54 protein-coding genes and 1 pseudogene (2 of these 55 only partly in view) are annotated in these 56,634 nt (G+C 71.6%); 33 read left to right on the forward strand and 22 right to left on the reverse strand.

Going from position 1 to position 56,634, the window contains the following annotated elements; genetic code table 11:
- Positions 1-25 carry the 3' end of a GNAT family N-acetyltransferase gene (locus EES42_RS20590; RefSeq protein ID WP_124719719.1) on the forward strand. The gene continues 824 nt to the left of window position 1, outside the view, so the window shows 25 of its 849 coding nt (coding positions 825-849); the start codon falls outside the window, past its left edge; the stop codon is at positions 23-25.
- Here EES42_RS20590 and EES42_RS20595 read toward each other — a convergent pair.
- From EES42_RS20595 to EES42_RS20605, 3 genes are all read right to left on the reverse strand, one after another.
- Positions 22-1,800 carry a SpoIIE family protein phosphatase gene (locus tag EES42_RS20595; protein WP_124719720.1) on the reverse strand — a complete coding sequence of 593 codons (1,779 nt, stop codon included), beginning with the start codon at positions 1,798-1,800 and terminating at the stop codon, positions 22-24. The two genes, EES42_RS20590 and EES42_RS20595, sit on opposite strands and share 4 nt — an antisense overlap.
- Before the next feature lie 134 nt (positions 1,801-1,934).
- A complete protein-coding gene (locus EES42_RS20600) occupies positions 1,935-2,207 on the reverse strand; it encodes a DUF1876 domain-containing protein (protein ID WP_124719721.1) in 273 nt (90 codons plus the stop codon).
- A gap of 94 nt (positions 2,208-2,301) precedes the next feature.
- The gene (locus EES42_RS20605) at positions 2,302-3,012 is read right to left on the reverse strand and encodes an alpha/beta fold hydrolase (RefSeq protein ID WP_124719722.1); all 711 of its coding nucleotides are present in this window, start codon (positions 3,010-3,012) and stop codon (positions 2,302-2,304) included.
- A 97-nt stretch (positions 3,013-3,109) separates the two neighbouring features.
- Between EES42_RS20605 and EES42_RS20610 the strand changes: the two genes are divergently transcribed.
- From EES42_RS20610 to EES42_RS20620, 3 genes are all read left to right on the forward strand, one after another.
- Positions 3,110-3,595 (forward strand): peroxiredoxin, encoded by a 486-nt coding sequence (locus EES42_RS20610; RefSeq protein WP_124719723.1) that lies wholly within the window; start codon positions 3,110-3,112, stop codon positions 3,593-3,595.
- Between the two features lie 106 nt (positions 3,596-3,701).
- The gene (locus tag EES42_RS20615) at positions 3,702-4,211 is read left to right on the forward strand and encodes a hypothetical protein (RefSeq protein WP_124719724.1); all 510 of its coding nucleotides are present in this window, start codon (positions 3,702-3,704) and stop codon (positions 4,209-4,211) included.
- A gap of 136 nt (positions 4,212-4,347) precedes the next feature.
- Positions 4,348-5,787, forward strand: a complete 1,440-nt coding sequence (locus tag EES42_RS20620) for a flotillin family protein (protein ID WP_124719725.1) — start codon at positions 4,348-4,350, stop codon at positions 5,785-5,787.
- A gap of 67 nt (positions 5,788-5,854) precedes the next feature.
- On the opposite strand, the gene EES42_RS20625 is transcribed toward EES42_RS20620, so the two are convergent.
- The 3 genes from EES42_RS20625 to EES42_RS20640 all read right to left on the reverse strand — a co-directional run bounded on the left by EES42_RS20625 (position 5,855) and on the right by EES42_RS20640 (position 7,875).
- A complete protein-coding gene (locus EES42_RS20625) occupies positions 5,855-6,250 on the reverse strand; it encodes a nitroreductase/quinone reductase family protein (protein ID WP_124719726.1) in 396 nt (131 codons plus the stop codon).
- A 224-nt stretch (positions 6,251-6,474) separates the two neighbouring features.
- Positions 6,475-7,302 carry a hypothetical protein gene (locus EES42_RS20635; protein ID WP_124719727.1) on the reverse strand — a complete coding sequence of 276 codons (828 nt, stop codon included), beginning with the start codon at positions 7,300-7,302 and terminating at the stop codon, positions 6,475-6,477.
- Between the two features lie 66 nt (positions 7,303-7,368).
- Positions 7,369-7,875, reverse strand: coding sequence for a SigE family RNA polymerase sigma factor (locus EES42_RS20640; protein WP_124719728.1), 507 nt, complete (start codon positions 7,873-7,875; stop codon positions 7,369-7,371).
- A gap of 230 nt (positions 7,876-8,105) precedes the next feature.
- Between EES42_RS20640 and EES42_RS20645 the strand changes: the two genes are divergently transcribed.
- On the forward strand, positions 8,106-8,585 hold the full coding sequence (locus EES42_RS20645; protein WP_241196487.1) for a hypothetical protein: 480 nt from the start codon (positions 8,106-8,108) through the stop codon (positions 8,583-8,585).
- 143 nt (positions 8,586-8,728) lie between these two features.
- On the opposite strand, the gene EES42_RS20650 is transcribed toward EES42_RS20645, so the two are convergent.
- Positions 8,729-9,397 carry a TetR/AcrR family transcriptional regulator gene (locus EES42_RS20650; protein WP_124719729.1) on the reverse strand — a complete coding sequence of 223 codons (669 nt, stop codon included), beginning with the start codon at positions 9,395-9,397 and terminating at the stop codon, positions 8,729-8,731.
- A 108-nt stretch (positions 9,398-9,505) separates the two neighbouring features.
- Between EES42_RS20650 and EES42_RS20655 the strand changes: the two genes are divergently transcribed.
- The 6 genes from EES42_RS20655 (at position 9,506) to EES42_RS20680 (ending at position 18,147) form a co-directional block, all read left to right on the forward strand.
- Positions 9,506-10,696 carry a CaiB/BaiF CoA transferase family protein gene (locus EES42_RS20655; protein WP_124719730.1) on the forward strand — a complete coding sequence of 397 codons (1,191 nt, stop codon included), beginning with the start codon at positions 9,506-9,508 and terminating at the stop codon, positions 10,694-10,696.
- Positions 10,697-10,819: 123 nt separating this feature from the next.
- Positions 10,820-12,271 (forward strand): MFS transporter, encoded by a 1,452-nt coding sequence (locus tag EES42_RS20660; RefSeq protein WP_124719731.1) that lies wholly within the window; start codon positions 10,820-10,822, stop codon positions 12,269-12,271.
- On the forward strand, positions 12,268-13,734 hold the full coding sequence (locus EES42_RS20665) for an amidase (RefSeq protein WP_124719732.1): 1,467 nt from the start codon (positions 12,268-12,270) through the stop codon (positions 13,732-13,734). The genes EES42_RS20660 and EES42_RS20665 overlap by 4 nt, the downstream gene beginning before the upstream one ends.
- Positions 13,735-14,008: 274 nt before the next feature.
- Positions 14,009-16,183, forward strand: a complete 2,175-nt coding sequence (locus EES42_RS20670) for an FG-GAP repeat domain-containing protein (RefSeq protein ID WP_124719733.1) — start codon at positions 14,009-14,011, stop codon at positions 16,181-16,183.
- A gap of 189 nt (positions 16,184-16,372) precedes the next feature.
- Positions 16,373-16,843, forward strand: coding sequence for a cation:proton antiporter regulatory subunit (locus tag EES42_RS20675; RefSeq protein WP_124719734.1), 471 nt, complete (start codon positions 16,373-16,375; stop codon positions 16,841-16,843).
- A gap of 2 nt (positions 16,844-16,845) precedes the next feature.
- Entirely contained in the window at positions 16,846-18,147 is a 1,302-nt protein-coding gene (locus EES42_RS20680) for a cation:proton antiporter (RefSeq protein WP_124719735.1), read from the forward strand.
- A 2-nt stretch (positions 18,148-18,149) separates the two neighbouring features.
- On the opposite strand, the gene EES42_RS20685 is transcribed toward EES42_RS20680, so the two are convergent.
- On the reverse strand, positions 18,150-18,701 hold the full coding sequence (locus EES42_RS20685; RefSeq protein WP_124719736.1) for a MarR family winged helix-turn-helix transcriptional regulator: 552 nt from the start codon (positions 18,699-18,701) through the stop codon (positions 18,150-18,152).
- A 117-nt stretch (positions 18,702-18,818) separates the two neighbouring features.
- Between EES42_RS20685 and EES42_RS20690 the strand changes: the two genes are divergently transcribed.
- Positions 18,819-19,361 carry a nitroreductase family deazaflavin-dependent oxidoreductase gene (locus EES42_RS20690; RefSeq protein WP_241196488.1) on the forward strand — a complete coding sequence of 181 codons (543 nt, stop codon included), beginning with the start codon at positions 18,819-18,821 and terminating at the stop codon, positions 19,359-19,361.
- On the opposite strand, the gene EES42_RS20695 is transcribed toward EES42_RS20690, so the two are convergent.
- Together EES42_RS20695 and EES42_RS20700 are read right to left on the reverse strand one after the other, a co-directional pair.
- On the reverse strand, positions 19,309-20,256 hold the full coding sequence (locus EES42_RS20695) for a M56 family metallopeptidase (RefSeq protein ID WP_124720154.1): 948 nt from the start codon (positions 20,254-20,256) through the stop codon (positions 19,309-19,311). The two genes, EES42_RS20690 and EES42_RS20695, sit on opposite strands and share 53 nt — an antisense overlap.
- 7 nt (positions 20,257-20,263) lie before the next feature.
- On the reverse strand, positions 20,264-20,782 hold the full coding sequence (locus tag EES42_RS20700; protein WP_124719737.1) for a BlaI/MecI/CopY family transcriptional regulator: 519 nt from the start codon (positions 20,780-20,782) through the stop codon (positions 20,264-20,266).
- Positions 20,783-20,943: 161 nt separating this feature from the next.
- Between EES42_RS20700 and EES42_RS20705 the strand changes: the two genes are divergently transcribed.
- On the forward strand, positions 20,944-21,399 hold the full coding sequence (locus tag EES42_RS20705) for a tellurite resistance TerB family protein (RefSeq protein WP_093899464.1): 456 nt from the start codon (positions 20,944-20,946) through the stop codon (positions 21,397-21,399).
- A gap of 214 nt (positions 21,400-21,613) precedes the next feature.
- Here the strand turns inward: EES42_RS20705 and EES42_RS20710 are convergent, their stop codons facing one another.
- On the reverse strand, positions 21,614-22,684 hold the full coding sequence (locus EES42_RS20710; protein ID WP_124719738.1) for a PucR family transcriptional regulator: 1,071 nt from the start codon (positions 22,682-22,684) through the stop codon (positions 21,614-21,616).
- A 263-nt stretch (positions 22,685-22,947) separates the two neighbouring features.
- Here EES42_RS20710 and EES42_RS20715 point away from each other — a divergent pair, with 263 nt between their 5' ends.
- The 5 genes from EES42_RS20715 to EES42_RS20735 all read left to right on the forward strand — a co-directional run bounded on the left by EES42_RS20715 (position 22,948) and on the right by EES42_RS20735 (position 33,763).
- A complete protein-coding gene (locus EES42_RS20715; protein ID WP_124719739.1) occupies positions 22,948-23,613 on the forward strand; it encodes a hypothetical protein in 666 nt (221 codons plus the stop codon).
- Between the two features lie 180 nt (positions 23,614-23,793).
- Positions 23,794-25,920, forward strand: a complete 2,127-nt coding sequence (locus EES42_RS20720) for a flotillin family protein (RefSeq protein ID WP_124719740.1) — start codon at positions 23,794-23,796, stop codon at positions 25,918-25,920.
- A gap of 106 nt (positions 25,921-26,026) precedes the next feature.
- Entirely contained in the window at positions 26,027-30,982 is a 4,956-nt protein-coding gene (locus EES42_RS20725) for a DNA repair ATPase (RefSeq protein WP_124719741.1), read from the forward strand.
- Positions 30,983-31,012: 30 nt separating this feature from the next.
- Positions 31,013-33,004 (forward strand): potassium channel family protein, encoded by a 1,992-nt coding sequence (locus EES42_RS20730; RefSeq protein ID WP_124719742.1) that lies wholly within the window; start codon positions 31,013-31,015, stop codon positions 33,002-33,004.
- 189 nt (positions 33,005-33,193) lie between these two features.
- Positions 33,194-33,763, forward strand: coding sequence for a 3'-5' exonuclease (locus EES42_RS20735; protein WP_124719743.1), 570 nt, complete (start codon positions 33,194-33,196; stop codon positions 33,761-33,763).
- 87 nt (positions 33,764-33,850) lie between these two features.
- Here EES42_RS20735 and EES42_RS20740 read toward each other — a convergent pair whose 3' ends face one another.
- Complete coding sequence (locus tag EES42_RS20740) at positions 33,851-34,567, reverse strand: TetR/AcrR family transcriptional regulator C-terminal domain-containing protein (protein ID WP_241196530.1); 717 nt, start codon at positions 34,565-34,567, stop codon at positions 33,851-33,853.
- 209 nt (positions 34,568-34,776) lie between these two features.
- Here EES42_RS20740 and EES42_RS20745 point away from each other — a divergent pair, with 209 nt between their 5' ends.
- Positions 34,777-36,381 (forward strand): CocE/NonD family hydrolase, encoded by a 1,605-nt coding sequence (locus EES42_RS20745; RefSeq protein WP_124720155.1) that lies wholly within the window; start codon positions 34,777-34,779, stop codon positions 36,379-36,381.
- A gap of 75 nt (positions 36,382-36,456) precedes the next feature.
- Here EES42_RS20745 and trpS read toward each other — a convergent pair whose 3' ends face one another.
- Together trpS and EES42_RS20755 are read right to left on the reverse strand one after the other, a co-directional pair.
- Positions 36,457-37,503, reverse strand: coding sequence for a tryptophan--tRNA ligase (gene trpS, locus EES42_RS20750; protein WP_124719745.1), 1,047 nt, complete (start codon positions 37,501-37,503; stop codon positions 36,457-36,459).
- Positions 37,504-37,679: 176 nt separating this feature from the next.
- The gene (locus EES42_RS20755; protein ID WP_124720156.1) at positions 37,680-38,063 is read right to left on the reverse strand and encodes an ATP-binding protein; all 384 of its coding nucleotides are present in this window, start codon (positions 38,061-38,063) and stop codon (positions 37,680-37,682) included.
- A gap of 555 nt (positions 38,064-38,618) precedes the next feature.
- On the opposite strand from EES42_RS20755, the gene EES42_RS20765 reads away from it, so the two are divergent.
- From EES42_RS20765 to EES42_RS20810, 9 genes and pseudogenes are all read left to right on the forward strand, one after another.
- Positions 38,619-39,482 carry a helix-turn-helix domain-containing protein gene (locus EES42_RS20765; RefSeq protein WP_206433525.1) on the forward strand — a complete coding sequence of 288 codons (864 nt, stop codon included), beginning with the start codon at positions 38,619-38,621 and terminating at the stop codon, positions 39,480-39,482.
- 15 nt (positions 39,483-39,497) lie between these two features.
- Entirely contained in the window at positions 39,498-39,707 is a 210-nt protein-coding gene (locus tag EES42_RS20770; RefSeq protein WP_124719746.1) for a DUF397 domain-containing protein, read from the forward strand.
- A gap of 45 nt (positions 39,708-39,752) precedes the next feature.
- Entirely contained in the window at positions 39,753-40,034 is a 282-nt protein-coding gene (locus EES42_RS20775) for a hypothetical protein (RefSeq protein WP_164495277.1), read from the forward strand.
- A pseudogene (locus EES42_RS20780) lies at positions 40,006-40,527 on the forward strand (DUF6879 family protein). Before EES42_RS20775 ends, EES42_RS20780 begins: the two are co-directional and overlap by 29 nt.
- A gap of 259 nt (positions 40,528-40,786) precedes the next feature.
- Positions 40,787-40,996: a hypothetical protein gene (locus EES42_RS20785; protein WP_124719747.1), complete on the forward strand. Its 210-nt coding sequence runs from the start codon at positions 40,787-40,789 to the stop codon at positions 40,994-40,996.
- Positions 40,997-41,002: 6 nt separating this feature from the next.
- Positions 41,003-41,539 (forward strand): DUF6879 family protein, encoded by a 537-nt coding sequence (locus EES42_RS20790; RefSeq protein WP_124719748.1) that lies wholly within the window; start codon positions 41,003-41,005, stop codon positions 41,537-41,539.
- Positions 41,536-42,378: a helix-turn-helix domain-containing protein gene (locus tag EES42_RS20795; protein WP_124719749.1), complete on the forward strand. Its 843-nt coding sequence runs from the start codon at positions 41,536-41,538 to the stop codon at positions 42,376-42,378. The genes EES42_RS20790 and EES42_RS20795 overlap by 4 nt, the downstream gene beginning before the upstream one ends.
- 87 nt (positions 42,379-42,465) lie before the next feature.
- A complete protein-coding gene (locus EES42_RS20800; protein ID WP_124719750.1) occupies positions 42,466-42,921 on the forward strand; it encodes a hypothetical protein in 456 nt (151 codons plus the stop codon).
- Between the two features lie 591 nt (positions 42,922-43,512).
- Positions 43,513-44,271: a hypothetical protein gene (locus EES42_RS20810; protein ID WP_124719752.1), complete on the forward strand. Its 759-nt coding sequence runs from the start codon at positions 43,513-43,515 to the stop codon at positions 44,269-44,271.
- A gap of 132 nt (positions 44,272-44,403) precedes the next feature.
- Here the strand turns inward: EES42_RS20810 and EES42_RS20815 are convergent, their stop codons facing one another.
- The 4 genes from EES42_RS20815 to EES42_RS44785 form a co-directional block, all read right to left on the reverse strand.
- The gene (locus EES42_RS20815) at positions 44,404-45,207 is read right to left on the reverse strand and encodes a thioesterase family protein (protein WP_241196489.1); all 804 of its coding nucleotides are present in this window, start codon (positions 45,205-45,207) and stop codon (positions 44,404-44,406) included.
- Positions 45,208-45,437: 230 nt separating this feature from the next.
- Positions 45,438-46,577, reverse strand: a complete 1,140-nt coding sequence (locus EES42_RS20820; RefSeq protein ID WP_124719754.1) for a Fic family protein — start codon at positions 46,575-46,577, stop codon at positions 45,438-45,440.
- Positions 46,578-46,632: 55 nt separating this feature from the next.
- The gene (locus EES42_RS20825) at positions 46,633-47,031 is read right to left on the reverse strand and encodes a VOC family protein (protein WP_124719755.1); all 399 of its coding nucleotides are present in this window, start codon (positions 47,029-47,031) and stop codon (positions 46,633-46,635) included.
- A 229-nt stretch (positions 47,032-47,260) separates the two neighbouring features.
- Positions 47,261-47,398 carry a DUF6126 family protein gene (locus EES42_RS44785; protein WP_164495278.1) on the reverse strand — a complete coding sequence of 46 codons (138 nt, stop codon included), beginning with the start codon at positions 47,396-47,398 and terminating at the stop codon, positions 47,261-47,263.
- Between the two features lie 166 nt (positions 47,399-47,564).
- Between EES42_RS44785 and EES42_RS20835 the strand changes: the two genes are divergently transcribed.
- From EES42_RS20835 to EES42_RS20845, 3 genes are all read left to right on the forward strand, one after another.
- A complete protein-coding gene (locus EES42_RS20835; RefSeq protein ID WP_124719757.1) occupies positions 47,565-48,689 on the forward strand; it encodes an LLM class flavin-dependent oxidoreductase in 1,125 nt (374 codons plus the stop codon).
- 5 nt (positions 48,690-48,694) lie between these two features.
- On the forward strand, positions 48,695-49,366 hold the full coding sequence (locus EES42_RS20840; protein ID WP_124719758.1) for an FMN reductase: 672 nt from the start codon (positions 48,695-48,697) through the stop codon (positions 49,364-49,366).
- A 120-nt stretch (positions 49,367-49,486) separates the two neighbouring features.
- A complete protein-coding gene (locus EES42_RS20845; RefSeq protein WP_124719759.1) occupies positions 49,487-49,912 on the forward strand; it encodes a universal stress protein in 426 nt (141 codons plus the stop codon).
- Positions 49,913-49,969: 57 nt separating this feature from the next.
- On the opposite strand, the gene EES42_RS20850 is transcribed toward EES42_RS20845, so the two are convergent.
- From EES42_RS20850 to EES42_RS20860, 3 genes are all read right to left on the reverse strand, one after another.
- Positions 49,970-51,670, reverse strand: coding sequence for a proline-rich domain-containing protein (locus EES42_RS20850; protein WP_124719760.1), 1,701 nt, complete (start codon positions 51,668-51,670; stop codon positions 49,970-49,972).
- A complete protein-coding gene (locus EES42_RS20855) occupies positions 51,645-52,433 on the reverse strand; it encodes a hypothetical protein (protein WP_164495279.1) in 789 nt (262 codons plus the stop codon). The genes EES42_RS20850 and EES42_RS20855 overlap by 26 nt, the downstream gene beginning before the upstream one ends.
- A 164-nt stretch (positions 52,434-52,597) precedes the next feature.
- On the reverse strand, positions 52,598-53,329 hold the full coding sequence (locus EES42_RS20860) for a hypothetical protein (RefSeq protein ID WP_124719762.1): 732 nt from the start codon (positions 53,327-53,329) through the stop codon (positions 52,598-52,600).
- Between the two features lie 427 nt (positions 53,330-53,756).
- On the opposite strand from EES42_RS20860, the gene EES42_RS20865 reads away from it, so the two are divergent.
- Positions 53,757-54,461: a 4Fe-4S single cluster domain-containing protein gene (locus tag EES42_RS20865; protein WP_124719763.1), complete on the forward strand. Its 705-nt coding sequence runs from the start codon at positions 53,757-53,759 to the stop codon at positions 54,459-54,461.
- On the opposite strand, the gene EES42_RS20870 is transcribed toward EES42_RS20865, so the two are convergent.
- Positions 54,436-55,713, reverse strand: a complete 1,278-nt coding sequence (locus EES42_RS20870; RefSeq protein ID WP_241196490.1) for a macro domain-containing protein — start codon at positions 55,711-55,713, stop codon at positions 54,436-54,438. The genes EES42_RS20865 and EES42_RS20870 overlap by 26 nt on opposite strands.
- 119 nt (positions 55,714-55,832) lie before the next feature.
- On the opposite strand from EES42_RS20870, the gene EES42_RS20875 reads away from it, so the two are divergent.
- On the forward strand, positions 55,833-56,634 hold the 5' end (the start) of the coding sequence (locus EES42_RS20875) for a protein kinase domain-containing protein (RefSeq protein WP_124719764.1). The gene runs 1,565 nt beyond the window's last position; only the first 802 of its 2,367 coding nucleotides appear in the window; it begins with the start codon at positions 55,833-55,835; its stop codon lies beyond the right edge, outside the window.

The raw sequence follows: 56,634 nt of genomic DNA on the forward strand, positions 1-56,634 counted from the left end.
CATCACCAGCCTGGAGCTGGGCTAGCCCCTCGGCCTGGAACCGGGCCAGGGCCTCGGGCGGCGGCGGGCCGATCCGGCTCCTCTCCCATGGGCCGGGGCCGGCTCCTCCTCCGTGGGCCGGGTCCGGGAGGCCAACACCGCGATGTCGTCCTCCGCCCCCGGCCCGAACCGTTCGAGGACATCGTCCAGCAGCCGCTCCAGGCTGCCGTCGGCCGGCAGGGTCAGTTCCCTGAGCCGGTCGACCGAGGCGTCGATGTCCTCGCCGCGCCGCTCGACCAGCCCGTCCGTGTACAGGAACAGCACCGTGCCCGGATCGAACTCCACCATCGTCGTCCGGTAGCCGCCGAGCCCGGTGCCCAGCGGCGGCCCCACCGCCATCTCGTCGCACACCCGGGCGCCCGCCCGGGGGTCGATCAGCACCGGCGGCAGATGCCCGGCGCTCGCCACCTCGCACGTCCCGCCGACCCGGTCGACGACGGCCAGCAGACAGGTGGCCGCCCGGTCCAGCCCGGACCGTTCGACCATCCGGTCCAGCTGTTCCAGGATGCGGTGCGGCGGCAGCTCGTCGTCGGCGAGCATCCGCAGCAGGGAACGGTAGTGGCTCATGGCGACCGCCGCCTCCACCCCGTGCCCCATCACATCGCCCATCGCCTTGAGGTGACGTCCGTCCCGCAGCGGGATGACGTCGAACCAGTCGCCGCCCACCATCACGCTCCGGTCGGCCGGCAGATAGCGGGTGGCGATCTCGATGTGCGGGTGCGGCGGGCGCGGCTCGGACAGCAGGGAGCGCTGGAGCTCCAGGGCGATGGTGTGCTCGTGGGCGAACCGGCGGGCGTGGTCGAGATCGACGGCGGCCCGGCCGGCGAGTTCCCGGGCGATCACCACGTCCTCGTCCGTGAAGACCGGTGAGTCGCCCGCCCGGATCAGCCCGAGGATGCCGAGCGGGCCGCTGCGCACGGTGACGGGCACGATGACCGCCGAGTGCATCCCGAGGGCCCGGTAGGCGGCGATCCGCTCCGGGCCGGGGGCGGAGCGGACGAGCTGTTCGTCGGTGGTGAGGTTCTCCACCACCGGCTGGTTGACCGCCAGACAGCGCTGTACGGCGGCGCCCTCCTGGTAGTCGATGTACTCGCCGGTCAGCCCGAAGCCGTCCAGCTCGTCGCGGAGCGCGGGCACCGCCCGCAGCGCCGCCCGCCGCAGCCGCAGCACCCCGGGCGGTGCGGGCCGGACCGGTGGGGCGACGTCGGGCGGGAACACCTCGACCGTGGCGAGGTCGGCCAGCCCCGGCACGACGAGGTCGACCAGTTCGGCGCAGGTGGTGTCCATGTCGAGCGTGGTGCCGATCCGGGCGGCCGCGGTGTCGAGCAGGTTCAGATGGCGCCGGGCCTGCTCCAGCTCCCGCTGCCCCTTGTCCGAGGTCATGATCTCCAGCACTATCCCGGCCACGCCCACGACCCGCCCGTCGAACTCCAGCCGGTGGTAGGCGCCGTGCCAGTACCGCCGGACCGTGGCGGCCGCGGCGGTGAATCCGCTGGAGGTGATCTCGCGGGACTTCCCGTCGGCGAGCACCGCCCGCAGCATGTCCTCGCGCGCGTCGACCCCGGGCAGGACCTCGGAGACGGTACGTCCGAGGTGCTCGGCGGCCGGGATGCCGTTGAGCCGTTCGAGAGCCCGGTTGACGTAGAGGAAGCGCAGCCCGGTGTCGAGCACGCCCACCCCGGCCATGGTGCCGTCGACCAGCGCGGCCAGGGCGCGGGGGTCGAACGGCACGGGGCCGTCGGCGTACGTATCGGCCTGCACGTCAACCTCCTGGGCGGGCGCGGACCACCCGCTGCCCGGCCCTCAATCGTCGGCCGCCCGCCCCCGCCGCGCATCCGCAGACCGGGCCGCCGGCCGCCGTGCGGGCCGGGTCATGTACGTCCCCGGCCGCCGCGTCAGGTGAGCGGGTGCGAGGTCCGGCCGGACACCTCGTCGATCTCGTCGTGCGCCTTCGTCAGCATCTTCATCGCCAGTTCGTTGAGCGCTCTGGCTCCCGCGATCTCCTCTCCCACCCTCGGCTGGTCCTTGTCGGAGGGGTGGCGGCTCGCATATCCATGGGCGCGCACCTCGGACCCGTCCGGAAGCCGGACCAGGGCGGCCGCGCGGGTGCGATGGGTGTCCTCTTCGAATTCCAGTTCGACATGCCACCCGACGGTTGTCATCACCATGACGATCACCTCCCTACCAGGGTGCGCCCGTTCCCCCACCCCTGCACCACGGCAACGCACCGGGTCCCGCCCCGGGCGCGCGGGCGGCGCCCCGTCACACCTCCAGCCGGTCCAGGTCGAGGGTGCCGTCCACCGCCGGGGCGTCCGGCGGCAGCGCGAGCGCGCCCTCGACCGGCCCGGGGAGCGGGCCCAGCCCCAGCAGCCCGGCGACGATCCGGGCCGTCAGCGCGTGCCACTGCCCGGCGCGCCGGAGCATCGCGTGATCACTGCCCCGGATCGCGACCAGACAGGCTCGGGCACCGGCCGGCCGGGCGCGGGCGGTGAGGCGCTGGGAGGCGCGGGGGCTGGTGATCCGGTCGCGGGTGCTGTGCAGCAGGACGACATCGCGGCCCGCCAGCTGGTCGACCGGGTCGTCGGCCGGGCACCACGGGGCGAGGCCGACCACCCCGCGCACCAGCGGATGACCGGCCGCGCGGAGGGCGGCACGGGCCCCCATCGAGTGACCGACCAGGACCACCGGGATGTCCCCGGCCTCGCGGCGCAGCGCGTCCAGGGCGCGTACGGCGTCGTGCAGCGGGTCCTCGCGGGGCCCGTTCCAGCCGCGGTGGGCGTAGCGGGCGGTACGTACGAGAACGCGTCCGTCCCCGCCACCCGTGGCCCCCGCGATGGACCGGGCGAAGGGACGCATCCGTACGGCGGGCAGATTCAGCGGGCCGGGCGGTGGCGCGGCCAGGCCCGTCTCCGCCCCGCCGTGCAGCAGGAGCACCGCCGCGGACGGGCCCACGGTGGACGGCGGTCGTGCCATGCGTACCTCCTGGTGCGGGGAGCCGGACCCGTACCGAGCATGCTGTACGGAACACGCACGGAAAACCCCGGCAGCACCGGACCACGGAGGAAACGACATGGCACCGTCACCGCAACTCGGCCTGATCGCACCGGACTTCACGCTGCCCGGCGGCGTGCTCGGCGGCGAGAACTTCGAGCGCCGCGACTACACCCTGGCCGGGGCGCGCGGCCGCTGCGTGGTCCTCGCGTTCTACCCGGGCGACAACACGGCGGTCTGCACCAAGCAGCTCTGCTCGTACTCCTCGGGCCTGGAGGCCTTCGAGGAGCTCGACGCGGAGGTCTGGGGAATCAGTCCACAGGGTGTGGACAGTCATGAGTCGTTCGCCCGCACCCACGGCCTGCGGATGCCACTGCTCGCGGACACCGACCGGGAGACTGCCCGCGCGTACGGGGTCGCGGCTCCCGGGATCGGGGTGCGCCGCGCGGTGTTCCTCATCGGGCCGGACGGAGTGCTGCGCTGGAAGCACGTCGCGCTGCTGGGCGCCACGTTCCAGTCGGCGGCCAAACTGACCGAGCAACTCTCCGGCATCAAGAACGCGTAAAAGATTGCCGGAACCCGGCAGTGTCCGCCGACCGGTACGTATGGGATCATCCAGCCAGTTCGACGGAAATGTTCGGGGGATTTCGAGGATCGGGGAGGGTGACCAGGTGACCTTGTTTCTCGGTCTCGGCATTGCGGGAATCGTTCTGCTCGTGCTGTCCCTGATCTTCGACGGAGTCCTCGAAGGGCTCTTCGGGGGCGTACTGGACGGCCTGTTCGACGGCCTCCTGTCCCTCCCGGTCATCGCCGGATTCCTCTCGATGCTCGGCTTCGGCGGAGCGATCGTGCTCGGCACCACCGGCGCCGGCACGATCGTCGCGACCGCCGCCGGAGTGCTGGCCGGGCTCGTCGCGGCCTGGCTGACCTGGAAGTTCAGCCGGGCCCTGATGCGGGACCAGACCAGCGTCACACCGCGCAGCGACGATCTCGTGGGCACCTCCGGGTCGGTCGTCACGGCCATCCCGGCCGGCGGCTACGGAGAGGTCCTGCTGCAACTCGCGGGCCAGCCCGTGAAGCTGGCGGCGAAGAGCGCGGCGCCGGTCGCACGCGGCACCGAGATCTGGGTGGAGTCCGCACTGTCGTCCACCTCGGTCGCGGTCCGCCCCGTCGAGCGCTGAGTCCGGCCGTCGAGCGCCGACCACCGTCCTGACCGATCCACCGTGCCGCGTCGCACCACGCCACACCGCGGCACACCGCGGCACACCGCCCGAAACCTAGCTGCCGTCCCCGCAGGGAGGCAGGGGGGACACCTTTATGAGCCCAGTCGTGACCGCAGTCGCCGGAGTCGTCGTACTCGTGGTGCTGCTCGCCCTCGTCGTCATCACCCGCTACAAGGTCGCCGGGCCCAGCGAGGCGTTCATCATCACCGGCCGCCGCGGCAAGAAGTCCACCGACCCGGTGACCGGCCGCACCAGCATCGACAACAGCGGCCAGAAGGTCGTGGTCGGCGGCGGCGTCTTCGTCGTCCCGTTCGTCCAGCAGAAGTTCACCCTGGACCTCTCCAGCCGGCACATCCCGATCGCGGTGCGCGGCGCCGTCACCCTGCGCGGTGTGAAGTCCAACCTGGAAGGCGTCGCGATCGTCAAGGTCGGCGGCAGCGAGGAAGCGATCCGGGCCGCGGCCCAGCGTTTCCTCCAGCAGCAGGACGGCATCGTCGGCTTCACCCAGGAAGTGCTCTCCGGCGCACTGCGCGCCATCGTCGGCCGGATGTCGGTCGAGGACATCATCCGTGACCGGGCCGCGTTCGCCGGGCAGGTCGCGGAGGAGGCCGAGGCCAGCCTCTCCGGCCAGGGCCTGATCCTGGACGCCTTCCAGATCCAGGACATCACCACCGAGGGCTCCTACCTGGAGGACCTCGGCCGTCCGGAGGCCGCCCGCGCCAAGCAGGAGGCGGACATCGCCGAGGCGATCGCCAAGCGGGCCTCCGAGCAGGCCCGGCTGAAGGCCGCCGAGGAGATCGCCATCGCCGAGCGGACCTTCTACCTCAAGCAGGCGGAGATCAAGGCCGAGACGGAAGCCGCCGCGGCCAAGGCCAACGCGGCGGGCCCGCTCGCCGAGGCGGCCCGTCAGCAGGAGGTCCTGGAGGAGCAGGAGAAGGTCGCCCAGCGCCAGGCCGCACTGACCGACCGCGAGCTCGACACCAAGGTCCGCAAGCCCGCCGACGCCGCCCGCTACCAGGCCGAGCAGGAGGCCGAGGCCCGCCGGATCGCCCAGGTCAAGGAGGCCGAGGCGGACGCCGAGCGCTCCCGCCTGACCGGTCAGGGCGAGAAGCTGCACCGCTCGGCGCTCGCCGACGCCGTACGCATCGAGGGCGAGGCGGAGGCCGCGGCCATCGCGGCGAAGGGTGCGGCCGAGGCCGAGGCCATGCAGAAGAAGGCCGACGCGTTCGCGCAGTACGGCGACGCGGCCGTGCTCCAGATGCTGGTCGAGGTGCTGCCCGAGGTCGTCGCCAAGGCGTCCGAGCCGCTGAGCGCCGTCGACAAGATGACCGTGATCTCGACGGACGGCGCGAGCCAGCTGTCGCGTACGGTCACCGACAACGTCGCCCAGGGCATGGAACTCCTCAGCTCCACCACGGGAGTCGACCTCGCCGCCCTGCTGAAGAACCTCAAGGGCTCGGGCTCCAGGGCCGAGACCCCGGCCCGGCCGGAGACCGCCGCCGCGCCGAACGGCAAGATCGAGATCACCGACTGATCCGGCGGACCGACTCCCGTACGTGCCCGGGTGGTTGCACACCACCCGGGCACGCCCGTGTCCGGACTCAGTCCGCGAGATCCACCCGCACGGTCAGCAGGTTCGTACCCATCGCCCGCACGACGGCGCTGTTGTAGCGCGGCAGGGTCCGGAGCCGGGCACGGGCGTCGTCCTGGGGCAACGGGTGCGCGACCCCGTCGTACCAGCGGCCCGCGATACGGACCCGGACCCGCGGGTCGGCCAGGATGTTGCGGACGTACTGCGACTTCTCCCCGAACTCCGAGACCAGCCAGAACTCCTGGCCCACACGCCGCCCGCCGACCGGGGTACGACGCGGCCGGCCGGAGGTGCGGCCCGTCGTCTCCAGCAGAATCTGCGACCCGGACCGTCTGGCCAGCGGGTTGACGACATTCCGCTGAAGCGAGGTGACCGCCCGGAATTTGAGATCCCGAAAGTCCGCCATCGCGTGCCCCTTCCGCTCGTAGCCTTCGTAGCCTTCGTACCGCTTCACGACTGCGCCCGCGAGCCTACGACGCCACGCCTCTGTCGCCGCACAGCGTGGCGCTGCCGCGGGCGGACATGGCGGCAAGCCCCCCGTCCGGCCCCGCCCCGCCCCTGGCCCTCGTTCCTGCCCCTTCCTCTGTCCCTTCCCCTTCCTCTGTCCCTTCCCCTTCCCCTGCCAACAGGTCAGCCGACGGCGCCGAGGATCGGGGCCCAGGTGGGACCGGTGAGTGCGGCCACCGCCTGCTTCTGGGAGAGCGGAGGGGTGTCACGGGTCGGCTTCGGAGTGTTTCCGCCACTGAAGTCGCCGGCGGTGTTCCACTGCACCATCTGAAGCTGGGCGCCGGTCGACTTCAGGGTCACCGTCGTCGTCCAGCGGTGCGCGATCACGGAGTCGGGGACGGAGCCGGCGCCCATCGACTGCCTTTCCGCGATCTTCTCCGACACCACCAGGGCACCGCCGGGAAGCGCGGTGCTGCTCGGCAGCTCGCTCAGCTCGCAGGTGTCACCGGCGTCAGCACGCCCGGCCATGTTGTCGCAGTTCAGCCCGTCGCCGTCCCTGAGCGGCAGTTTGAGCCGCAGGGCCGAGACACCGACGTTGGCGGCGCCGTGCCCGTCGTTGACGGCCACTTCGCCGTTGGCGACCCATCCGCCGTTCGGATTCGAGGGGTCGTTGCTCTGTCCGTGCTCCCGGCCGAACCGGCTCCCGGGGAACGTCTTCTTCACGGCGTCGATCATCTGGGTGCCGGTGATCGCGGAACGGGGCATCGCCAGCGCCACCGCTTCCATGTCGGATCCTGCGGAGCGAGCCCCGGCGAGCACGCCGGGAAGCACCAGGCCGGCCGCCGCGATCGCGGCGCAGGCACCGACCCCGGCGACGACACCGGCGCTGCGCCGGCGACGGCTGCGGCTCCGCCCGCGCTCTACGGCCCGGCCCGTGAGCGCGGTGAGATCGGGTTCGAGGGATTCGGTCGTGCGGTCCAGGGCGTGTGCGAGGTCTGCTTCGAACGGCATGCTGGCGGCACCTTCTCTGTCTCTGACGGGGGTTCTGCGACGGGTTCGACCGGTGTGCACCGTTGTTCAGTGCGGGACCAGGTCGGACAGGCTGTCGCCGAGCAACGCACGCACCCTGTTGAGTGCCCGGGTGCCCCGGGAGCGGACCGCGCTGCTGCTCAGCCTGAGCATCCCGGCGGTCTCCTCGATGCTGCGGTCCTCCCAGTAGCGCAGCAGCAGCACCGCCCGGTCCCGGGGCGGGAGTTGACCGAGCGCGTCCAGCAGGGTGAGCCGCAGTGCGGCGTCCGGTCCGGCCGCCGCACTGTCGGGCATGTTCCCGGTGGGGCGCTCTCCGGTGCTGCGCCGACGCCGCAGGGTGAGGGAGGTACGGACCAGGACCGTCTGGGCGTAGGCCGCCGGGCTGTCCGCCCTGGCCACCCGCTTCCAGTGCACGTACACCCGGCTGAGGGTCTCCTGGACCAGGTCCTCGGCAAGATATGTGTCACCGGCCGCGAGGACGTACGCCGACCGGTACAGCGCCTTCGCCCTCTCGGCCACGAACTCCAGGTACTGATCCTCCTGCGCTGATTTCACTCGGCCCCCGCCTGCTCTCTTGTTCCGTGATCCCCGTGCATACCCCTTTGACTACGTGGAACGGCAGGATGTCGCGCGGCACGAGCACCTTCTTCTCCACCGCTCTTCCGCGATTCGGCGTGGCGACAAGCCCGAAGCGGCCGCTGGGGGGACTGCTGGGCCCCCGCTCTGCGCCTGCCGCTAAAGTGCGATGCTTGTTCGATTCGCCGGGGGGCGGAGGGGGTGCGGCATTGAGCGCGCAACTGAGAGACATCGCCGGAGAGTTGGCGAAGCTGTTGTGGCGGGAACACACCGTGTACCGGGAACGGTCCGGCGGCGTGGTCATCCGGGCCGAGCATGTGCGGCGGTGGATCAGCCTCGCTCCGACGGGCGGCCGGGACGAGACCCTCGTACGCGTGGGGCGCATCCTGGACGGCGGCACCACCGCTCCGGCGCGCCTGGAGGCCGTGGTGCACCTCTCCGCCGGCACGGGCGTGCTCGCCGCGACCTGCCGCCGCCTGCTCGCCGAGGCGGCTGCCGATGTGGCGCCGGGCGCGCCGGGACGGGCAGCGTCCGGGCGGTCCAAGGGGGCCAAGGGGGCCAAACGGTCCGGGCGGGCCGCGCGGCCCAAAGGCAGTGGGAAGCACACCAGCTTCAGTTCATGGGTGATCCTCGTCTGCGTCGCCGGCGTGATCGCCCTGTACGTCTACACCACCGCGACGCGCGGCTGACCAGCGCTACGGGGAGACATCAGCCGGCTGCCTTCCAGGGGCTCCGGCCCCGTGACCGGAACATCGCCGGGGCGCAGCCGCCCGTCCCGTCCCGCCCGTCCCGTCCGTGACCGGCACGGCCCCGGCCACGACGACGCGGGCGGTCAGGGGGATGCGTCGTTGTCGTCGGCTCCACCGGTGTTCCGGTCGGTCTCCGGCGCCTTTCCGGCGATCCCGGCGACCATCCGGGCGTACATGCGTTCCGCCCGTTCGTCGAGCTCGGCGAGCGGGATCCCGGTGTCCCGTGCGTAGACCTCCCGGAAGATGACGTAACCCATCTGCGCCGCGGCCGTCATCACGTGCGCCGCGACCGTGTCCGCGTCGGCGGGCAGTGCGCCCTGCTCCTGGTCCCGGGCCAGACTGCGCCTGGTCTGAGCGAAGCGGGGCAGCGCGCTGAAGTCCTCGTCGCCGTCCAGGGCGAGGAGGGCTTCCAGTTTGACGAGCTCGGGCTCGGCGAGCCGGTGGCGGAACATGGCCGCCCGTCGCTCGGCGAACGGAAGCTCCCAGTGCCCCTCCCGGTCGGCGGTCTGGTGCTCCACCAGGTCGGCGACCGATGCCCGCAGCAGTGCCTGCCGAGTGCCGAAGTACTGGTAGATCTGGCCGTGGTTGACGCCTGCTTCGGTGGCGATCTCCCGCAGGTTGACCCCGGCGAGCACACCGTCCCGCTGGAGCAGCCGGCGGGCCGCGTCGAGGAGATCGGCCTCGGTCTCCTGGCGACTGCGACGCCTTCGGCGCGTCCTGCCGGTCTCGCTCACCTTCGGCTCCCCGTCCATCGAATTCCCTTCACAGGGTCTTGCCCACGTGCGGTGGCCAGCTTATGGTCCCGCTAACAACGTTTCGTTAATAACGAAACGTTACTACGGTTCGAAGGGCAGCACCCCATGGCGACACTTCCTCTGGAGGGCATCCGTGTCCTCGACCTCTCGACCGTCCTCGCGGCGCCGGTCACCGCCACCTTCCTGGGCGACTTCGGAGCCGAGGTGGTCAAGGTCGAGGAGCCCGGACGCGGCGACTTCACCCGCGGAACGCCGACAGGCGCCCGCTCCCCGTACTGGGCGCAGGAGGCCCGGAACAAGAAGTCCGTGACGCTCGACCTGCGTACGGAGCGCGGTCGGAGCCTGGTGCGCGACCTCGTCCCGCATTTCGACGTGGTGATCACCAACTACCGGCCGCCGACCCTGGTGAAGTGGGGGCTGGACCCGGACTCCCTGCGCGCCCTCGCGCCGAACGCGATCCTCGTGTACGTCACCGGCTACGGCCTTACGGGCCCCTACCGTGACCGGGGCTCGTTCGACCGTATCGCCAGCGCCTTCGCCGGGCTCACCCATGTGACCGGTGACCCCGACCGGCCGCCGGTCCGCAGCGGGTACTCGACCATCGACTACATGGCGGCCTATCTCGGGGCCTTCTCCGTCGTGACCGCGCTCTACCACCGGGACACGGCGGGCGGGGGCGGACAGGTGGTGGACCTGGCGCTGTACGAGGCGGGCTTCCGCGCCTCCGAGGACGCGCTCGCCTCGTACGCGACCACCGGCCAGGTCCGTGAGCGCCTCGGCAACCGCAACCCGAAGATCGTGCCGGCCAGCGACTTCACCACCTCCGACGGACGGCGCCTCTCCCTCCACGCGGGCACCGACCCGCTCTTCCGCAGGCTCGCGGCGCTCATGGGCACCCCGGAGATCGCCGACGCCCCCGAGTACGCCACCCGCGCCGCCCGCGCCGAGAACGCCGACTCCCTGTACGCGGCCATAGCCGACTGGGTCGCCGGGTACACCGCCGCCGACCTGGCCAAGCGGCTCAACGAGGCCGGCATCCCCGCCTCGCCCCTGATGAACATCGCCGACATCGCCGCCGACCCGCACTACCGCGAGCGCGGCACCCTCGTCACCGTCCAGGACCCCGAGTTCGGCGAACTACCCATGCCGGCACCTGTCCCGCGCATGTCCGGGACCCCCGGCAGCATCCGCACCACCGGTCCCGCGCTCGGCGAGCACAACGCCGAGGTCTATCAGGGGCTGCTGGGCATCGACGCGGAGCAGCTCGCCGCCCTGCGGGGCGACGGCGTCATCTGACCCCGCGCCTCCCGCGCGCCGCCGCCCCGGCATCCGGACCCGGTTCTCCCGGAGCTCCCGGGAGAACCGGCGGACCACACCGCCCCCTGCCCGTGTTCCTGCCCACCCGGGAGGTCCCGCACCATGACCACCACCGGCGCCTCCGCGCTCGGAGCCCGCCTCGACCGGCTCCCACTCGGTCCTTTCCACCGCAGACTCGTCATCGCCCTGGCCGGAATGATCCTCTTCGAGTGGGTCGAGACGTACTCCTTCGCCTTCGTGGCCCCCGTGCTCCGCACCCAGTGGGGTCTCTCCCTGTCCGGCATCGCCGCGATCGTGGGCATCAGCCAGCTCGGCGCCTTCACCGGTGGAATCGCCGGCGGATATCTGGCCGACCGGATCGGCCGCCGCCGCACCATGCTCGCCTTTGTCACCGTCTACTGCGCGGCCACGGCACTGTGTATCGCGGTGCAGAACCCCTGGCAGCTCATGGCCGCCCGCTTCGCCGCCCACCTCGGGGCGCAGGGCATGGCGGTCGTCGCCATCGTCGTCCTGACCGAGTTCGTTCCGGCCGCGGCCCGTGGGCGGCTGCAGACGTACAAGGTCGCCGTGGGCTCCCTCGGCATCCCGATCGCCGCCTGGGCGGGCTACTTCCTCGTACCGCACTGGACGTGGGGCTGGCGGCTGGTCTTCGCACTGGGTCTGTTCGGAGTCGTCTTCGCATGGCTGATCCGCCGCTGGGTACCCGAGAGCCCGCGCTGGCTCGCCTCGCGCGGCCGGACGGAACGGGCCGAGGCGGTCGTCCGGGAGATCGAGCGGCAGTGCGGCGTGACAAGCCCGGAGACCGAAGTCCGGACCGACGGCACGGATGCCGGGCAGGGCGCGGATGCCGGGCACGGCGCGGATGCCGGGCACGGCGCGGAAGACACCGCGCGGACGCCGCCCCGGGCCCGGATCCGGCACCTGCTTGCCGGAGCGGACCGCCGCACCTTCCTGATCATCTCGGCCATGTGGGTGACCGGACTGCTGACCTACTCGGCCTACAACACCTGGACGCCCACGCTCCTTTCGGAGAACGGGCTCGAACTCGACGACACGCTGCTCCTGTCCGCCGCCCTGGCCACCGCCGCGCCCGTCGGCGCCCTCATCGCCGTACCGTTCATCGACCGGTGGGACCGCCGCACGACCCAACTCGCCCTCGGCCTGCTCACAGCCGTCACACTGGTCCTGTTCGGCCTCGTCCGCTCCCAGGCGGCCATCGTCGTCCTGGGCTGTGCCGCCAGCCTTCTCTTCCAGATGGCCGTTCCCTTCCTGCAGGTCTACTCGGCCGAGGTCTTCCCCACCCGCATCCGGGCCCTCGGTTCGGGCACCGCGAACGCCCTTTCCCGGATCTTCAACTTCGCCGCCCCCGCCCTGGTCGCCGCGCTCTTCGCCGGACTCGGCTACACCGCCGTCTTCGTGTTCCTGGCTGCCCTGAGCCTCGTCGGAGGCTGCGTCGCCGTCGCCTTCGGCCCGCGCACCACCGGCATGAGCCTGGAGGACGCCACCACACCGGCCCACCAGTCCGTCACTACAAAGGAGAAGGCCTCCTCATGACCGACCCCCTCGCCCCCACCGCACCGACCAATCTCTCCTACGCGTCGGCCGCCGATCTCCTCGCCCTGATGCAGCGGCGCGAGCTGTCGCCGACCGAACTCATGCACCACACCCTCGACCGCATCGGCAAGCTCGACGGCGCCATCAACTCCGTGGTCCGGCTGGACGCCGAACGGGCCCTCGCCGAGGCCGCCGACGCCACCGAACGCATCGCACGCGGCGCCGGCACCGGTCCGCTCACCGGGCTCCCCCTGCTCGTCAAGGACGCCGAGGACGCCGCGGGTTTCCCCACCAGCCACGGCACCCGAGCCTTCCGCGACGCTCCGCCGGCCACCCGGGACACCATTCACGTGGGCCGGCTGCGCGAGGCCGGCGCCATCGTGATCGGCAGAACCAACATGCCGCCCATGGGCGCCGGGATCCACACCGCGAACGACGCGTTCGGCATCACCCGGAACCCCTGGAACACCGAAAGGTCCCCCGGCGGATCCAGCGGCGGATCCGCCGCGGCCGTGGCCGCGGGCCTCGTCGCCCTGGCCACCGCCGGCGACGGGGGAGGCTCCACCCGCATCCCCGCCGCGCTGTGCGGAGTCATCGGCCTCAAGCCCAGCCGCGGCCGCATACCGCAGGGCCCCTCCCGCTTCCCGGTCTGGCCCCGGCACACGGTCCTCGGCGCGATCACCCGCACCGTCCGGGACGCCGCGCTCCATCTCGACATCGCCGCCGGGCACCACCCCGCCGACCCGGACTCGCTGCCCGCGCCGGGACTCTCGTACCAGGCATGCGTCGACGGCGCCGTACCGCGGCTGCGCGTCGGGGTGCTCCGCACCCTCGGGGTGGCCGATCCCCGGCCGGAGATCCTGGAGGCCGTCGACCGCGCCGCGGACGACCTGCGAGGCCACGGTCACCAAGTGACGGACGACGAAAGCGCGTTGCCGCAGCACGAACGCTTTCCCGCATCGATCCTGCTCCGCCAGCAGGTCCTGGCCCACTACCGGCTCACGAGCCGGCTCGATGCCTTCACCACCCGGAGGGACGACTTCGAGCCCTGGTTCGCCGACGTCCTGGCACACGGCGGTGCCCTCACCACGGAAGACTTCACCCGCTACTGGGAACACCGGGCGCGCCTCGACCAGTGGGCCGCGGATCTCTTCACCCGTTACGACATGCTCCTCATGCCCACCGTGCCCACCACCGCCTGGCCCGCCGAAGGGCCGGACGTGGCGACCGCCGTGCGGGAGCGGACCATCCCCATCGCCTTCACCTCCGTCTTCAACGACACCGGCAATCCCGCGATCAGCATCCCGGCCGGACTGGCGCCCGACGGCCTTCCCCGGGCCGTACAACTCGTCGCGGCGCACCACCGGGAGGACCTTCTGCTCGGCGTCGCCTCCCTCCTGGAAGAGCCCGGCGACCGGGCCCACCCGCCTGTTCCCGGCAACGGGCAGGCCCCTGGTCGCTGACCCGGGAGTGCCCGATGCGGCACCGGCGGTTTCGTTCGGATCAGCCGGCCGTCGGCCCGGGTGGTGCGACCGGGACCCTGCCGGTGCGACCCGGGAGCCTGACTCGTCCGCCCGGGATCCTGCCGACGCTGCGCACATCGGCCGAGTTCCTCCGGGCAAAGGAAGTGAATCGTCCCGCACGGGCCGATCTTGGCTGATATACGCTGCGCCTGGCTTGATCGAACAGTTCAGCGAATCCGTGCCATCGGATACGCCTGCCCGGGGGGGCATTCCCATGACTTCGCATACTTCGCCGTACCGCGTGGTGCTCGGCATCGCGCTCACGCCCGTCCTCGCTCTGGCGGCCGCGGCCCCGGCCGCCGCGCACCCCGCGGCCACGGCAACAGCCGCGAGCACAGCCACCGGCACCACCGCCGCGGCCGCCGTCGAGACGCGTGCGCCGGGCCCGTGGGGCTCCCGCACCCCGCATGCCGCGAACCCCGTCCCCGCCTCCGCCTCGGGCGGGCTGAACGTCCTGGAGTCGGCCGGGGACGGTGCCCTCGTCTCCCTCACCGGCGACGGGCTCTCCCGTTCCACCCGGATCCGGCCGGCCGGCGGCACCCGCTGGCTGGCCCCGCAGACCTGGCCGGACGCCGGTGGGTACAACACCGAGCTCGTCTCCCTCGGCGACGGCACGGTGCGCCTGGCCTGGCGGGCCCAGCGCGCCGACGACCACAACAACTACTGGCTGAAGGTGGCCACCCTCGCTCCCGGCGCGACCGCCTTCTCCGAGCCCGAGTACGTCGCCCCGGTCCCCGAGAAGGGCTACCACCACCTGGCGGCGGCCCCCGACGGCCGGCTGGTCGCCGTGTGGTCGGCCTCCGGTGTGGTGAAGACCGCCGGGAAGACCGGCCCGCAGGCCGCGTGGACCGCTCCGGCCGACCTCAACGAGCAGCCGCCGTCCGGCAGTCGGGACATTTCCAGCATGGACCTGGCGGTGGCCGGGGACGGCACCGCCCTGGTGGTGTGGCAGTGGCGGACGAGCAGGGCCGTCGTCGCCCTGGAGAAGGCCCCCGGCACGTCCGCCTGGACCGCGGTCGAGGGCCTCCCGGTCCCGGGCGTGGACCTGGCGCGCCCGAAGGCGTTCGCCGGTCCGCGGGGCGGCTTCGACGTGTTCTACGACGACAACGCGCACCTCATGCACACGCGCCGGTCCGCCGGCGCCACCCAGTGGAGCACCCCTCGGTCCGCCGCCAACTACGGCAGCACGTCCGGGATGGCGGCGCCCGTCCACCTGCCCAACGGCGACCTCTTCGTCGCGGGCGGGCCCGGCTACGCGACCGGCCCCTGGTACGCGGTGCGTTCGGCGGCCACCGGCGCCTGGCAGCCGTACGCGCAGCCCTTCTCCACGCACAAGAAGGTGCGCGCGGTCGACACGGCCGCCACCTCGGGCGGCACGGTCACGGTCACGTGGCGGGAGGGCTACTCGGGCGAGGAGTACACGATGGCCGCCGTCTTCAAGGGCGGCACCTGGTCCGTACCCCGGCGGCTGAGCGCGACGACCGCCCGGTCCGCCGGGGCACCCCAGGTGGCTGCCGACGCGCTCGGCCGGCCCGTCGTGCTGTGGGACGAGTACAAGCTGACGGACACGAACGGCATCGCCCTGGACGGGGTCCAGCAGGCCACCACGACCGGCCGCGCGCTGCCCGCGTGGGGCGACCACACGGACGACGGCAAGCCCGACCTGTTCGGCCGGGACGGCACCGGACTGAAGGTGTACGCGGGCCCCGCGACGAAACTGTCCGCGGGGAAGCGCGCGAGCAGCTGGCCGAGCGGCACGCTCGTGCTGCCGTACGGCGACCTCGACGGCGACCGCTGCAACGACGTGTTCGTCCGCTACCCGAAGGGCGAGGCCCGCGTCTACCCGACGGTCTGCGGCGGGCTGCCCGACCAGCAGTCGTTCCACGTCAAGGTCTCCTCGGACTGGAGCGGGTACGACACGGTCCTCTCGCCCGGCGACATGACCGGCGACGGCCGGGCCGACCTGCTGACCCGGTCCCCCTCGACCGGGAAGCTGTACGTGTACGCGAACAACGGCGCGGGCGGCTTCAAGGCCCGCTCGCTCGCCGGATCGGGCTTCGGCGGCTACAAGAGGCTGATCGCCGCCGGGGACCTCGACGGCGACGGCAAGAACGACCTGCTGGCCCTCGACGCGTCGAACGAGCTGTGGCGTTTCCGCGGCACCGGCACCGGCACCTTCAAGCCCCGGTCGCTGGTCTTCAAGGACTGGGGCGCCTCCTACAAGGACGTGGTCGGCGGACTCGACCTGTCCGGTGACGGCCGGGCCGACCTGATCTCGCTCGACAGGACCGGCCACGCCTGGCTGAACCGGGGCAACGGCCGCGGCGGCTTCGACAACCGGACACAGGCCGGCAAGACCACGAACTGGTCGGACATCCGCATCTCCTGACGGCGCCGTCCACTCATGCCGTCCAGAAGCCCCGGGCCAGCGGCCCGGGGCTTCCTCGCGCGCGCAGCGCACCGCATGCGCCCCGAAAACGCCGCACACCGAAGGCGGCGGAACCCTCCGGATAAGGTAATGGGCGGATAAAGAGATCACCAAGTGCGTCAAGAGCCGCCGCACCCTCGGGAGGAAGCCATGGGAACCCACCGCACCACGCTGCCCGGAGTCGGTGTGCAGTACGACTACACGACCGAGTCGGGACAGCACATCTCCGTCGTCGTGCACCACGACGGACGGCGGTTCATCGGCTTCTACGACCAGGACGACCCTGATTCGTGCCTGCTCTCGGTACCCCTGACACCGCAGGAGGCCACCGGCCTCGCGCACCTCATCGATGCCGCGCCCATCGACGCGGTCCGCACCGAGGGCATCGACCTGGTGACCGAGCACATCCCGCTCGGGACGCGCTCGCCGTACGGCGGGCGGCTGCTCGGGGACACGAAGGCCCGGACCCGGACGGGGGCCTCGATCGTGGCGGTGCTGCGGACGCACAGTGCGCATCCGTCCCCGGGGCCGGACTTCCGGCTGGCAATCGGCGACACCCTGGTCGCCGTCGGTACGCGTGAGGGCGTCGACACGCTCTCCGAGATCATCGCGGAGGGCTGACCGTGCACGACACGACCGCACTGCTGGTGGAGCTCGGCTCCGTCATTCTGGGCCTCGGACTCATCGGACGGTTCGCCGGGCGGATAGGGCTCTCGCCGATCCCGCTGTATCTGCTGGCGGGGCTGGCGTTCGGCGAGGGCGGGCTGCTGCCGCTCGGGGCCAGTGAGGAATTCACCGCCGTCGGCGCCGAGATCGGCGTCATCCTGCTGCTGCTCCTGCTCGGCCTGGAGTACAGCGCCTCGGAGCTGGTGACCAGCCTCAAGACGCAATACCCGTCCGGGGCCGTGGACTTCGTGCTCAACGCGACCCCGGGAGCCGTGGCGGCACTGCTGCTCGGCTGGGGGCCGGTGGGCGCGGTCGCGCTGGCCGGGGTCACCTGGATCTCCTCGTCCGGGGTCATCGCGAAGGTGCTCACCGACCTGGGGCGGCTGGGCAACCGGGAGACGCCCGTCATCCTCGGCGTCCTGGTCATCGAGGACCTGTCGATGGCCGTCTACCTGCCGCTGCTCACCGCGATGCTCGCGGGCGTCGGCCTCGCCGGGGGCAGCATCGCCCTGCTCATCGCGCTCGGCACCGTCGGGTTCGTGCTCTATCTGGCGCTGCGGCACGGCCGGCTCATCAGCCGGGCCGTGTCCTCCGACAACCCCGAGATGCTGCTCCTGGTCGTCCTCGGGCTGACCGTCCTGGTGGCCGGGGTGGCACAGGAGTTGCAGGTGTCCGCGGCCGTCGGCGCGTTCCTGGTCGGGATCGCGCTCTCGGGCGAGGTCGCCGAGGGTGCTCGCAAGCTGCTGACGCCGCTGCGCGACCTGTTCGCCGCCGTCTTCTTCGTGTTCTTCGGGCTCTCCACCAACCCGGCCGAGATCCCGCCGGTGCTGCTCCCCGCGGCGCTGCTGGCGGTCGTCACCGTACTCACCAAGATCGCCACCGGGTGGTACGCGGCCCGGCGGGCCGGAATCGGTTCGCGCGGGCGGTGGCGGGCCGGTGGCACGCTCGTCGCACGCGGCGAGTTCTCCATCGTCATCGCCGGCCTGGCCGTGGCGACCGAGCCCCGGATCGGGCCCATCGCCACCGCGTACGTCCTCATCCTCGTCATCGTCGGACCGCTCACCGCCCGCTGGACCCAGCCGGTCGTGGCGAAGATCCAGGCGTGGCGCGGCAAGGACGGCAGCACGGGTAAGGGTGGTGGCAGCACCGGCAAGGGCGGCGCCACCGGCAAGGACGGCAGCACCGGCAAGGGCGGCGGCGAGGTCCCCGCGGTGCGTCCGGCGCCCACCGCCCAGGAACTCGCGCCCGACAGGCTCTGAGTTCAGTCGTCGTGGCGGGCGGGCGGGCCGGAGGTCCAGCCCAGCGGGTAGGCGTCCGTGCCGTCCCCCGGCACGGACGGCTCACCGCCCGCCACGGTGAACGCGGTCAACGCGTCGACCAGCGCGGCGCGCTGCTGCGGGGCGAGGCGCTCGACGATGCCCGCGATCTCCCGCCGTCGGCCCGCCGTGACGTCCTCGACCAGCCGGCGGCCCTCCGGGGTGACCCGCAGCACCGTCTCCCGGCGGTTGGCGGGGTTCACCCGCCGCTCGGCCAGACCCGCGGCGATCAGCCGGTCCAGCATCCGCATCGCGGTCGACGGGTTCACCCCGAGCCGTTCGGCGAGCGTCACGAGTTTGGCCTCGTCATGTGTGGAAAGCACTACCAGGAGCCGGAACTGGGGCAGTGTCACCCGGTCCTCCACCGCGGCCAGCGAGCGGGCGGAGACGGCGACGAGCAGCCTGGAGGCCGTCAGCACGGCACGGGTCACCTCGTCGACGTCGTCCCTGCCCCGGTCCGGGGACCGTTCCTCGGATGCCTGTTCGCGCGCGGCCATGCCCCTTTGTACCGTGCCGGTCCGCAGTACTCGAATCGGTTCCGGGAGCCGGGCACCCGGTACGGGACATGGCACCGGACGGTGGCACAAACCCTTGGACTATGCAACGTTTGCATAGTGACGCCTCAGCTCCCCGACCCCGCCGAACCGCACCGCCCGCCCCCGCCGACCGGCTGGCGGCGCACGGCCGCCCGGTTCCCGTCGCATCTCTTCCGGATGGGGCTCGGACCGCTGTTCCGGGGGCGGTTGCTGCTGCTCGTCCACACCGGCCGGGTCTCCGGTCTCGCCCGGCGCACCACGATCGAGGTCGTCGAGTCGACGGTGACGGACGGACGGCACTGCTGGACCGTCGCGTCCGGATTCGGGCCCGGCGCCGACTGGTACCGGAATCTGGTCCGTACCCCGCAGGCCACCGTGCAGGTGGGGCGCCGGTTCCACGTGGTGACCGCGGAGTTCGTCGCGGCGGAGGAGGGCGGCGAGCTGATGGCACGGTACGCGGCACGGCACCCCGCTCTCGCGCACCGGCTCTGCTCGTACCTGGGGTACGACGTCGACGGGAGCACGGACGGCTACCGGCGGGCCGGCGAGTCCATCCCCTTCGTCCGGCTCATAGCGGGGTCGCCGCGCGCAGGATCCCCACCAGCGTCACGGCCGCGTTGAGCGAGGACAGCGCCGAGGCCGCCGTACCGACCGTCGCGACCAGCGCCGCGAGTGCGACGTGCGCGGACGACGGCGGCCACAGCCGGACCGGCGGCACCGGGGCGAGCAGCGCCGCCACCCGCCGCGGCACGGGGCCCGCCGGGGCCGCGAAGGCCGCGAGGCCCGCCGAGACGTCCGGCGCCCGGTGCGAGTACAGCGCCGCCTTGCCCACCGCGACCGCCACCACCCGCCGGTCGCCGACCGCGCACGCGGCCTCCTCGTCCGCCCACCGCTCGGTGCTGAACGACACCGCGGTGCGCAGCGGCAGCAGGAACGGGTTGGCGCGCGCCGCGAGCTGGGCGGCCAGCAGATAGCGGTGGTGCCGGCCGGCCAGATGGGCCCGCTCATGGGCGATCAGGGCCCGCCGCTCATGGGCGTCCAAGCACTCGGCCATCGCGGTCGAGACGACGACCCGGCCCGGACTTCCGGGCAGCGCGTAGGCGTACGGTTCCGGGTCCGGGAGCAGCGCGACACCGTCGGAGACGACGGAGGGCGCGGCGGCCAGCGCACGGCCCGCCCGGACCCGCAGCCGGACATGGCGCAGCACCGTCCATCCGCACGCCACGAGCACCGCCGCCAGCACCCCGATCGCGACGATGCCCGCCTTCTCCTCGTACGGCACCGCGTCCCGCACCTCCGGGTCCGACCAGCTGTCCGGCAGCGGGTTGCCCGGGAGCTGCGCGGTGCCCACCACCATCAGCAGGCCCAGACAGAGCGTGCTGCACAGGGCGAGCAGCGCACCGACGACGGCGAGCAGCCGGGTCGCGCTGCGGGGGTGCAGATGCTGTTCGGCCAGGCGCGCGATCGGCAGCGCGGTCAGCGGCAGTACGAGCGGCAGACAGACGAAGACACCCATCGGCGGGCTACAGGCCTTCCGTGTCACGGGGGTCGACCGGATCGTCCGGGGCGGCCGCCCGCGCGAGCAGGGCGCGCAGGCGTTCCTCGTCCCCGGGGGAGAGGGCCGAGATGAAGCGGGCGAGCACGGCGTCGCGGTCGCGTTCGCCGTCCAGCACCCGGCGCATCCGCAGGGCGGCGAGACCGGCCTCGTCGGAGGCGGACGTCCAGGTGTAGGAGCGGCCCTCGCGGGACCGGGTCACGGCCTTCTTCTCGTAGAGGCGGGAGAGGATCGTGATGACGGTGGTGTAAGCGAGGTCGCCTTCGAGGTGCTCCTGGACCCAGCCGGCCGTCGCGGGGCCGTTCGCCGAGTGCAGCACGGCGAGGACCTGGGCCTCCAGTTCGCCCTGCCCGCGTCTGCGCAGCCGCCGGCTTCCGGGACGTTCACCGCCGGGGCGCGCCGGGCCGGGCAGTGGTTCCGCGTGGCCGGGCACTCCGTCGCGTGGTGGTTCGTTGTCCGGGTGGTGGCCGGGCCTGGCCGGGTCCATCAGGGGTCCGCCCTTCTGCGATGCCGCGTCGGCCGCGGCGTCGCAGCATCCTACTTACCGCCGTTTCCGGAACACAGCAACCGCCCCTGCTGCTAACTTCTACACGTCTGTAGAGTTGGATTACATCCGGCAACGCAACGCAAGCAACGTATGGAGACGTCATGGCACTGTGGGATCGGATCAAGGAATCCGCCTCGTCGATGCAGTCGCAGCTGGAAGCCAAGAAGAACGACCTGAAGAGCGGGGCGTTCCGCGACGCGAGCATGGCGATGTGCGCCCTTGTCGCCGCTGCCGACGGTTCCATCGACCCGTCCGAGCGCCAGCGCGTCGCCTCGCTGATCGCCTCCAACGAGGTCCTGCAGAACTTCCCGGCGGACGACCTCCAGCGCCGCTTCAACGACTACGTGAACAAGCTCACCGCCGACTTCGCCTTCGGCAAGGTCAGCGTGCTCCAGGAGATCGGCAAGGCGAAGAAGAAGCCCGCCGAGGCCCGTGCCGTCATCCAGATCGGCATCGTCATCGGCGGCGCCGACGGCGACTTCGACAAGTCGGAGCAGGCCGTCGTGCGCGAGGCGTGCTTCGCGCTCGACCTCCCGCCGCACGAGTTCGACCTGTAGGTCTCCCCCTGTCCGCCGGACCGGCACCGCCCGGTCCGGCGTCCCGGACCGCCGGAACAAGCGCCGCCGACTGACCACCGGCCGGCGCCCGGCAGGCCGGGGATGCGCTACTCCCCCTTTGCGCATCCCCGGCCACCCTTTTCTCCGGACCCGGCCGCCCTCTCCGGGTCCCGCCGTCGGATCCCGTCCGGCCCCGCCGGGCCCCGCGGCCGGGTCACACCTCCTTGGCCGGCCAGTCCAGCAGCCGTGCGCCGATGACCGCTGTCTGCAGGGTGTAGCGGTGCACCGGGTCGGACGGATCCGAACCGGTCAGCTGATGGATCCGCTCCAGCCGGTAGGTCAACGCCCGTACGCTCAGCGACAGCCGACGGGCCGTCTCCGCGGCCACGCAGCCCGCGTCGAAGTAGACGGCGAGCGTCTTCAGCAGGGGTTCGGCACCACCGCGGGCCTGCTGGAGCGGGCCCAGCTCGCTGCGGACCAGATCGGCCATCGCCTGCCGGTCGCGGGTCAGCACCGGATAGACCAGCAGATCCGCGGCGTACAGCACGGGATCCTCCAGATCCAGCCGCTCCGCGAGCTCCAGCGCCTCCAGCGCCTCGTCGTAGGAATGGACCACGCCGCCGGGCCCGTGGTGCGGACGCCCCACCGCGACCCGGCCGCCGTCCGTCGCCGCGTGCGACTGCTTGGCGAAGTACCGCAGGACGTCGGGCTGGCTGCCGGGGGCGATGCAGACCAGCCGCCCGTCCTTCGTCGTGAGCAGGATCTTCCGGCCGCCGAACCGGGCGAGCAGCGCCGCCTCGACCGTGCGCGGCACGGAGTCGGTCTCCGTGTACGCCTCCGGGCCCGTCGCCACCGCCACCGCGTGCGCGCGGGAGAGCCGCAGCCCGAACCGGGTGGCCCGCTCGGCGAGCCGCCCCAGATCGCTGCGCCCGTACAACAGGTCGTCGATGAACTCGCGCCGGGCCGCCTCCTCGCGCCGCACCGTGATCCGCTGGGCCCGCTCGAAGCCGTCCGCGAAGGCGTCCACGGCCTGCTCGACGGCGGCCAGCACCGAATCCGTGGCCGCCCCGTCGGCCGCGGCGGCGAGGGGCCAGGCGGTGCGGGTCGCCGCGATGTGACGGACGACCAGGGCGCGCAGCTGGAATCCGGACTCGGCGGCCTCCCGGCCCAGCAGGCGGCGGTCGTCCAGCTCGTCCCGGGTGAGCCGGCGTCCGGTGGCGGCCACATCGGCCAGGATGCGGTCATATCCCGCCAGAAGCTCATCGGGGATCTCCGGCTCCGGCACGCGTTCTCCTCACAATCCTGTCGCGACGTTGACACTCACCCAACGCATACCGCCCGGTGCCGGTGCCCGGCATCAAGGACGAGCAAAGATTGCCGGGCTCCGGCAATGCGATCTCATGCCCACGAATGACACGATCCGGTCAGCACCAACCGGGGGAACACGGGGGACACGGGGGAAACGACCCGGCTGCTGCGGCACCGCGCCACGCGGTGCCGCAGCACCGGAGTCACCACCGGCCGCCCGGCAGCAGAAGGGGTGGACGGATGCAGGAGTTCCTGAGCGCAGCGACCGCCTTTCCCGCCGTTCTGTTCGGCGCCGCGCTGGCCGTCGTCGTCCTCTTCTGGCTCCTGGTGCTGGCCGGTGCGGCCGACCACCACTCCTTCGACGGCGACATCGACACCGACCTGGCCGGGATCGGCGGGGTGCCGGTCACCGTCTCGGTGTCCGTGATGGTCGTCGTCGGCTGGTTCACCAGCCTCACCGGTACGGTCCTGGTGCACCGCAGCGGTACCACCGGTCTCACCCGGGCCGCGCTCGCCTGTGGCGTGTTCGCCGGAGCGCTGCTGCTCGGATGGGCCGTGCTGCGGATCCTGGTGCGCTGCTTCCGCCGCAGCTTCCCCGACGAACCTCCTCCGTCGCGGCAGGACTTCCTGGGCCGGGTCTGCACGGTCCGTACCGGTTCCGTCAGTTCCGACTTCGGCCAGGCCGAGGTCACCGCGGACGACGGCTCCACCGCGATCGTGCAGGTCAGGCTGCTCGCTCCGACGGACGGTCCGGTCCTCGCCGCGGGCAGTGCGGGACTTCTGTACGCGTACGACGACGAGGGCGAGTTCTTCTGGGTCTCGCCCTACGACAAGGCCCTGGACCCGGGCCCGCCGGCGCCGCGACCACCCTCGGGCACGCGCCGCACCCCGCGCCGCACCGGCTGACCGTCCGGGTCGCGCGGGCCGGCGCAGGCCGCCCGGACCGTCCGTCGCACCGCCGTCGTGCGCCAGATCGCCCCCGTCGGGACGCGCCCGCGGGCCGTTCGCCGCCGGGACGCCCGCTGCCGGGACCGCCGCGCCCCTCCTCTTCCTTCACCACCTTCCTCACCAGCCGCAAGGACTGTCATGGATGCCATCACCCTGGGCTTCGGTGTGCTCGTAGCCGTCGTTCTGCTCATCGCCGTAGCCCTGCTCCTCGTCGTCAGCCGGCTCTTCCGCAAGGTCGAGCAGGGCAAGGCGCTGATCATCTCCAAGACCAAGAAGGTCGATGTCACCTTCACCGGGGCCGTCGTCCTGCCGGTCCTGCACAAGGCCGAGACCATGGACATCTCGGTGAAGACCATCGAGATCCGCCGCACCGGGCGCGAGGGCCTGATCTGCCAGGACAACATCCGCGCCGACATCCACATCAACTTCTTCGTGCGGGTCAACAAGACCGTCGAGGACGTCATCAAGGTCGCCCAGTCCATCGGTACGGAGCGGGCCAGCGACAAGGTGGCGATCCAGGAGTTCTTCGGCGCGAAGTTCGCCGAGGCGCTCAAGACGGTCGGCAAGCAGCTGGACTTCGTCGATCTGTACACCAAGCGCGAGGAGTTCCGGGACCGGATCATCCGGGTCATCGGCACCGACCTGAACGGCTACCACCTCGACGACGCCGCGATCGACTTCCTTGAGCAGACGCCGATGACGCAGCTCGACGGCGCCAACATCCTGGACGCGCAGGGCATCCGCAAGATCACCGAGCTGACGGCGATCGAGCACGTGCGCACCAACGAGTTCCAGCGCACCGAGCAGAAGGAGATCACCCGGCAGGACGTCGACGCCCGGGAGACCATCCTGGAGCTGGAGCGCCGGCAGGCCGAGGCCGAGATCAAGCAGCGCCGCGAGGTCGAGACGCTGCGGGCCCGCGAGGAGGCCGCGACCGCCAAGGTCCAGGAGGAGGAACGGCTCGGCGCCCAGGCCGCGTTCATCCGTACCGAGGAGCAGCTCGGCATCCAGCGGGAGAACCAGGCGCGGGAGATCGCCGTCGCGCAGAAGAACCGTGAGCGGGTCATCGCGGTGGAGAACGAGCGCATCGAGAAGGACCGGCTGATCGAGGTCATCGGGCGCGAGCGGCAGACCGAGCTGGACCGGATCGCCGCGACGAAGGAGGTCGAGGCCGAGCGCCGTGACGTCGCCGATGTGATCCGGGAGCGGATCGCGGTGGACCGCACGGTCGCCGAGCAGGAGGAGTCCATCAAGACGCTGCGGGCCGTCGAGGAGTCGGAGCGCACCCGCAGGTCGGTCATCATCGCCGCCGAGGCGGAGGCCCAGGAGAAGCTGGTCAAGGACATCAAGGCCGCCGAGGCGGCCGAGGCCGCGGCCACCCACCTGGCCGCCGAGCAGCTGACGCTCGCCGAGGCCCGGCTGAAGACCGCGGACCTGGACGCCCAGGCGAAGCTGCGGCTGGCCGAGGGCATCCAGGCGGAGTCCGCGGCGCCCGGCCTCGCCGAGATCCAGGTGCGTGAGGCGGAGGCCGATGTCATCGAGAAGGCCGGTCTCGCCGAGGCCGAGGCCACGTCCGCCCGGCTCAAGGCCGAGGCCGAGGGGGCCAGGCTCAAGGCGCTCGCGACGGCCGAGGGCACCCAGGCCCAGGCGACGGCCGACGCGGCGATGATCGGCGAGAAGCTGAAGGCCGAGGCCGCGGGCCTCACCGAGAAGGCGGCCGCGATGGCGGCGCTGGACGACGCCTCGCGCGGACACGAGGAGTACCGGCTGCGGCTCGCCGCGGAGAAGGAGATCCGGCTGGCCGGCCTCGACGTGCAGCGTCAGGTCGCCGAGGCGCAGGCCACGGTGCTGGCCACGGGCCTGGAGAACGCCGACATCGACATCGTCGGCGGGGAGTCGGTCTTCTTCGACCGGCTGGTCTCGGCCGTCTCGATGGGCAAGAGCTTCGACGGATTCGTGGAGAACTCGGACACCGCGAAGGCTCTCGCGGGTCCGTGGCTGAACGGCAGCTCGTCGTTCACCGACGACCTGACCCGGGTGCTCGGCTCGGTGTCCACGAGCGATGTGCAGAACCTGACAGTATCCGCGCTGCTGATGCGGATGATGCGGTCGCCGGGAGCCGGGGTCGCTCCGGGGCAGATCCAGCAGCTCCTGTCCGCCGCGAAGGAGCTGGGGCTGGCCGACATGCCGGTCTCGGCGGTGACGGGGACGGCGGACGCCACCTCCGTACCGGTCTCGCGGAACGGGTCCGCGCCGGTCGCGTAAGGGCTGCCCGCAGGACGGAACCGGGCCCGTCCGGCGGCCGCACCGCACCGGCCGCCGGACGGGCGCACCACACAGCTCGCAACAGCTCGCAGGGAGAGTCGTACGCATGGACACCGACACCACGACCGCAGCGCCCACCGGCGGCCCCGTGGACGCGGGGACGTACGACGTACTGCGCCGCCGGCTCGGCGACCGGGCCGCCGAGCTGGCGCGCCGGGCCGAGGAGCTGAACACCCGCCGCACCGAGGAGTTCGGCTCGACCGAGCTCCGGCTCACCGGCACCGAACGGATCCGCACCGGACAGCCGGCCGTCCCCCGCGACCTGGTGGCCGTCGGCGGGCAGCTGCTGTTCGGCTTCGAACGCGGCCCGGGGGCACCGGACCCGGCCGAGGTGGCCGACGTACTCGCCCTGTACGGACCGGAGTTGACGGATCCGGTCCAGGGCGGGCCGATCGCCGACGAGGACTTCGTACGCGAGTTCACCGCGCTGCACCGCTACTACCGCGACGCCCGGCTGCTGCGGCTGCGCCTGGTGGACGGGAAGCTGCTCGCCGTCTTCCGTACCGGCGAGAGCGCGGACGGCATCAGGGTGCTGCGCTGGGCGCTCGCCCCGGACGGCTCGCCGGGCGCGTTCCTCGACGCGCGCGGCGACCGCGACCACGTCTTCCCGCCCTCGCACGACTTCACCTGGACCGCCGCCGGCCGCGAGTCGCACGTACTGGGGCGGCATCCGCACATCGCGGTGGGCGGGGACGGCCCGGACAGCGCCGCGCTCTACGTCGACACCCTCGGCGGCACCCTCACCGTCAAGACGGTCAACGACACCGACACCCCGGACGGGATCTACCGGGAGCCGGTCGCCGAGCCCCTCCAGTCGCTGGCCGACGCGGAGGTCGAGCACGCCACGATCGGGCCGCTGGTCCTGCTCCGGGTACGCCCGTACAACGAGGAGTCCTGGCGGTACCTGGTCTTCAACACACTGCTCGGCACCGTGCTGCGGCTCGACGGCATCGGGCCGGCCTGCCACAGGCTGCCGGAGGACCAGGGAATCATCTTCCCCGGCGGCTACTACCTCACCACCGGCACTGCCAAGACCTTCGACATCGCCGAACCGCTCACCGACCCGGTCTTCGAGGGCGCGGTCCGCTCCCCGAACGGCGAGGACGTCCTCTACGTCTTCCGCTCCCCCGACGACGGCCGGGGCCTGCTGCTGCCCTACAACCTGATCCGGCAGGAGGTCGCCACCCCGCTCCAGGGCCGTGGCCACGCCCTGCTCGACGACGGCACCCTCGTCCTGCTGCGCACCGGCGCCACCGGCGACGAACCGGCCCGGGTCCACCCCTTGCAGCGCTGGCGGACCCCGTACGTCTCCGACACCCACGCGGCCGCCCGCCCCGCCGGGACCGGCCCGCTCGCCCGGGTCGGCAACGCCGATCTGGTGCGCGGGATCTCCGACTGTCTGGCGCTGGCGCACAGCGCCGCCGAGACCACGCCGACCGCCGCCGTGTACGCGCAACTGGTCACGGACTGCACCCGGGCCACCGACCGCTACCACTGGCTGACCGACACCGAACTGGGCGAGCTCGCCGCCCCGTTGGCGGAGCTCAGGGCCACCGCCGAGCAGGTCCTGACCGAGTTCGAGACCGTACGGGAGCTGACCCGGCAGGCCGCCGACGCACTGGACGAGACGGCCGACCGGCTCACCGCGCTCGTCCGCCGCATCCGGGGCGAGGCTCCCCGCTCGGCCGCCGCCTGGGTCGAACAGCTCACCGAACTGCGCCGGACCCACGGTCACTTGGCGACGCTCGCCGAAATGCGGTACGCCGACACCGGGCGCATCGAAGAGCTCTCCGCCGCGACCGCCGCCGACCTCGAATCGGCCGGCCGGCGCGCCGTCGCGTTCCTCGGCCGGGACGACTCCTTCGCCGGCTACCACGAGGACATCGCCCGGCTCACCGCCGAGGCGTCCGGGCTCGCCACCGTCGCGGACACGGCGGCGCTCGGTGACCGGTTGAGCGAGATGACGGACGGGCTGAGCACCGTCACGGAGGTCGTCACCGGTCTCGACATCGGGGACACCACGGTGCGCACGTCGATCCTGGAGCGGATCGCCGAGGTGCTCGGCGGGGTGAACCGGGCCCGCGCCACCCTCGAAGCCCGCCGCCGCGAGCTCCTCGACCACGAGGGCCGCGCCGAGTTCGCCGCCGAGTTCGCCCTGCTCGGGCAGGCCGTCACCGGGGCGATCGCCGCCGCCGACACCCCGGACGCCTGTGACGACCAACTTTCCAAGTTGCTGCTCCAGCTGGAAAACCTGGAGTCGCGGTTCGCGGAGTTCGACGACTTCCTGGCCGAGCTGGCCGAGCGCCGGACGGAGGTGTACGAGGCGTTCTCGGCCCGCAAGCAGACCCTCCAGGACGCCCGTGCCCGGCGCGCCGAGCGGCTGGCCCAGTCGGCGGCCCGGGTCCTGGAGACGGTCTCCCGGCGGCTGTCCGCGCTGGACGACCTGGACGCCGTGAACACCTTCCTGGCCTCCGACCCGATGGCCGCCAGGATCCGCCGCACCGCCGACGAGCTGCGCGAACTCGGCGATCCGGTGCGGGCCGAGGAGCTCGACGGGCAGCTGCTGGCCGCCCGCCAGGAGGCCGGGCGGGCGCTGCGCGACCGCAGTGAGCTGTACGCGGACGGCGGCGCCACGATCCGGCTGGGCCGGCACCGGTTCGCGGTGAACACCCAGCCCTTCGATCTGACGCTCGTCCCGCACGGGGACCGGCTGGCGTTCGCCCTCACCGGCACCGACTACCGGGCGCCGGTCACCGACCCGGAGTTCGAGGCGACCCGCCCGTACTGGGAGCAGACCCTCCCCTCGGAGTCCCCGCAGGTCTACCGGTCCGAGCACCTGGCCGCCCGGCTCCTGGACGAGCGGGGCGCGGACACCCTGGCCGCGCTCGATGCGGACCAACTCGCGGCACTCGTAAGGGAGTCGGCAGCCACCGCGTACGACGAGGGCTATCAGCGCGGCGTCCACGACGAGGACGCCACCGCGATCCTCACCGCCCTGCTGCGGCTGCACGCCGGGGCCGGCCTGCTGCGCCGCCCGCCCGCCGTCCGGGCAACCGCTCAACTCTTCTGGGCGTACGGCACGGACGAGGCGCGGCGCACCTCCTGGACCCGGCGGGCCCGTTCGCTGGCCCGCGCCCGCGAGACCTTCGGCCTGACCCCGGCCGTCGACGCCCTCCAGGAGGAGTGGGCGGCCGTCATCGGGGGCGAGGACCCGGCCGCCGTCGCCGAGTACCTCTTCGAGGAGCTGACCAGCGGCCCGGAAGGATTCGTCACCAGCGCCGCCGTCCGCACCTTCCTGGACAAGTTCCGGCGCACGACGGGGACTTCGGCGTACGACGAGGATCTCGCCGCGCTGGGCGACGACCTTCCGGCCCGCCGCCAGCTCGTCGAGGGCTGGCTCGCCCCGTACGCCGCCGCGAGCGGCGGCGGGATCGACGCGGGCGATCTCGCGGAGGCCGTGGCCGTGGAGCTCTGCCCGGATCCGGTGCTCGGCCGGTACGACTGCGAGGCACCGCTGACCGCACGGGTGGAGGGGCTGCTCGGCACCCACCCGCGCGTCGAACGGGGCACGCTGACCGTCCGGATCGACGAACTCCTCGCCCGCACGGCCGAGTTCCGGGCCTCGACCGTCCCCGGGTTCCGCGCCTACCAACGCCGGCGCACCGCGCTGGTGAACGCCGAGCGGGCCCGGCTGCGGCTGGACGACCACCGGCCGCGCGTCATGTCGGCGTTCGTCCGCAACCGGCTGCTGGACGAGGTGTACCTGCCGCTGATCGGGGACAGCCTCGCCAAGCAGCTCGGCACCGCCGACGCCGACCGGCGCACCGACTCGCAGGGCCTGCTGCTGCTGGTGTCGCCGCCCGGCTACGGCAAGACGACGCTGATGGAGTACGTCGCCGACCGGCTCGGCCTGGTACTCGTCAAGATCAGCGGCCCGAACCTGGGCCACGACGTGACCTCGCTCGACCCGGCCCAGGCCCGCACCGCGACCGCCCGCCAGGAGATCGAGAAGATCAACTTCGCGCTGGAGTCCGGCAACAACACGCTCCTCTACCTGGACGACATCCAGCACACCTCGCCGGAACTGCTCCAGAAGTTCATCCCGCTCTGCGACGCCACCCGCCGGATCGAGGGCGTGCGGGACGGCGAGCCGCGCAGCCACGACCTGCGGGGCAAGCGGTTCGCGGTGTGCATGGCCGGCAATCCGTACACGGAGTCGGGCGAGCGGTTCCGGATCCCGGACATGCTCGCCAACCGGGCCGACGTGTGGAACCTCGGCGAGGTGCTGAGCGGCCGCGAGGACGTCTTCGCGCTGAGCTTCGTCGAGAACGCGCTGACCGCCAACCCGGTGCTGGCGCCGCTCGCCGGGCGCTCCCGCGCGGACCTCGCCCTGTTCGTACGGCTGGCCTCCGGCGACGGCTCGGCGCGCACGGACCGGCCGGAACACCCGTACACACCCGCCGAGGTGGACCGGATCGTCGCGGTGCTGCGCCATCTGCTGACCGCCCGCGACACCGTCCTGGCCGTGAACGCCGCGTACATCGCGTCGGCCGCGCAGACCGACACGACACGCACCGAGCCGCCGTTCCGGCTCCAGGGCTCGTACCGCAACATGAACAAGATCGCCGAACGGATCGTGCCGGTGATGAACGAAGCGGAGCTGTCCGACGTCATCGACGACCACTACACGGGCGAGGCCCAGACGCTGACCAGCGGCGCGGAGTCGAACCTGCTGAAGCTGGCCGCGCTGCGCGGCCGGCTCACCCCCGAACAGTCCGCGCGCTGGTCCGCGATCACCGCCTCCTACGTCCGCACGCAGGCCCTCGGCGGCCCGGACGGCGACCCGATGACCCGGGCCGTCGCCGCGCTGGGGCTGCTCGCGGACCGGGTCGCGGCGGTCGAGTCGGCGATCGTCCGGGTCGCGGACCCGCGCCATCTGCTCACCAACCCGCAGGCCCGGCACCTGGCTTCCCCGCCCGCCGGACCGTCAGAGGATCACTGACGGCCCGCTCGTACAGGAAAGGAACAAGGCATGCTGGGTCACGTGCCCCCACTTCCCCAGCAGCCCCAACGTTCCCCGTTCAGCGGACACATGGTCGTCTGCGGCGACGACGCGCTGGCCCGCCGGCTCGCCGTCGAGCTGCGTTACGTGTACGGGGAGCGGGTCACCCTCGTCCTGCCGCCCGGCCGCGACGCCCGCGCCCCCGAACTCCCGCTGACGGGACGGGGTCTGGCGTCCGCGCTGTTCGGCCGGATGTCGTCGGCGATGACCCGCAACGGCGGCAGCGGCGGCGGGGCCGACTCGCTGGGGGACGACACCAACGCCGGGGTCGACCCGGTCCGCGTCCTGGCGGCGGCGGAGCCGTCCGACGAGGCGTTCGAGGAGGCGGGCGTCGCCTCGGCCGCCGCCCTGGCCCTGGTGTACGACGACGACGAGCGCAACATCCGCGCCGCGCTGACCGCCCGCCGCCTCAACCCCCGCCTCCGGCTGGTCATCCGGCTCTACAACCGCAAGCTGGGCCAGCACCTGGAGACACTCCTCGACCAGGCCGCCGCCGTCGCCGCGCCCGGCCTGGACCGGGCCGCCCTGGACGCCTCCACCACCGTCCTCTCCGACGCCGACACCGCCGCCCCCGCCCTCGCGGCCACCGTCCTCACCGGCTCCAGCAAGGTCATCCAGGCGGAGGGCCTGCTGCTGCGCGCCGCCGAACGCACCCCGCCCGGGGGCGGCCAGATCGCCGACCCCGGCCTGTGCACCCTCGCGCTGCTCTCCTCCACCACCCACGACCCGGCGGGCACCGAGGGCTCCGACAGCAGCGGCGACGAGGGCCCCCGGCTGCTGCCCGACGAACGGCAGGTGGCCGCCGCGACGGGCCGGGGCACGGTGGTCCTGGAGGCGGTCAGCCAGGCCGGGCCGGCCGGACCGCCGCCCCGGATGGGCGGCCGGGGCGCACCGCTCGGCCAGGTCTTCTCGCGGCGGCTGCGCTGGTCGGCGCTGGGCGTCGGCCTGGCCGTGCTGGGCCTCGCCATCGCCTCCACGCTCACCACCGGCGACGACCCCCTGCACGCCACCTACCTCACCCTGCTCGACCTCTTCGCGATGGGCGACCCCGCGATCGGCGAGAAGACGGCCCGCCAGATCATCCAGATCCTCTCCGGCGTGGCCGGTCTGATGCTGCTCCCGCTCCTGGTCGCGGGCGTCCTGGAGGCCTTCGGTTCGCTCCGCACGGCCTCCTCCCTGCGCCGCCCGCCACGCGGCCTGTCCGGCCATGTGGTGCTGCTCGGCCTCGGCAAGATCGGCACCCGGGTCCTCGTCCGGCTGCGTGAACTCGGCATCCCCGTGGTGTGCGTGGAGGACGACCCGGACGCGCGCGGCATCCCGGTCGCCCGCCGGCTGCACGTACCGGTGGTCCTCGGCGACGTCACCCAGGAAGGCGTGCTGGAGGCGGCGAAGATCCAGCGCTCCCGCGCGCTGCTCGCCCTGACCAGCGCCGACACCACCAACCTGGAGGCGGCCCTCTACGCCCGCTCGGTCAAGCCGGACCTGCGGGTGGCACTGCGGCTGTACGACGACGAGTTCGCCACCGCCGTCTACCGCACCCTGCGCACCGCCCACCCCCAGGCCGTGACCCGCTCCCGCTCCGTCTCCCATCTGGCCGCCCCGGCCTTCGCGGTGGCCATGATGGGCCGTCAGATCCTGGGCGCGATCCCGGTGGAGCGCAAGGTGATGCTGTTCGCGGCGGTGGAGGTGGCCGGCCACCGGCAGTTGGAGGGCCACACGGTGGAGCAGGCGTTCCGGGCGGGCGCCTGGCGGGTCCTGGCCCTGGACGCCACCCCGCCCGGCGACCGCCGTCCGGACCTGGCCGCCCCGTCCCCCGCCGCCCCGGACCACCCGTCCGGCCTGGTCTGGGACCTGCACCCCGGGTACGTACTGCGCCCCGAGGACCGCGTGGTGATCGCCGCCACCCGCCGGGGCCTGGCCGAACTGCTGCGGGGACGGCGCCGGGTGTCCCCGGGGGCCTGAGAAGCCCGCGCGAGCCTGGTCGGCTCAACTGCAGCTGCCCATAACGTTGTTCACGACGATGCGGACCGTCATCACCGGCCGTGTCACCACCCTGGCCCTGGCAGGCACTCTCGGAGTCGGGGCCGTGGCCTGCACAGCGGCGGCCGAAATCCCAGTGCCCCCAACCCCACCCGCCCCTACCCTGCTCCCATGGACACCGACTCCCCCGACCTCCTCAACGTGATCGACATCGAGGCGACCTGCTGGGACGGCCAGCCGCCCCCGGGTGCGGTCAGCGAGATCATCGAGATCGGGCTGACGGTGCTCGACCTGCGCGCGGCGGAGAGGCTCGCCCGCCACCGGATCCTGGTCCGGCCCGCCCGGTCCACGGTCAGCGCCTTCTGCACCGAGCTGACCGGTCTCACCCAGGCCGAGGTGGACACGGGCGTGTCCTTCGCCGAGGCCTGCCGGCTGCTGGCGTCGGAGCACCGGGCGGGCATACGTCCCTGGGCGAGCTGGGGCGACTACGACCGCAACCAGTTCACCCGCCAGTGCCGGGCGACCGGCACCCGGTACCCCTTCGGCCACCGCCACACCAACGCCAAGATCCCCTTCACCGCCGCCCACGGCCTGCGCAAGCGCCCCGGCATGGCCCAGGCCCTGGAGATCGCCGGCCTCCCCCTGGAGGGCCGCCACCACAGCGGCGCCGACGACGCGTGGAACATCGCGGCGCTGATCCTGGACGTCGCGGCCCGGGGCGCCTGGCCCGACACCCCCTGACGGAACAAGGGGCAAGGAGGTGAAACCTTCCGCGCCCACCGCGCCTCCCGCAGGCATGCGGACGGCCGGGCTCGCGGGTGCGCGGCATCAGCCGGCGTCGAGACCGTCGATCAGGCGGCCCAGGAACCGGGCGAAGGTGGCTTCGGCGGTGAGCGGGCGTCCGGGGGCGGCGAGGACTTCGGCGAGTTCCGGGTGGCGGCCGTCGGCGGCGACAGCGGCGAGGTAGCGGGCCTCGGCCGCGCCCCGGTCCGGAGACCGTGCGGCTGCGGCCTGCGTGATCTCGTGAGCGACGTGTCCGGCCACGAACGCGGTCAGCTGGGCGAAGACCTCCAGCTTCGCAGCACCGTCCAGCCCGGTGGGCCGCAAGGCGGCGAGCGCATGCTCCAGGAAGGCCAGCGTGTTGGGGCCCGGAACGCGACGGGTGGACAGAGCGGCGGGCAGCCAGGGGTGCCGCAGCATATGGGCGCGCTGCAGATGGGCGATCGTCTTCAGATCCGTACGCCAGTCACCACTGGGCGGGTCCGCGGCCGTGAGTTCGCCGCTGACGTGGTCGACCATCAGCTCCAGCAGGGTCTCCTTGTCGGGGGCGTAGCTGTAGAGCGACATGACGCCGGCTCCGACCTGGGCCGCCACCCGCCGCATGGTGACCGCTTCGATGCCTTCGGCGTCCGCCATGGCGACGGCCGCCGCGACGATCCCCTCCCGGCTGAAGGAGGGCTTGCGGCCCCGGCGGGGCTCGGTGGGACGCAACCAGAGCTGTTCGGGATCGACGCCCGCGGCTCCTGGCCTTTCGTCATGGGGCACGGTCTCCCGCTCCTTCCCCGAGCTGTTGAGGCGGCCCTGCTGTTGAGGCGGCTCTGTTGTTGAGGCTCCTGCGGAGTTCATCCAAGCATCCTCTATTCTCGTACACTGTACGGAATAAAGGAGGAGCGATGCCACCACGCATGCCCGACACCACAGCCGGACCCGCCTGGGTGCCACCCGCCGGAAAGCCTCCGCTGTCCTCACGGATGATGAGGGCGACCTGGCGAGGACTGCCGGCGAAACGGCACGAGGTCGGGTGGGAACCGGGGCTGACGGTGCCGGCCGCCGACGGAAGCCCGCTGATCACGGACCACTACTTCCCGCGTGCGGAGGGCGACTTCCCCACCCTCCTGGTCCGCTCTCCTTATGGCCGCGGTCTGCCGTGGTCTCCCCAGTACGGCCTGCTCTTCGCCGAACAGGGCTTTCACGTGGTCCTGCAGAGCTGCCGAGGCACCGGTGGTTCGGGAGGCGCGTTCGACCTGTGGCACAACGAGGCCGCCGACGGGCAGGCCACGGTGTCATGGCTGCGCGAGCAGCCCTGGTTCAACGGAACACTGGGCACCGTCGGTCCCAGTTACCTGGGCTACACGCAGTGGGCCCTTGCCCTGGACCCGCCGCCGGAACTGAAGGCAATGGTGGTGCAGGTGGGCCTGCACGATCCCTACGCCCTGTTCCACGCGGACGGTGCGCTGCGCCTGGAGAACGCCCTCGCCGTCGGTATGGGCATGACCTACCAGCACCAGGGCATGGGGCCGTTCCTCAAGGCGACGCTGCGCCTTCAGCGCCGCCTGCGCGACGCCACCACCGCGCGGCCCCTGCGCGGGGCGTACGTGTCCGCCCTCGGGGGCGAGGTGCCCTGGCTGGACGCCGTGATGACGCACCCCGACCCCAAGGACACGTTCTGGCGCGGCGCGTCGTCGGCGGAGGCGGCAGAGCGGCTCCGGGTGCCCACGGCTCTGATCACCGGATGGCACGACGCGCTGGTCGACCAGACCTTCGAGCAGTACGACCGGCTGCGTCGGGGCGGGTGCGAGACCGCTCTGCTCGTCGGCCCCTGGACCCACACCTCCGCCCTGCAACAGGGCTGGCCCGAGGTGTTCGCCGAGAGCCTCGCCTGGCTGCGCGCCCACCTGTGCGCCGACCCCGCCGGCCTGCGCCCGACCGCGGTGCGCGTGCACATCGGCGGCGAATCCGCCTGGCGCGACCTCGACGAATGGCCGCCGGCCGCGGCCGCCGCCCCGTGGTCTCCCGCCCCGGGCGGTCATCTCACCCAGCAGGCCCCCACGGACTCCGCACCCGTGGCGTCGTTCCGCTACGACCCGGCCGACCCCACACCGTCCCTCGGCGGCCCGCTGCTCTCCCGCACCGCCGGCGCACGCGACAACAGCACCCTGGAAGCCCGGGACGACGTCCTGACATTCACCGGCCCCCCACTGACCGAGCCGCTGGACATCCTGGGCCCGGTCTCCGCCCGGCTGAGCGTCTCCACGGACACCGGCCACGCCGATGTCTTCACCCGCCTGTGCGACGTGGACCCACAGGGCCGCTCCGTCAACGTCTGTGACGGACTGGGGCGGCTTCGGACGGCTGAAGACGTTCCCTCGCAGGTCACAGTGGCGATGAGCGCCACCGCCCATCGCTTCGCCGTCGGTCACCGCATACGCTGGCAGATCAGCGGAGGCGCCCATCCGCGCTACGCCCGGCATCCCGGCACCGGGGAGCCGTCCGTGGACGCCACCGCCTTCGCGCCGGTGCGCATCACGCTCCACACGGACTCGGCGTTGACGCTTCCCCGCAGCTCCGGGCTCACCTGATTCCGCAGGGATGACGGGCCGGGCCACCAGGCCCGGCCCGCTCGCCCGGACCCCGAGGTCAAAGACCGATCCTGATCACGTCCCCATCACCCCACGCACCTCGTCCAGCGTCGCCGTCGCGAACTCGTTGGCGCGCTCGTTCCCGGCGCGGAGCACCGACCGTACGTACCCCATGTCCCGCGCGTACTCCGCCCGCCGGGCCCGGATCGGCGCCATCCGGCTGTTGACGGCCTCGGTCACGGTCCGCTTGAGCACGGCCGCACCGCCCCCGCCGATCTCCTCGGCCACGGCATGCGGGTCCCGGTCCAGACAGAGCGCCGCCAGCAGCACCAGCGAGGACACCCCGGGCCGGTTCTCGGGGTCGTACGTGATGTGCCGCTCGGCATCCGTCCTCGCCCCCTTGATCAGCCGGGCGGTCTCGTCCGCGTCGGCGCCCAGCGCGATGGAGTTCCCCCGGCTCTTGCTCATCTTGGTGCCGTCGGTGCCGAGCAGGAGCGGCGCGTCGGAGAGCAGCGCGTCCGGCTCCGGGAAGACCGCCCCGTACCGCTCGTTGAAGCGCCGGGCGACAATCCGTGTGACTTCTAGGTGCGGCAACTGGTCCTGCCCGACCGGCACCAGGTTCCCCTTGCAGAACAGGATGTCGGCGGCCTGGTGCACGGGATACGTGAACATCAGCCCGCTGACGGCCGACTGCCGGGAGTGCGCGATCTCGTCCTTGACGGTGGGATTGCGGTTCAGCTCGGCGACGGAGACCAGGCTCAGGAACGGCAGCATCAGCTGATTGAGCGCGGGTACGGCGCTGTGGTTGAAGACCGTCGAGCGTGCCGGGTCGATCCCGACGGCCAGGTAGTCCAGCAGCATCCCCTCCATGTACTCGCCGAGCCGGTCGGCGACGTCCCGGTCGGTGAGCACCTGGTAGTCCGCGATGATCACGAACACATCCACCCCGAGCTCCTGGAGCCGCACCCGGTTGTGGAGCGTGCCGAAGTAGTGCCCGAGGTGCAGGGGCCCGGTGGGCCGGTCCCCGGTCATCACCCGGAACTTCTCCGGGGCCTGCCTGATCCGCGCTTCCAGGTCGGCGGTGGTCGCGGTGGCTGCGGCTGTGGCAGTCGCTGTGCTCATTGGGTCTCTCTCCTCGCGATGGTGGTTGCGTGGAGGACGGCCCGCCGTGACCACCGGCATCCGTACCCGTACGAGGGCAACGAAAAGGGCCGTCCATATCGAACGGCCCTGATTCCGTGCAGAGGGAGGCGGCCGCTCCTAGAAGGAGCGCCACCAGTTTCGGCACAGTACGGAGGTCATGACCCGAGCGTAACCGAACCGAACTCCGCCCACACGACCTTTCCCGGCCCGCGCCGCGCCCCGTACCCCCACCGGTCCGCCAACGCACCCACCAGCACGAGCCCCCGCCCGCCACACGCACCGGGCTCCGGCTCGCGCGCCTCCGGCGGCGCGTCCGAGGCATCGTGCACCTCGATCCGCACCCCGTCGCCCAGCGGCCAGAACCGGGTCTCGATCTCCCGCCCCGGCGAGACCCGGGCATGCCGCCCCGCATTGGTCAGCAACTCCGACAGCACGAGCACGGCGGACTCCTCCCACTCCGAGAGCCCCCACCCCGCGAGCGCGGAACGCAACTCCGCCCGGGCCAGCGATACGCAACGCGGGTGCCGACTCCAACGCATCACGACAGCGCGGTCCGCCGCCCCACTCACCGGCCCACCACCCCACCGAGAACCGGGCTCGGCCCCGCCTCGATCCCCTGCTGAGCCAGCCACCACGCCCGCCGCCGCTCCCGCCGGAACCGGTTCTCGGCACGCTCCCAGCGGGCGAACTCAGCTTTCTGAAAGCTCAGTTGCGACCTCGGACGGACCGGGAAACAGGGCCGCACGAGCCCACTTCCCCGCTGTTCCCCGCGCGGACGTCGGGTTAAGAGGCACCGGAGTGATCCGAGAAATCGGACGATAAGGTTCAACACGTTGACGCTCCTTCGCAAGCGTTGGCCATGCCCCCGGACCGGTAGGACGGTCGCGGGGGTCCTTGCTGAGGCAGCACAAACCACCCCAACGACCCTGCTGTGATCACCGCGCCACAGAGGGTGACTGCGCGTTCAGCATGCTCTTGCCCACGCTAAAAATGCAAGGATTGCGTACTACTACCATGCGTTCGAGGTGACTTGAGGCGTCGCGCAGTGACCATCCACACTCGCGGGTACCACCCAGGCAGCGAAGGGACGCAGCGTGCCGGAGAAGCGACAACGACCGCCCACCGTGAGGCTCCGCCGCCTGGCCGCCGAACTGCGCCGGCTCCGAGCCGCAGCAGACCTGACGCGCGAAGACGTGGCCAAGGCGACAGGGATCAACGAGGCGACCCTCTACCGCGTCGAGAAGGCGCGCGCCCGACCGCAGAAGCGGACTCTGGTCGCCCTTCTGGATCTGTATGCGGCGAACGAAGCGCAACGCGCCGATCTTCTGGCAGTCCAGAACGGCTCCAACGACCAGGGCTGGCTACGTCCGTACCACTCGGAGTTGCCCGAGGAGTACACCGCCTATATCGGCTTCGAAAGCGAAGCTCGCACCATCCGCAACTACGAGTCCCTCTTCATCCCTGGACTCGCCCAGACGGAGTCCTACGCCCGCGCGGTCGTCAGGGGCGTGTTGCCGACCGCCAGCAGGAAGGAGGTGGAACAACGTGTACAGGCTCGTGTGGAGCGGCAAGCACTGCTCACCAAGGAGGACCCGCTCCAGCTCTGGGCCATCGTGGACGAAGCCGCGGTGCGACGCCTCGTCGGCGGACGCGAGGTGATGCGAACACAGGCCAGGCACCTGCTCCAGATGGCAGAAGAGCCCAACGTCACGATCCAGGTGATCCCGTTCGAGAAGGGCGCCCACGCGGGTATGACGGGCAACTTCGTCCACATGGATTTCCCGGATCCCGTAGACCCGGAGCTGGTCTACGTGGACACACCGGCCGGAGATCTCTTCCTGGAGTCCGAAGCGGAAATGCGACGCTACAAGTCGATGTTCGAACATCTTCAAGCAGTAGCCCTGGGGCCGAACGACAGTGCTGGCCTGCTGGCTAGAGTGGCAGAAGCGAGAGATTGAGAGCAGGTGTTGAGAGTGCAGCACGATCCCACGCAGCTCATATGGCGAAAGAGCAGCTACAGCAGCGGCAACGGACAGTGCCTTGAGGTCTGCGACGGTATCCAGGAGGTCACGCCCGTGCGGGACAGCAAGAGCGATCGCGGCCCCTTGCTCGTTTTCCGCGACCGCAGCTGGTCAGCGTTCCTGACTGCGGTGAAGGCCAACTCCTTCTACCGCAGCGCCTGACGTCCGGAACGCGCTCTTGACGCCGCCCTCCGCGTATCTACGCTCGTGGAACCAATCGGAACCCGTGAGAAGGCGGCGACGATCACGGCACTACGGTTCATCGCGAAAGACCCCAACACCAACGGAGCTCAGTGCCCCACCGCGTGGGTCGACGACGAAGCGGAAGAGATCGTCATCCAGGGCTGGAACGCCGGGCAGGCGCTGTTGGACCAGTGCCGTGAAGCCGGGCCCATCCCGGCCACGGAAGCAGTGGTGCGTGTACCGATCCGCATGGTGCCCGCACTGAGGAAGGCATGTGATGTCGCAGACCAACTTGGCGTTCGCTGACCTGCTGGCCAACACACGCCATTCGGCCGTGCACCTCGAACTGCGCGATTCGTACGGGATCGGGGAGGAGGAGGCCGAGTTCGACAAGTGACGCAACGGTTGGCGCCCCGAACCCGAGCCGGCCACGTGGTGGAACGAATTCCATACATGGGTGAGCGACGCGACAGCGCGGGGGGTCTCGTTTCGTCGCGCCCGCGTGGTCTCCGAGCCCGCGAGCGCCTACATCAGGTACGAACACGCCTGCACCTATCAGAACGTTGCTGCTGGCGAGTTGGTCCGGTGGTTGCCTCGCCGCAAGGCTTCGGACCTCGCCTTGCCAGGCAATGACTTCTGGCTTTTCGATGAGCGCCTGATCATGTGGAATCACTTCACGGGCGAAGGAGCCTCAGCGGGCCCGGAGATGGACGAACGGGAGGACGTGGCGAAGTTCTGCGCGGCGGCGTTCGACGCTGTCTGGGAACGCGCCACGCCCCATGAGGAGTACGGGATCTGACAAGACCGCACCCAGGCAGGCCCGCGTCCCCCTCATCGATCGGAAAGCCCGAAAAGTCGTAGCGGACCGGCTTCGGGAGATCAGGAAGGACACGGGCCTCCCGCGTCGCCGGACCTCTCGGTCCACGAGCAGCTCCTGGTTGCACGCAACAGCGATTCAGAGTGACCAGGCACGGGCAATCCTGCGCAATCGTCCAGCACCCCGCAGCGATCCCAAGCATGCTGAAGGCCCCATCGGTTGCACTTCAGGGAGAGACGTCATGGCCCGACAGCTCCGCATGCTCGGCACAACGTCCGAGGAAGGAAAGTGCCCCACGCTGTACGAAGACATGCAGACCGGCGACATCATCGTTCAGGGCTACACCGTCGACGACCCCGAGGACGTTGCCCAGCTCGCCAATATTCTTGACGGGGAGTCGTTCGTCGTTGTCCCACGCGACCTGCTCACCCGCTTCGGCCCCAAGGAGTAGAACCCAGTGACGCTGTTCATCGACGACGAGACGTTCGGCGACTACTTCACCGGCTTCGAGCACACGGCGTGGCGGTTGGAAACCCGTCGAGGCTATGACTCCGACCGGACTTCGGAGAGGTACCAGCAGTTCCTGTCCGGCGAGGAACTGCTGGACAGCACGAACAGCCCATGGTGCGCGAACATCCGCCTCCAGACCGAGCAGGGCAAGCGGATCGAGCGCGTACGCATCGTCGACTCTCCGCCGACCGAGGATCAGTTGTTCCTTCTGGCCAGTGCGGCACGGAACAACGCTGCGGGAGAGGACATTCGCAACCTGTGGCGTGCGGATGCCAGCGAACTGGACCTCCCTGACGTGGACTTCTGGCTGTTCGACTCACGCCGCGCCCTGGTCCTGCACTTCGACGAGCAGGACAGGCTGCTCGGAACCGAGCTGGTCGAGGACCCGGCACGCATCCTCGCGTTCTGCCAGGTGCGAGACGCGGCCTGGCATCGCGCGATCCCGCGCACGGAATTCGTGACACAGGTAGCTTCAACTGTGTGAGCACCGATTTTCAACAGGCCCGCGAGACCCTCGGTGCGGGGCTTCGTGAGCTGCGCACCGAGGCAGGGCTGAACGGCAAGGAGTTCGCCGAGGCACTTGGCTGGCAGCGGTCCAAGGTGTCACGGCTGGAGAACGGGAAACAGACTGCCACCACCACCGATCTGGAGGCGTGGGCTCGTGCGGCAGGGGCCCACGAGGCTTCAGGGGAACTCAGGGGACGGTTGCGCGGTCTGGAGACCACGTACCGCAGTTGGAGACGGCAGCTTGCCGGCGGTCACCGTGCACTCCAGGAAGCCAACGCCGTTCAAGAAATGGAAGCGGAGACCGTCCATCTCTTCGAGTCGGGAATCATTCCTGGGATCTTCCAGACCCCCGACTACGCGCGTGGCGTACTGACGGATGTGTCCAACCGAATTGGCTCACCGAGCGACGTCGAAGAAGGCGTGCGCGCCCGCATGAAGCGCCAGGAGGCGCTCTACCAGCCGGGCCATCACTTCCACGCTCTTATATGGGAAGGCGCCCTGCACGTCGTGCGCTGCTCGCCGGAGAGCATGATTGCGCAACTTGGCCGGTTGGCCGGCCTTATCGGCATGGACACGGTCACCATCGGCATCGTGCCGCTTGGTGTACGCACCCCGTTCTCACCCAAACACGGCTTCTGGATCATCGACGAGCGCCTAGTCATCGCCGATACCTGGAATGCCGAAGTGTGGCTCGACTCCTCCGAGGAGATCGCGTTCTACGTGAAGCTCTGGGACCAGATTCGGAACTCTGCCGTGTTCGGCCACCAAGCGCACCGCCTCATTGGACGTGCACGCGCCCACCTCAGCCCCACGTAGGCAACAAACCCCAACCGTCATGACACCTTGCGCAATCTGCCGCAACTGGCCCACAACTCCACATTCAGCCTCCGTACGGTGCTGGTCATGGCCCCTCGCACACGCAATCCGGGCTCGGACTGGCTGGCTTCCTGCGCCTCCGACCCCGTACAGGTACACCGCACGTGGGCAACCGACGGTCTCGCCCTCATTCGCGCCGAGCGACGCTGGGTCGCTGTCGAAGCAGACCTGATGCGCTCCGTCCACGCGTTGCAGCACATCGCCCCCGACCGGCTCGGCCCCCTCCTCGTCCGTCCCGGCGAGGACCTCGCGTGGTGGCTGGCACCACCGCACGCGGAAGCCCTCCTCGCGGGCATCCCCGGGCTGCGCGTCCGCCCCGAAGGCCAGCCACTGCGATGCCCACCGGCCGAGCGGTACATCGATGGGCTTGGCTGGCTGGAGAAGCCCGACGGTGCGGGGCGGCTGACCGATCCCGCCGAGCTCGGCGCTGCCTTCGGTGTCCGAGCAGCGTGTTCGCGCCTGCCCGCAGGGGCTTTCGGATGACAGATCTCCAAAGCTCCGGCGAATTGCCGCCCGTAGCCACACTCTCCCGGGAACAGCGGCGCGGCGTGCACTGCGTTTGGTGCTCAGCAGCTCTGTCGGTGCGCACCGCCGTGAACTTGGGCGCACGCGAGATCGCCGTCTTCGGCACCACCGTCCAGTGGTTTCCCCGTTGCTGCATCAGCTGCCGCGACAGCCACCCGGAGTGAATTCCTTCCAGGAATCCGTCCTCGCAGGCAGCCCCCGCGCCGCCAGCAGGAACGGCCGAGGTCCCGCCCCCGGGAATGTCCGGCAAGACCGTCCGGGGGCGGGCTGCAAGTGCACGGCAGGGCAGGGAATCCGCCCTGTCCTGGTGACTTGAGGAGGCGACAGCGTTGACCTTCAGAGAAGCACTGACGCGCCAGGCAACCGTATGGGCGGGGACAACGGGGGCCACGGGGCGGACGACACCGACATCGAGGACGGCGACGGCAACGGGGGGAGCGGCTCTCCGGGCCACTGATCACCGGCAACCGTCGGTCACCGCCCCGAGAACAGTGGGAGCAGGTCCCCGGTTCCGGCCGGGGCCTCACCCGCTCGAAAGAGACTCCGCGCATGAATCTCCTGGTCGTCGACTGGGATTTCTTCTTTCCCACCCCGGCCTCGGGTGGCCCTCGGGGCCCGCACGATGAACTTTTCAACTGGCTGGTGGCCGAGGACGAGTTCCACACGGAGACCGTCTGGGAGGCCAGGCTCCGGGACTTCCGGTCTGCGGGAATCGATCTGCCGCAGGTGGAGGGATGGCAGGGCTTCTGGGATCGCTTCACCTTCGCTCCCGGCACGTCCCTCACGTACGCCGACAGCAACGCATGGGCCGCCCACCTCTGGCCGTCCGACCTCGGTGCACAAGCTTCTGCCTGGCATGCGGTCCACCTGTACGACGCCCACCACGATGCCGGGTACCGGACGAACCACGACAGCTTCGACGCCTGGAAGGAATCCGGCGACGGCATCCGGTGCGAGAACTGGATGCTCGCTCATGCGTGGGCGGGCTCCGATCTCCATGTCCACTTCCCGCCCTGGCGCGAGTCACTGGCCCGGCCACCGGAGACCCCGCTCGTTCCGGTGACGATGGCCATCGACGACGGCACGCCCCCGGCCGTGGCGTTCGATCTCGTCTTCGTCTGCCGGTCCGGGGCGTGGGTGCCACCTTGGGCGGACGGGGCGTTCAGCGAATTCCTGCGGAGCGCCCCGATGCCGCGAACGGTCTTCCACCGGAACCGCTGGGTTCATCCACGCCCTGACCCGGCCCGTATGGCGGACATGAAGGCCGCGCTGTACCGCAAGGTCGAGGAGATCACCGGCGACAGCTGACAGAGGCGATACGCCCTCCGGCGGCATCTCGGCAACGCCGGCTCGTCCTCGGTACGCGAGCCGGCGCTGCGGCGGCGGTGTCAGGGCCTGCCGGAAGAGGCGCCTCGCCGCGTGACGGCCATGAGCGGCGGTTCAGTCACCGGGCAGCGGGCGGACGGTGAGGGTCTGTTCGGCATGGCCGACGGGTCCTCGGAGGTCGTGCAGGACGCTGCTGGTGAGTCCCTGTCCCGACGGGCCGAAAGTGGTGGTGGTGTCCAGTCCGGTCCACGGTCCTTCCGGCTGCCTGTGCAGATGGATCGTCAGGTCCAGGTTCGGGAACATCCACGCGGTGGGATCCTGCTGGACGGCGATGCCGTTCGCGATGTCCACCAGCGCGATGTACGAGGCGAGGGAGCCGATCGGCTCGCCGGCGACCAGGTCGACGGGCGAGGACGCCCAGGCCGCCGTGCGTCCCTTGCGGAGCGGAGGCGTTCGACGGACGTCGATGGACGAGACGAAGCCTCCGTCCCACCTCTCGCTCATTGCCCAGGGAGTGAGTTCCTCGGGGGCGGGGAGCCGCTCGTGGGGGCTGTCGGCGACGGCGGAGGTGTCCAGGGACGCCAGCAGCCAGGCACGGGCGCGGACGACCGGGCGGCCGCCGATGGTCACGGTCGCTTCGAGGAGTTCGATGGTCCGGCCGGGACGAACGGTCTCGACGGTGATCTCGCACTCGTCGAGGGCGATGCGGCCGAGGATGTCGTAGCTGATCCTGGCGATCACGAGATTCCCCGGCCGCGTCGCGAGGTGCCGTTCGAGGGTGTGCGCGACGAGCCCGGCCAGCGGGCTGAAGTGCTGTTCGTCGGTGCTCCACGCGCCCCCGGCGTGAGCCGTTGGTTTGTAGGAGTGTTCGCCCGTCCGCTCGTAGTAGCTCTCGCGCTCGGCGACGCCTGTGGTCACGGGATCCGTCTCCTTGAACAGGGCAGGTGATGCACGGGACAGCTGCATCTACCACGCATCGTAGGGAGCGCAGCCCTCGCCGGGCACCGTGATCTCACGCACAGGCGGTAGGGCAGGACGACGGATTGTCCGCGTGCAGCACAGCGTGGACGAGCGGATCGGCTGAAGTACGTCGAGGGGATCTGGGGACCCTGTTCCCGGCCGACTACGTCGCCTCCATGGAGGTGTGATCACAGGGCGTACGGATCGCTGATGGTGTGCCGCCGGTGCGCCGTGGCCAGTACCCGTTCCGGGAACCGCGGTCCGGCCACGTAGTGGCGGCCTTTTGTCCGGCCCACGGCCGTCAGCAGCTGCGCCTTGGTGAGTGCCTGCAGATCGCGCGTGGCCTGCTGTGTGTTGATCGACTCTGCCTTCTCGTAGCGGCTGCGCCGCACCCGGCCGACCATGGCCACCTCGTGCAGCGCGGTGACCTGCCGCTCCGTGACTCCGTGTGTGCCTGCCTCCTCCATCAGTTGCACCCAGCAGTCGTTGGAACGGTCGACACGGCGTTGCACGCGCTGGGTCTGCTGGTGGTAGGCGAGCAGGTTGAATCTGATCCAGGGCATGGTGTGGCGCTCCGGCGACCAGACCGGTCCTCCGACCTCTCGCAGCACCTTGTAGTACTCCCAGGTGTTACCCGGCATACCCAGCCATTCCTCGATCGAGGAGAACTCGGGGGCGAGCACACCACCGCGTGCGATGAGAAGGGTCTGCAGCGAGCGGGACATACGGCCGTTGCCGTCGGACCATGGGTGGATCTTCACCAGGTTCAGATGGGCCATGGCAGCGCGGAGCAGCACATGACTGTCCAGGTCGCCTTCGTTGAGCCAGTCCACGAGCTCGCTCATGAGCCCGGGAACCCGATCCTGCTCAGGGCCCTCGTAATCGGTGGCGAGCTCGTCTCCCGGCGCGGTGATGCGGATCGAGGTCCTGCGCCACTGCCCGGCGAGCTTGCGGGGGTGGTGATGCCCCTGGAGCATCCAGTGCAGGCTGTTGAGAAGTTCCTTGCTGTATCGGAAGTCGGTCACATCGTGCAGTGACTGGATATACGTCATGGCCTGTTGGTAGGCCAGCGTCTCCGCCTTGTTCTCGTCACTGGCCTCGACCTCGCGCTCGCCATCCATCAGGTCGGCGACGTCCACGGCATCGACGCGGTAGCCCTCGATCGTGTTGGACGCCGCGATGGCACTGGCCGTCAGGGCCTTGCGCAGATCGAGAGTCCACTTCATCGGAGCCTGCTGCACCGCGTTCCGCAGCTGTTCGCGCAGGGCGTTGATCTGCTCCAGGACCCGAAGGTCGGACGAATCCAGGCGCGGCATCTCATACAGCATGGCGCAATGATACCCAGTGACTATCGTTCCATCGAGCTGCACCCTCGCCGCGCTGTCAGGAATTGCTCCACCCGCGTCGGCACAGGACAAGCCGGTATCCGTCCGGGTCCTCCACGGTGACGCCCCACTCGTTCCAGTACGGGTTCGGCGACTCGACCCGCTTGCCGCCGTGTTCCTCCAGACGGTCCACCGTCTCCGCCGGCACGGGCCCGTCCAGGTAGAGGACGAGCAGGTCCTCCTCGGTGGGGTGGGGTTCGCCGCCGTGGACGAGTTCCAGGTGCCAGGGGGCGTCCGGGTGCCCCACCATCAGGAGGTCATGGGTGCCGGGCGCCCGTTCCGCCCCGGCGCGCCACAGCACGTCCAGGCCGAGGCCGTGCACCCAGAAGCGTTCGGCGGCTGCCAGGTCGCGGGACGGCCGGGCGATGCGGATATGGGTCTGTCCGGTGAACGGCACGGCGGGGCTCCTGCCTGGCGGCGGGCACGCCCGCTGCGCGCCCGGGCCCCGCAGCGTAGGCGTGCGGGGTGCCGGCCCGCATCGGTCCCGGGACGGGCCGCGTCTCCGTCGCCCGGCCTACGCGGGCGTCCCCGGCCGGGGCGAACAGGGCGTGCCGGACGCCGTCCGCCGCGAGCACCGCGTCCGGGCGTTCCTGTGCGGTGCCGCCCGTGTCCCCGCCCCGCTCACTTCACTTCTTGGCGTGCTCGCCGACGTAGAACAGGATCCAGATGAAGCCCGCGAAGAGGTGCGTGGCGAAGACGTAGACGAATACGCGCAGCGCGACGCCGCGCTCCTTCCAGCGCTCGCTCTCGCTTCCCTCGCTCACAGTCCTGCCTCCGTCGGGCGCGGGCCGTGTCCGGTCCCGCGGGTCCCGTCCAGGGTACGCACCGCCCGGGAGCGGCCCCGTGGAATAGGCCGGGGTGGTGCTCCGTTGTAGGGTGTGTTCAAATAGTTCAACGTTCAACAAAACTAGGTTTCTGGAGGCGGGCGCCATGCAGTTCGGGATCTTCACCGTCGGGGATGTCACCACCGACCCGACGACCGGCCGGACGCCGAGCGAGCACGAGCGGATCAAGGCCACCATCGCCATCGCGCAGAAGGCGGAGGAGGTCGGCCTGGACGTCTTCGCCACCGGTGAGCACCACAACCCGCCGTTCGTGCCCTCCTCGCCGACGACCACGCTCGGCTACATCGCCGCCCGCACCGAGAACCTGATCCTGTCCACGTCCACCACACTGATCACCACCAACGACCCGGTGAAGATCGCCGAGGACTACGCGACGCTCCAGCACCTCGCGGACGGCCGCGTCGACCTGATGATGGGCCGCGGCAACACCGGTCCGGTCTACCCCTGGTTCGGCAAGGACATCCGGCAGGGCATCCCGCTCGCCATCGAGAACTACGCCCTGCTGCACAAGCTGTGGCGCGAGGACGTCGTCGACTGGGAGGGCAAGTTCCGTACGCCGCTGCAGTCCTTCACCGCGACCCCGCGCCCGCTGGACGGCGTTCCGCCGTTCGTCTGGCACGGCTCGATCCGCTCGCCGGAGATCGCCGAGCAGGCCGCGTACTACGGCGACGGCTTCTTCCACAACAACATCTTCTGGCCCATCGAGCACACCAAGAAGATGGTGAACCTGTACCGGCAGCGGTACGCGCACTACGGGCACGGCACCGCCGAACAGGCCATCGTCGGCCTCGGCGGCCAGGTGTTCATGCGGAAGAACTCGCAGGACGCGGTACGGGAGTTCCGCCCGTACTTCGACAACGCGCCGGTCTACGGGCACGGGCCCTCGATGGAGGACTTCACCCAGCAGACCCCGCTGACCGTCGGCTCCCCGCAGGAGGTCATCGAGCGGACCCTGTCCTTCCGGGACGCCGTCGGTGACTACCAGCGCCAGCTGTTCCTGATGGACCACGCGGGACTGCCGCTGAAGACGGTCCTGGAGCAGCTCGACATCCTCGGCGAGGAGGTCGTCCCGGTGCTGCGCAAGGAGTTCGCCGCGCTGCGCCCGGCCGGGGTCCCGGACTCCGCGCCCGTCCACCCGGCCGTCGCCGCCCGCACCACCACTGCCACCACTGCCGCCACTGCCGCCACTGCCGCCACGAAGGAGGCCTGACCAACGTGTCCACCACGTCCGGTGTTTTCGCGACCGAACCGCTGCGCATCGTCGCCGTGTCGGCCGGGCTGAGCAGCCCGTCCTCGACCCGGCTGCTGGCCGAGCGGCTGGCCGGCGCCGCCCGCGAGCGGCTGCTGGCCGAGCAGGACCGCGCGGTCGAGGTCCGGGTGATCGAACTGCGCGACCTGGCCGTCGACATCGCCAACCACCTGGTCACCGGGTTCCCGCCGGCCGCCCTGGACGGGGCGATCAAGGAGGTGACGGAGGCGGACGGCCTGATCGCCGTCTCACCCGTGTTCACCGCCTCGTACAGCGGGCTGTTCAAGTCGTTCTTCGACCTGATCGACAACACCGCGCTGACCGGCAAGCCCGTCGTCATAGCGGCGACCGGCGGCACCGCCCGCCACTCACTGGTCCTGGAGCACGCGATGCGCCCGCTCTTCGCCTATCTGCGGGCCACCGTCGTACCGACGTCCGTGTACGCGGCCTCGGAGGACTGGGGCTCGTCCGGCGACGAGTACACCGACGGGCTGCCGTCCCGCATCCGGCGGGCGGGCGGCGAGCTCGCGGCCATGGTCACGGGCGGCCGTGCGACGTCCGGGGCGCGGCGGACCCTCGGGCTGGACGACGAGGTGGTGCCGTTCGAGCAGCAGCTCGCCGATCTCCGCCTGGACTGAGGACCTGCCGTTCGAAGCCTTGTCCGGTTTGATTAGGGTTGGAGAGAAAGATGCGCCGTGCGGGGTTTTCAGCACGTACGGCGCCTCTGCGCACTGAGCCGAACCGAGCTGGAGGCAGAGATGGGCAGGATCGTGGTGGGCGTGGACGGCTCCGAGTCGTCGGTCAAGGCGCTGCACTGGGCCGTACGCCAGGCGGAGCTGACCGGTGACACGGTGGAGGCGGTCAACAGCTGGGAGTACCCCGCGACGAGCTGGGCGTCGATGATGCCCGGCATGCCGGAGGACTTCGACCCGCAGGCCCTGGCGACCGTGGCCCTCACCGAGACGCTGGAGGAGGCCCTGGGCGCCGAGGGCGCCGCGGCGGTCAGCAAGATCGTGGTGATCGGCAACCCGGCCCAGTCCCTGCTGGACCGCGCCAAGGGGGCGAACCTGCTCGTGGTGGGGGCGCGCGGCTACAGCGGCTTCAAGGCGACCCTGCTCGGCTCGGTCAGCCTCCACGTCACCCAGCACGCACCGTGCCCGGTGACGGTCGTACGCGACGCGTGATCGACCGGGCATGAGACGAGGGCGGGCCCGCACGACCTGTGCGGGCCCGCTCCCGCGTCACGGGCCCGGGCGGACCGGGGGCCGGGGACGGCGCGGCAGCAGCGGCCAGGTGGCGGAGAGCTTCATCGCCGCCTCGGTCACCGCGGGATCACTCGATCGCTCCATCGCCCCCTCCAGAAAGGCATGGGCCGCCGCCTCGTACAGATTGTCCGTGGCCCGGACCCGGGCGTCCACGGCCTCCCGGCGCTGGGCCGAACGTTCCTGTGCCGTCCGGGTGAGTGAGCGGGCCCGGTCGCCGGCGACACGGGCCTCCTCCCGCTGCCGGAACCTGTTGGCCCGGCGTTCCAGCGCCGCACGGTACGCGTCCACGTAGGGGTGCTCCCTGAGCAGCCCCAGCAGGAAGCCGATGCCGCCGGACAGGAAGAGCAGGGCCACGAACATCCAGGTGACGGTCTCCTGGGTCAGATGGAGGTTGTCCGCCAGCGTCCGCTGTACGTCGAGGCTCTCCGCACCGTTGAAATCACGGACACTCTGCGAGCCGTCGACGGCATCGGGGTGCTGGAGCACCAGCCTGGCCCGCAGATCGCCCAGGGCCCAGCTGGAGAATCCCCAGACCCCCATGAGGGCCAGCGCCGGAAGGACGGCGGCCTTGATGGATCCGGTCGCCGCGCGGCTGCGCACGGTCCGCCCCGCGAGGTGCGGCAGGAGCACCATCAGCACGGCGGTGGAGATCGCCAGGGTGCCGGACAGAACGTCGCTGCCCTTGCTGCCCTTGCCGTGGAAGGGCTGGAAGGCGATCCAGTAGATCGGGACCTCGACCGCCGCGATGGCCAGGAGCATGGCCCAGGTCAGCCACGCGGGCATGCCCGGACGTTCGGGCATGCCCTCCCAGCCCGGGTCGGGAGGCGGGACCAGGCCGCCCAGGGGCTGCGGCTCCGGCTCCTCCCCCGGAGCGGAGCCCCGGCCGGCGGGCGGCCGGTCGGTGTCCGGCTCCCCGGTGGGGTCGATCGACTGCCAGTCGTCGTCGGCCGGGCCGCCGTCCGGGCCGTCGCCCGGCACCGTCGCGGGCCCGCGCCGCCCGTCGGGGTCCTGGCCGGCCCGGCCCCCTGGCGGTGCCCCGTCCGGGCGGGAGAGCGCACCACTGTCCCCACCGGCCTCCGCGTCGGGGAACCTGGCCTGGATCCAGCGGAGTTCGACCCGCTCCCGGACACTGTCCCGGAACCTTTCCCACCGCACCGCCCGGGCCGCGAGCCGGTTCAACTGGCGCCAGGACGACCGGACCTGGCCGTCGGCCTCCCGCAACAGCTCGTCCCGCAGCCGGCTCTCCACCTCGGCCGCCTCCACGTCCGACCTGGCGCGATCGTCCCGCAGCAGCTCCGCCTCCTCCACGTCCGCCGCCTGCTCCCACAGCTGCTCCTGCAACATGTCGCGTACGGAGGCGAGTTCGGCGAAATAGGGCACCCGGCCGCTGCTGCCGAGCACCCAGGGGTCGAGCGCGCCCGACCGGGCGGCCCTGCCGCGCACGGCGAACCGCCCGCGGCCCACGACCGCCCCGGCACCACGCTTGCGGGCACCCTCGATCAGACGGCGCTGCTGCCGGTCCGTCAGTACCAGCGGGCGGCGCCGGGGCCCCGCCTCCGGTTCCGCCGCCCGGCGGTCCGCGTCCCGGCGTCCGGTCCCGGCACGCAGCGGCCCCGGAGCCCTGAGCCGCCGGCGGCGCGGCTCCCCGGGGTCACTTCCGGTAGTCGTCGTGGACATGCGCCTTCGCCCTCCCGGTCAGGATCTCGGACCAGAACGCGTCGAACGGCCGGTACTCGCTCGGCTTCGCGTCGTGGCTCATGCCGTAGCCGACGGGGTAGACGTCCATCCCGGCGATTCCCGGTACACCCCGGTCGCCGAGCAGGGTGTCGACGGCCCGCTCCCGGCTCTCCTCCGTCGCGATCTCGCGCACCCTGAGCGTGAACTCCTTGTCGGCCTGCTCGAAGTCGCTCACCACCAGCAGGCTCGGCGTCCCCTTGCCGGACGGCACGGCGTCACCGATTCGCGCCAGGGCCCCGATCACGTCCGAACCCCCTTGCGTGCGGGCGCACTTCAGCATGGCGAGCGCGCCCTGGGCCGCCCGGAGCCGCGCCGACCTGCGCATGCTGTCGCGGTCGGACATCTCGTCCCCCGGCGGGTTGAGATCGACGTCCCCGACCCGGCAGGAGGAGGTCTGCGAAGAGCGGGTGACCGGGGCGAACGACAGCGTGCCGCAGTGCCGTTCGGTCAGGAAGGGGACGAGTGTGGCCTTGAGCTTGGCCTCGGCGTCGAAGCCCCGGCCGCCGGCCGCTCCGGAACCCGAACCGTCGACGACCAGCCCGCACGGCGTGCGGAGATCGTCGGCCTCGGCGGACGAGGAACAGCCGGCGACGGCCGCGAGCGACGCGGCGAGCGCCAGGGCCGGGACGGCGCGCAGGAAGCGGCGGTACCGGCGCGGCAGACCGGTCACGGGCGGACGGCCGGGCGGGTGGGGAACGTTCATGGCTTTCTCCGTGTTCGTACGAAGGTTCACGGTCTGCTGTACGTCGCCGGTGGTGACCGGCCGCGCGGATGCGAGGGCCGATCCGGTGGTGACCGGCCGCGCGGATGCGAGGGGCAGGGTCGGGCGGGTCATTCGTGCCGGTACGACGGCCGGGGTCGGGCGGGTCATCCGTGCCCCCACCCCGGGCCCGTCGCCGCCCCGCGCGGTGTACCGGGGGCCTCGCCCCGCACGGGCTGCTCGTCGAGGATGGCCAGCGCGCGGGTCACCGGGTGATCGGTCCGGCCCCGGACCGGGGCGGGCCACAGCCCGCCGTCCACCCGGAGCCAGTCGTCGGTGTGCTGCCAGGACTCGTCGAGAGCGATGTGGCCGGGCAGCCGGTGCGGGTGATCCATCGGGAACGGCTCCTGCGGCAGCGGCCGAAGGCTCGTCAGGACGGCCGCCCAGTAGTGGGCGAGCCGCTGGTTCGCCTCATGGGTCAGGACGGCGGCCCGGCCCCGGCACACCCCCGCCGCGGCCCGCCACACACCGATGAGTTCGCCGTACCGGGCGAGGGCGGCCGGCGCGGGGGCCTGCCGCACTTCGTACTGGGTGACCACCCGCACGGACTCGGCGTGGATCCGCGCGCACAGCTCGCGCTCGTCGTGCAGCAGCCGCGAGCGCAACTGGTCGGCCCCGCGCGACGCACTCGCCCGTATCCCCAGCACATGGGGCGTCAGCAGTTCCGGATACGGATCGGCGGCGTCCCGCAGCAGGGCGTCCGGGTGGGTGGGCGAAACGAGCCGGGCCCGCAGGCCGGGCGCGTCCTTCCGTCCCTGGTACCTGTCGTGGAATGCGGTGATCCGGCCGCGCCAGGCATAGCGGGCCGAACTACTGAAACGATTCGTGTCGATTCTCATGGCGGAATCCCCTTCCCCCGTGCAGCCGCCTTCCGGCAACCGCCATTTCTCCGTTCGAGCGCGCTCCGGCGGCCCCTTTCGCACGGCGCGGGTTCGGTCCTCCGCACCCACCGCACCCGCTCCTGGCACGTTCGCCGGAAGGGCCCCGAAGTCGAATCGGGGAACGGAGCGTAGCCGACCGGACAGGGGAAATCCCCGCCCTTTCGACCGCGCATTCAGCGCTTCGGGCATTTCCCGGAACACATCCGGAATCGGCCCGGGAAGCAACCGGAACCCACCCGGAAACGCCCGGAAATCCACCGGAAGAAATGTGCCGCGGCCCGGCCCCTGCCTCGATACTCGAATTCGAGGACGTCTCCGGCGCCCGCTCGGCGCCGCCGCAGCGGACGGCCCGGCAGGAAGCAGGAAGCAGGAAGGGGGAGGGCGGATGCGGATCAGGGTCAGCGGGACGCACTTCCCGCTGGACACGCTGGGGCCGGGCCGGCGGCTGGGCATCTGGCTCCAGGGCTGTCCACTGGCGTGCCCCGGTTGCATGTCACGGCACACCTGGGACGCCGAGTCCGGTGAATCCATGGACGTGGAGGCGCTGTTGGAGCTGTGGCGGTCCGCGCTCGACCGCGGTGCGGCGGGCATGACGGTGAGCGGTGGCGAACCGCTCGCCCAGCCCGCGGCCCTGGCGGAGCTGCTCCGGGGCGCCGCCCGGCTGCGTACCGCGTGGACCCGCCCCGGTACGACCGACGACGGGCTCCCCGCCGACCTGCTGGTCTACACCGGCTACGAGGAGTCCGAGCTGGACACCTCCCGGCGTACCGCCCTGGCGTCCGCGGACGCGGTGGTGACCGGACGCTTCCGGGTCGCCGAACCGACCGGGCTGGTGTGGCGCGGCTCGGCGAACCAGCGGCTGACGCCGCGCACCGGCCTCGGCCGGGTCCGGTACGCGCCGCATCTGGACCGGGAGGCGGACGGACCGGCGGTACAGATCGTCGTGGAGTCGGCCCAGGCGTCCGACGGACCGGCCGGACCCCTCTCGGTACGGCTCCTCGGCGTACCGCGCAGAGGCGAACTCCTGTATTTCGAAAGGTGGTTGAGAGAGCGTGGGCTACGACTCAGGGAGCGGAGCTGGCGGCCGTGAGCAGTTTCGCCAGCTCGGGGCGCTGGGCCACCAGGTGCACCGTCCAGGACGGATCGCGGCTCAGCTCCTCGTGGACGGCCCAGCACAGCCAGCGCGCCGCCTTCTCCGGGGGCAGTCCGTGCCCCGCGCCGAGCAGCGGGAAGCAGAGCGAGGAGAGCGGCGGGTCGTACCTGTCGCGTTCCGCGCGGGCCAGTCGGAAGCTGGCCGAGACCGCCTCCGCGAGGACGTGCGGATCGACCCGATAGCCGTGTCCGTCGCTCGTGGGGGAAGCGACGGCCGCGTGGTGGATGCGGCGCACACCGCGCTGTGCGAGGGCTCCCGGCGAGGTCGGGACCACGGTGCCGGGGCGCACCGGGAGCCCGGACCGGCCGTGTGCCCGCATCCACTCGACCAGTTCACGGGCGAGGACGTCGTCGACCGTCTCACCGGCCTCGTCACGTATCGCGGCCGCTCTGCGCAGCGATCCGGACACGGTGGAGCGGAACGTCTTGGACATCTCCAGGTAGATGTTCTCCGAGGACACCAGGATGTCGATGTCCCGCAGCAGTTCGATCGACGCGACGTGCACGGTGACACGGTGCACGGCGGCGGCCGGCAGCGGTGGTCCGGTCAGCCGGGTCGGCGGGTCGGGCACCGGGTCCGGTGTCCGTACGGACGGGGCCGCCTCTTCCGGTCCCCCGGCCGGGACCGGCGCGGGCGGTCCGGTGATGGCCGACCGGGCCACCGTCAGTACCGCGAGCGCCAGTTCCGCGATGACCTCCTGCTCCTGGCTCTTGCGGAAGCGCTCGGACGTGACGCCGTAGACGGCCGCCGCGGCCTTGCGGCGTTCCTGGCCCGAAACACCGCGCCAGTCCGGCAGCAGCCCGAAGGTGTGGGCCGCCGCCCTGGCGAGGGGGTCGCCCCGGGTGCCGTCGGCGGAGAGGGTACGGCCGCCGAGATGCCGTACCCCGGCCTTCAGCAGCATCTCCACTCCGGCGGCCTCGTCGCCGGAACCCCCGCACAGGCCTGCGGCGACCGCCACTCTTATCAGGGCCTCGGGCCGCAGGGTGCGCAGGCCGGACAGACCCGGTCGGCGCAGGGCCCGCAGCTCCGCGGCCAGCCGTTCGGCACCGGGCAGCGGCAGGAGCGCCCGGCCTCCGGCACGGGGCGGCTCGCCGAGAGGCCCCGCCGTGCCGGAAGTGGGCGGTGTCTCCGGGGACATGGGCCCGAGGGGCTCTGGAGCGGACGAGGAGGGATGGGTCTCCTGGCTCATGGCCGACACGATATGCCCGCCCGTCCGCGCATGGGAGTGCGTCGCCACAACCTTGTCCGGCCGGGCGGCACGGCCACCGTCGCCGCCCGGCCCGGCCCCGTCACCGGAGGGGATGCCGCATGACTGTTCCGCCGCCCACGGAAGTGGAGGCCGACGAGGCCGGGACCGGCCACCGTGATCCGCGCGACGCGGAGACCCGCAGGGGGCTGGACCGGGTGCCGGCCGCGCTGGACGGACGCTTCGACCTCACCCAGGTGCTGAGCAGCGTCCAACGGCCCTCCCAGGCCGTGGTGTTGCGGGTCAAGGACCGGGAAGCCCGGCACGCGTCCGCCGACGTCCCCCTCGTACTGAAGTGGTACCACCACCGGTTCGGCCCCGACCCCGGCGTCCGCCGCATCCTCGCCGAAGGGCCGGGCGGACCGGGCGGACCGGTCGCCGGGCTGCTGGAGAGCGGCACCGCCGACGGCCACCCCTACGACCTGACCCTCTCGTACGGCGAGACCGACCTCGCCCGCTACCGGGCCGACCGTCCCGGGCCGCTGCCGCCCGCCCTGGTCCGGGCCGTCGTGGAACAGCTCCACGCGGCGCTGGTCGCGGTGCACGCGCGGGACATCGTGCACCGCGACGTGACACCCGACAACATCATGGTGCGGATCCAGAACGAGGACCGTCCCGAACTGGTGCTGATCGACTTCGGCGCCGCGGTGCACGAGCCGCAGCACGACCGGCCGCACCGGCGCGACTGGGTGGGCAAACCGCTCTACCTGGCGCCGGAGGCGGCCCCGCACCGGCAGGCGGTGACCCCCGCCGTCGACTGGTGGTCGCTCGGCATGGTCGTCGCCGAACTGGCCGGCGGCAGCCACCCGATCGACTTCCGCGGCGACGAGGAGGTGCTGACCGAGGTCGCCACCCACGACCCCG

Source organism: Streptomyces sp. ADI95-17, from assembly GCF_003846175.1.
Classification (GTDB): domain Bacteria; phylum Actinomycetota; class Actinomycetes; order Streptomycetales; family Streptomycetaceae; genus Streptomyces; species Streptomyces sanglieri.

Bases quoted from the DNA above. Each gene is read 5' to 3' on its own strand.
- trpS (WP_124719745.1), bottom strand. From the start codon at position 37,503: ATGAGCACAGCGACTGCCACAGCCGCAGCCACCGCGACCACCGCCGAC.
- EES42_RS20855 (WP_164495279.1), bottom strand. From the start codon at position 52,433: ATGAACGTTCCCCACCCGCCCGGCCGTCCGCCCGTGACCGGTCTGCCG.
- EES42_RS20865 (WP_124719763.1), top strand. From the start codon at position 53,757: ATGCGGATCAGGGTCAGCGGGACGCACTTCCCGCTGGACACGCTGGGG.
- EES42_RS20735 (WP_124719743.1), top strand. From the start codon at position 33,194: ATGGACACCGACTCCCCCGACCTCCTCAACGTGATCGACATCGAGGCG.
- EES42_RS20755 (WP_124720156.1), bottom strand. From the start codon at position 38,063: ATGCGTTGGAGTCGGCACCCGCGTTGCGTATCGCTGGCCCGGGCGGAG.
- EES42_RS20695 (WP_124720154.1), bottom strand. From the start codon at position 20,256: ATGGGTGTCTTCGTCTGTCTGCCGCTCGTACTGCCGCTGACCGCGCTG.
- EES42_RS20705 (WP_093899464.1), top strand. From the start codon at position 20,944: ATGGCACTGTGGGATCGGATCAAGGAATCCGCCTCGTCGATGCAGTCG.
- EES42_RS20675 (WP_124719734.1), top strand. From the start codon at position 16,373: ATGGGAACCCACCGCACCACGCTGCCCGGAGTCGGTGTGCAGTACGAC.
- EES42_RS20835 (WP_124719757.1), top strand. From the start codon at position 47,565: ATGCAGTTCGGGATCTTCACCGTCGGGGATGTCACCACCGACCCGACG.
- EES42_RS20745 (WP_124720155.1), top strand. From the start codon at position 34,777: ATGAGGGCGACCTGGCGAGGACTGCCGGCGAAACGGCACGAGGTCGGG.
- EES42_RS20685 (WP_124719736.1), bottom strand. From the start codon at position 18,701: ATGGCCGCGCGCGAACAGGCATCCGAGGAACGGTCCCCGGACCGGGGC.
- EES42_RS20720 (WP_124719740.1), top strand. From the start codon at position 23,794: ATGGATGCCATCACCCTGGGCTTCGGTGTGCTCGTAGCCGTCGTTCTG.
- EES42_RS20600 (WP_124719721.1), bottom strand. From the start codon at position 2,207: ATGGTGATGACAACCGTCGGGTGGCATGTCGAACTGGAATTCGAAGAG.
- EES42_RS20620 (WP_124719725.1), top strand. From the start codon at position 4,348: ATGAGCCCAGTCGTGACCGCAGTCGCCGGAGTCGTCGTACTCGTGGTG.
- EES42_RS20665 (WP_124719732.1), top strand. From the start codon at position 12,268: ATGACCGACCCCCTCGCCCCCACCGCACCGACCAATCTCTCCTACGCG.
- EES42_RS20625 (WP_124719726.1), bottom strand. From the start codon at position 6,250: ATGGCGGACTTTCGGGATCTCAAATTCCGGGCGGTCACCTCGCTTCAG.
- EES42_RS20635 (WP_124719727.1), bottom strand. From the start codon at position 7,302: ATGCCGTTCGAAGCAGACCTCGCACACGCCCTGGACCGCACGACCGAA.
- EES42_RS20820 (WP_124719754.1), bottom strand. From the start codon at position 46,577: ATGCTGTATGAGATGCCGCGCCTGGATTCGTCCGACCTTCGGGTCCTG.
- EES42_RS20700 (WP_124719737.1), bottom strand. From the start codon at position 20,782: ATGGACCCGGCCAGGCCCGGCCACCACCCGGACAACGAACCACCACGC.
- EES42_RS20660 (WP_124719731.1), top strand. From the start codon at position 10,820: ATGACCACCACCGGCGCCTCCGCGCTCGGAGCCCGCCTCGACCGGCTC.
- EES42_RS20725 (WP_124719741.1), top strand. From the start codon at position 26,027: ATGGACACCGACACCACGACCGCAGCGCCCACCGGCGGCCCCGTGGAC.
- EES42_RS20650 (WP_124719729.1), bottom strand. From the start codon at position 9,397: ATGGACGGGGAGCCGAAGGTGAGCGAGACCGGCAGGACGCGCCGAAGG.
- EES42_RS20715 (WP_124719739.1), top strand. From the start codon at position 22,948: ATGCAGGAGTTCCTGAGCGCAGCGACCGCCTTTCCCGCCGTTCTGTTC.
- EES42_RS20870 (WP_241196490.1), bottom strand. From the start codon at position 55,713: ATGAGCCAGGAGACCCATCCCTCCTCGTCCGCTCCAGAGCCCCTCGGG.
- EES42_RS20670 (WP_124719733.1), top strand. From the start codon at position 14,009: ATGACTTCGCATACTTCGCCGTACCGCGTGGTGCTCGGCATCGCGCTC.
- EES42_RS20610 (WP_124719723.1), top strand. From the start codon at position 3,110: ATGGCACCGTCACCGCAACTCGGCCTGATCGCACCGGACTTCACGCTG.
- EES42_RS20860 (WP_124719762.1), bottom strand. From the start codon at position 53,329: ATGAGAATCGACACGAATCGTTTCAGTAGTTCGGCCCGCTATGCCTGG.
- EES42_RS20800 (WP_124719750.1), top strand. From the start codon at position 42,466: ATGGCCCCTCGCACACGCAATCCGGGCTCGGACTGGCTGGCTTCCTGC.
- EES42_RS20605 (WP_124719722.1), bottom strand. From the start codon at position 3,012: ATGGCACGACCGCCGTCCACCGTGGGCCCGTCCGCGGCGGTGCTCCTG.
- EES42_RS20845 (WP_124719759.1), top strand. From the start codon at position 49,487: ATGGGCAGGATCGTGGTGGGCGTGGACGGCTCCGAGTCGTCGGTCAAG.
- EES42_RS20785 (WP_124719747.1), top strand. From the start codon at position 40,787: ATGGCCCGACAGCTCCGCATGCTCGGCACAACGTCCGAGGAAGGAAAG.
- EES42_RS20730 (WP_124719742.1), top strand. From the start codon at position 31,013: ATGCTGGGTCACGTGCCCCCACTTCCCCAGCAGCCCCAACGTTCCCCG.
- EES42_RS20655 (WP_124719730.1), top strand. From the start codon at position 9,506: ATGGCGACACTTCCTCTGGAGGGCATCCGTGTCCTCGACCTCTCGACC.
- EES42_RS20810 (WP_124719752.1), top strand. From the start codon at position 43,513: ATGAATCTCCTGGTCGTCGACTGGGATTTCTTCTTTCCCACCCCGGCC.
- EES42_RS20850 (WP_124719760.1), bottom strand. From the start codon at position 51,670: ATGTCCACGACGACTACCGGAAGTGACCCCGGGGAGCCGCGCCGCCGG.